General features: G+C 66.2%; 51 protein-coding genes and 2 tRNA genes (1 of these 53 only partly in view). 28 read left to right on the forward strand and 25 right to left on the reverse strand.

The genetic code is table 11. The annotated features are described in order from the left end of the window. The 10 genes from IB257_RS21360 to IB257_RS21405 all read left to right on the forward strand — a co-directional run. Window positions 1-571, forward strand: partial view of a GMC family oxidoreductase gene (locus tag IB257_RS21360; RefSeq protein WP_192492772.1) — the end only. 1061 nt of this gene lie to the left of the window's left edge; 571 of the gene's 1632 nt are visible here — the last part of the coding sequence; its start codon lies beyond the left edge, outside the window; its stop codon occupies window positions 569-571. Window positions 572-614: 43 nt separating this feature from the next. Beyond that, a complete protein-coding gene (locus IB257_RS21365; RefSeq protein ID WP_054457647.1) occupies window positions 615-1817 on the forward strand; it encodes an ABC transporter substrate-binding protein in 1203 nt (400 codons plus the stop codon). Between the two features lie 78 nt (window positions 1818-1895). After that, the gene (locus IB257_RS21370) at window positions 1896-2810 is read left to right on the forward strand and encodes a branched-chain amino acid ABC transporter permease (protein ID WP_082401234.1); all 915 of its coding nucleotides are present in this window, start codon (window positions 1896-1898) and stop codon (window positions 2808-2810) included. Continuing rightward, window positions 2807-4573, forward strand: a complete 1767-nt coding sequence (locus tag IB257_RS21375; RefSeq protein WP_175213076.1) for an ATP-binding cassette domain-containing protein — start codon at window positions 2807-2809, stop codon at window positions 4571-4573. Before IB257_RS21370 ends, IB257_RS21375 begins: the two co-directional genes overlap by 4 nt. Before the next feature lie 9 nt (window positions 4574-4582). Then, window positions 4583-5305: an ABC transporter ATP-binding protein gene (locus tag IB257_RS21380; RefSeq protein WP_054457644.1), complete on the forward strand. Its 723-nt coding sequence runs from the start codon at window positions 4583-4585 to the stop codon at window positions 5303-5305. 10 nt (window positions 5306-5315) lie between these two features. Then, window positions 5316-6506, forward strand: coding sequence for a CaiB/BaiF CoA-transferase family protein (locus IB257_RS21385; protein ID WP_054457643.1), 1191 nt, complete (start codon window positions 5316-5318; stop codon window positions 6504-6506). Between the two features lie 11 nt (window positions 6507-6517). Continuing rightward, complete coding sequence (locus IB257_RS21390; protein WP_054457642.1) at window positions 6518-7471, forward strand: hydroxymethylglutaryl-CoA lyase; 954 nt, start codon at window positions 6518-6520, stop codon at window positions 7469-7471. Window positions 7472-7541: 70 nt separating this feature from the next. Beyond that, complete coding sequence (otnI, locus tag IB257_RS21395) at window positions 7542-8327, forward strand: 2-oxo-tetronate isomerase (RefSeq protein ID WP_192492773.1); 786 nt, start codon at window positions 7542-7544, stop codon at window positions 8325-8327. A gap of 112 nt (window positions 8328-8439) precedes the next feature. Beyond that, window positions 8440-9420 carry a tripartite tricarboxylate transporter substrate binding protein gene (locus IB257_RS21400; RefSeq protein ID WP_192492774.1) on the forward strand — a complete coding sequence of 327 codons (981 nt, stop codon included), beginning with the start codon at window positions 8440-8442 and terminating at the stop codon, window positions 9418-9420. Window positions 9421-9532: 112 nt separating this feature from the next. After that, window positions 9533-10108: a hypothetical protein gene (locus tag IB257_RS21405; RefSeq protein ID WP_054457639.1), complete on the forward strand. Its 576-nt coding sequence runs from the start codon at window positions 9533-9535 to the stop codon at window positions 10106-10108. A 31-nt stretch (window positions 10109-10139) separates the two neighbouring features. On the opposite strand, the gene IB257_RS21410 is transcribed toward IB257_RS21405, so the two are convergent. Then, window positions 10140-11045: a DMT family transporter gene (locus tag IB257_RS21410; RefSeq protein WP_082401233.1), complete on the reverse strand. Its 906-nt coding sequence runs from the start codon at window positions 11043-11045 to the stop codon at window positions 10140-10142. A gap of 43 nt (window positions 11046-11088) precedes the next feature. Beyond that, complete coding sequence (locus tag IB257_RS21415; RefSeq protein ID WP_082401232.1) at window positions 11089-11733, reverse strand: LysE family translocator; 645 nt, start codon at window positions 11731-11733, stop codon at window positions 11089-11091. A gap of 192 nt (window positions 11734-11925) precedes the next feature. Between IB257_RS21415 and IB257_RS21420 the strand changes: the two genes are divergently transcribed. From IB257_RS21420 to IB257_RS21435, 4 genes are all read left to right on the forward strand, one after another. Further along, window positions 11926-12387 (forward strand): Lrp/AsnC family transcriptional regulator, encoded by a 462-nt coding sequence (locus IB257_RS21420; RefSeq protein WP_175160880.1) that lies wholly within the window; start codon window positions 11926-11928, stop codon window positions 12385-12387. Window positions 12388-12504: 117 nt separating this feature from the next. Continuing rightward, window positions 12505-13032, forward strand: coding sequence for a DUF4142 domain-containing protein (locus IB257_RS21425; RefSeq protein WP_192492775.1), 528 nt, complete (start codon window positions 12505-12507; stop codon window positions 13030-13032). Next, window positions 13025-13399 carry a cupredoxin family copper-binding protein gene (locus tag IB257_RS21430; RefSeq protein ID WP_370540116.1) on the forward strand — a complete coding sequence of 125 codons (375 nt, stop codon included), beginning with the start codon at window positions 13025-13027 and terminating at the stop codon, window positions 13397-13399. Before IB257_RS21425 ends, IB257_RS21430 begins: the two co-directional genes overlap by 8 nt. Before the next feature lie 21 nt (window positions 13400-13420). Continuing rightward, window positions 13421-14113 carry an RNA polymerase sigma factor gene (locus IB257_RS21435; protein ID WP_192492777.1) on the forward strand — a complete coding sequence of 231 codons (693 nt, stop codon included), beginning with the start codon at window positions 13421-13423 and terminating at the stop codon, window positions 14111-14113. A 91-nt stretch (window positions 14114-14204) separates the two neighbouring features. Here the strand turns inward: IB257_RS21435 and IB257_RS21440 are convergent, their stop codons facing one another. The 7 genes from IB257_RS21440 to IB257_RS21470 form a co-directional block, all read right to left on the reverse strand. Beyond that, window positions 14205-16571 carry a copper-translocating P-type ATPase gene (locus tag IB257_RS21440; RefSeq protein WP_370540117.1) on the reverse strand — a complete coding sequence of 789 codons (2367 nt, stop codon included), beginning with the start codon at window positions 16569-16571 and terminating at the stop codon, window positions 14205-14207. 128 nt (window positions 16572-16699) lie between these two features. Continuing rightward, entirely contained in the window at window positions 16700-17095 is a 396-nt protein-coding gene (locus IB257_RS21445) for a hypothetical protein (RefSeq protein WP_054457631.1), read from the reverse strand. Between the two features lie 135 nt (window positions 17096-17230). Next, window positions 17231-17998, reverse strand: a complete 768-nt coding sequence (locus tag IB257_RS21450; protein ID WP_156337434.1) for a hypothetical protein — start codon at window positions 17996-17998, stop codon at window positions 17231-17233. A 40-nt stretch (window positions 17999-18038) separates the two neighbouring features. Beyond that, complete coding sequence (locus IB257_RS21455; RefSeq protein WP_225589056.1) at window positions 18039-19778, reverse strand: ABC transporter ATP-binding protein; 1740 nt, start codon at window positions 19776-19778, stop codon at window positions 18039-18041. A 112-nt stretch (window positions 19779-19890) separates the two neighbouring features. Beyond that, a tRNA-Phe gene (locus tag IB257_RS21460) sits at window positions 19891-19966 on the reverse strand. A gap of 35 nt (window positions 19967-20001) precedes the next feature. After that, window positions 20002-22500, reverse strand: coding sequence for a mechanosensitive ion channel family protein (locus IB257_RS21465; RefSeq protein WP_192354739.1), 2499 nt, complete (start codon window positions 22498-22500; stop codon window positions 20002-20004). A gap of 30 nt (window positions 22501-22530) precedes the next feature. Further along, on the reverse strand, window positions 22531-23484 hold the full coding sequence (locus tag IB257_RS21470) for a LysR substrate-binding domain-containing protein (RefSeq protein WP_192492779.1): 954 nt from the start codon (window positions 23482-23484) through the stop codon (window positions 22531-22533). A gap of 154 nt (window positions 23485-23638) precedes the next feature. Here IB257_RS21470 and IB257_RS21475 point away from each other — a divergent pair, with 154 nt between their 5' ends. From IB257_RS21475 to IB257_RS21490, 4 genes are all read left to right on the forward strand, one after another. Further along, window positions 23639-24610, forward strand: coding sequence for a tripartite tricarboxylate transporter substrate binding protein (locus IB257_RS21475; protein WP_225589057.1), 972 nt, complete (start codon window positions 23639-23641; stop codon window positions 24608-24610). 33 nt (window positions 24611-24643) lie between these two features. Continuing rightward, on the forward strand, window positions 24644-25276 hold the full coding sequence (locus IB257_RS21480; RefSeq protein WP_175213079.1) for an isochorismatase family protein: 633 nt from the start codon (window positions 24644-24646) through the stop codon (window positions 25274-25276). Window positions 25277-25442: 166 nt separating this feature from the next. Continuing rightward, window positions 25443-25988 carry a MarR family transcriptional regulator gene (locus tag IB257_RS21485; RefSeq protein ID WP_192492780.1) on the forward strand — a complete coding sequence of 182 codons (546 nt, stop codon included), beginning with the start codon at window positions 25443-25445 and terminating at the stop codon, window positions 25986-25988. Further along, window positions 25978-26661 (forward strand): hypothetical protein, encoded by a 684-nt coding sequence (locus IB257_RS21490; protein ID WP_192492781.1) that lies wholly within the window; start codon window positions 25978-25980, stop codon window positions 26659-26661. Before IB257_RS21485 ends, IB257_RS21490 begins: the two co-directional genes overlap by 11 nt. 91 nt (window positions 26662-26752) lie before the next feature. Here the strand turns inward: IB257_RS21490 and IB257_RS21495 are convergent. Further along, window positions 26753-26828 (reverse strand) — tRNA-Phe (locus tag IB257_RS21495). Window positions 26829-27128: 300 nt separating this feature from the next. Here IB257_RS21495 and hemA point away from each other — a divergent pair. From hemA to IB257_RS21520, 5 genes are all read left to right on the forward strand, one after another. Next, window positions 27129-28403 (forward strand): glutamyl-tRNA reductase, encoded by a 1275-nt coding sequence (hemA, locus tag IB257_RS21500; RefSeq protein WP_042796220.1) that lies wholly within the window; start codon window positions 27129-27131, stop codon window positions 28401-28403. A gap of 90 nt (window positions 28404-28493) precedes the next feature. After that, window positions 28494-29576 (forward strand): peptide chain release factor 1, encoded by a 1083-nt coding sequence (gene prfA / locus IB257_RS21505; RefSeq protein WP_054457628.1) that lies wholly within the window; start codon window positions 28494-28496, stop codon window positions 29574-29576. 8 nt (window positions 29577-29584) lie between these two features. Beyond that, window positions 29585-30409, forward strand: coding sequence for a peptide chain release factor N(5)-glutamine methyltransferase (prmC, locus tag IB257_RS21510; protein ID WP_054457627.1), 825 nt, complete (start codon window positions 29585-29587; stop codon window positions 30407-30409). Between the two features lie 94 nt (window positions 30410-30503). Beyond that, window positions 30504-30830 (forward strand): Grx4 family monothiol glutaredoxin, encoded by a 327-nt coding sequence (grxD, locus tag IB257_RS21515; protein ID WP_042797530.1) that lies wholly within the window; start codon window positions 30504-30506, stop codon window positions 30828-30830. A gap of 7 nt (window positions 30831-30837) precedes the next feature. After that, window positions 30838-31401: a UbiX family flavin prenyltransferase gene (locus IB257_RS21520; protein WP_054457626.1), complete on the forward strand. Its 564-nt coding sequence runs from the start codon at window positions 30838-30840 to the stop codon at window positions 31399-31401. A 76-nt stretch (window positions 31402-31477) separates the two neighbouring features. Here IB257_RS21520 and IB257_RS21525 read toward each other — a convergent pair whose 3' ends face one another. From IB257_RS21525 to IB257_RS21550, 6 genes are read right to left on the reverse strand one after another with little or no spacing between them, the layout of a single operon-like run. After that, window positions 31478-32518, reverse strand: coding sequence for a cyclase family protein (locus tag IB257_RS21525; protein ID WP_088159054.1), 1041 nt, complete (start codon window positions 32516-32518; stop codon window positions 31478-31480). Between the two features lie 5 nt (window positions 32519-32523). Next, window positions 32524-33303, reverse strand: coding sequence for a 3-oxoadipate enol-lactonase (gene pcaD, locus IB257_RS21530; RefSeq protein ID WP_175160896.1), 780 nt, complete (start codon window positions 33301-33303; stop codon window positions 32524-32526). Window positions 33304-33322: 19 nt separating this feature from the next. Continuing rightward, a complete protein-coding gene (locus tag IB257_RS21535; protein ID WP_054459424.1) occupies window positions 33323-33619 on the reverse strand; it encodes a YciI family protein in 297 nt (98 codons plus the stop codon). Window positions 33620-33632: 13 nt separating this feature from the next. Further along, the gene (gene catC / locus IB257_RS21540) at window positions 33633-33908 is read right to left on the reverse strand and encodes a muconolactone Delta-isomerase (RefSeq protein ID WP_043546701.1); all 276 of its coding nucleotides are present in this window, start codon (window positions 33906-33908) and stop codon (window positions 33633-33635) included. Window positions 33909-33960: 52 nt separating this feature from the next. Beyond that, a complete protein-coding gene (locus IB257_RS21545; protein WP_013396545.1) occupies window positions 33961-34605 on the reverse strand; it encodes a 3-oxoacid CoA-transferase subunit B in 645 nt (214 codons plus the stop codon). Continuing rightward, window positions 34602-35291, reverse strand: a complete 690-nt coding sequence (locus tag IB257_RS21550; protein ID WP_013396544.1) for a 3-oxoacid CoA-transferase subunit A — start codon at window positions 35289-35291, stop codon at window positions 34602-34604. Before IB257_RS21550 ends, IB257_RS21545 begins: the two co-directional genes overlap by 4 nt. Before the next feature lie 145 nt (window positions 35292-35436). On the opposite strand from IB257_RS21550, the gene IB257_RS21555 reads away from it, so the two are divergent. Then, the gene (locus IB257_RS21555) at window positions 35437-36219 is read left to right on the forward strand and encodes an IclR family transcriptional regulator (protein ID WP_054459426.1); all 783 of its coding nucleotides are present in this window, start codon (window positions 35437-35439) and stop codon (window positions 36217-36219) included. Between the two features lie 47 nt (window positions 36220-36266). Here IB257_RS21555 and IB257_RS21560 read toward each other — a convergent pair whose 3' ends face one another. The 7 genes from IB257_RS21560 to ppc all read right to left on the reverse strand — a co-directional run bounded on the left by IB257_RS21560 (window position 36267) and on the right by ppc (window position 46818). Beyond that, the gene (locus IB257_RS21560) at window positions 36267-36995 is read right to left on the reverse strand and encodes an SDR family NAD(P)-dependent oxidoreductase (protein ID WP_054459427.1); all 729 of its coding nucleotides are present in this window, start codon (window positions 36993-36995) and stop codon (window positions 36267-36269) included. Between the two features lie 31 nt (window positions 36996-37026). Then, window positions 37027-38367 (reverse strand): short-chain fatty acid transporter, encoded by a 1341-nt coding sequence (locus IB257_RS21565; RefSeq protein ID WP_054459429.1) that lies wholly within the window; start codon window positions 38365-38367, stop codon window positions 37027-37029. A gap of 180 nt (window positions 38368-38547) precedes the next feature. Then, the gene (locus IB257_RS21570; protein ID WP_054459431.1) at window positions 38548-39483 is read right to left on the reverse strand and encodes a 3-hydroxyacyl-CoA dehydrogenase family protein; all 936 of its coding nucleotides are present in this window, start codon (window positions 39481-39483) and stop codon (window positions 38548-38550) included. Window positions 39484-39762: 279 nt separating this feature from the next. After that, a complete protein-coding gene (locus IB257_RS21575; RefSeq protein ID WP_175182016.1) occupies window positions 39763-42222 on the reverse strand; it encodes a TonB-dependent siderophore receptor in 2460 nt (819 codons plus the stop codon). 120 nt (window positions 42223-42342) lie between these two features. After that, window positions 42343-43344 carry a FecR domain-containing protein gene (locus IB257_RS21580; protein WP_175182015.1) on the reverse strand — a complete coding sequence of 334 codons (1002 nt, stop codon included), beginning with the start codon at window positions 43342-43344 and terminating at the stop codon, window positions 42343-42345. 6 nt (window positions 43345-43350) lie between these two features. Next, window positions 43351-43872, reverse strand: coding sequence for a sigma-70 family RNA polymerase sigma factor (locus IB257_RS21585; protein ID WP_054459437.1), 522 nt, complete (start codon window positions 43870-43872; stop codon window positions 43351-43353). A gap of 96 nt (window positions 43873-43968) precedes the next feature. Then, the gene (gene ppc / locus IB257_RS21590) at window positions 43969-46818 is read right to left on the reverse strand and encodes a phosphoenolpyruvate carboxylase (protein WP_054459439.1); all 2850 of its coding nucleotides are present in this window, start codon (window positions 46816-46818) and stop codon (window positions 43969-43971) included. A gap of 222 nt (window positions 46819-47040) precedes the next feature. On the opposite strand from ppc, the gene queC reads away from it, so the two are divergent. Then, window positions 47041-47760, forward strand: a complete 720-nt coding sequence (gene queC, locus IB257_RS21595) for a 7-cyano-7-deazaguanine synthase QueC (protein WP_054459441.1) — start codon at window positions 47041-47043, stop codon at window positions 47758-47760. Window positions 47761-47793: 33 nt separating this feature from the next. Here the strand turns inward: queC and IB257_RS21600 are convergent, their stop codons facing one another. Together IB257_RS21600 and IB257_RS21605 are read right to left on the reverse strand one after the other, a co-directional pair. Further along, window positions 47794-48984: an MFS transporter gene (locus IB257_RS21600; RefSeq protein WP_192492782.1), complete on the reverse strand. Its 1191-nt coding sequence runs from the start codon at window positions 48982-48984 to the stop codon at window positions 47794-47796. Further along, window positions 48981-49526, reverse strand: coding sequence for a GNAT family N-acetyltransferase (locus IB257_RS21605; protein ID WP_054459444.1), 546 nt, complete (start codon window positions 49524-49526; stop codon window positions 48981-48983). The genes IB257_RS21600 and IB257_RS21605 overlap by 4 nt, the downstream gene beginning before the upstream one ends. 113 nt (window positions 49527-49639) lie before the next feature. Between IB257_RS21605 and IB257_RS21610 the strand changes: the two genes are divergently transcribed. The 3 genes from IB257_RS21610 (at window position 49640) to ilvD (ending at window position 53386) form a co-directional block, all read left to right on the forward strand. Then, a complete protein-coding gene (locus IB257_RS21610; RefSeq protein WP_192492783.1) occupies window positions 49640-50530 on the forward strand; it encodes a LysR family transcriptional regulator in 891 nt (296 codons plus the stop codon). A gap of 64 nt (window positions 50531-50594) precedes the next feature. Next, window positions 50595-51410 carry a helix-turn-helix domain-containing protein gene (locus tag IB257_RS21615; protein WP_175160906.1) on the forward strand — a complete coding sequence of 272 codons (816 nt, stop codon included), beginning with the start codon at window positions 50595-50597 and terminating at the stop codon, window positions 51408-51410. Window positions 51411-51517: 107 nt separating this feature from the next. Beyond that, the gene (gene ilvD, locus IB257_RS21620) at window positions 51518-53386 is read left to right on the forward strand and encodes a dihydroxy-acid dehydratase (protein WP_192492784.1); all 1869 of its coding nucleotides are present in this window, start codon (window positions 51518-51520) and stop codon (window positions 53384-53386) included. The last annotated feature ends 284 nt before the right edge of the window (window positions 53387-53670 follow it).

Genomic DNA, 53670 nt, shown 5'->3' on the forward strand with positions numbered 1-53670 from the left:
CTGGAAGTCCACGCCTGACCTCGCCTTGCCTGACCTGCAGGGCGTGTTCACGCCCGCCAGCTACAAGGAAGGCTATGTGGGCATGCTGGATGACTTCCCCGGCATGACCGCGGGCGTCTGGCAGCACCGGCCCGAGAGCCGCGGCCAGGTGCGCATCCGTTCGGCGGACCCGCTGCAGGACCCCGTGATCCTGGCCAACTACCTCGAAAACGAGCGCGACCAGATGACGCTGGTACGCGGCATCCGATTGGCGCGTCAGCTGCTGCGTTCGCAGGCGCTTTCGCAGTATTTCGACAGCGAAGTGCTGCCCGGTCCGCTGTGCGAATCCGATTCCGAATTGCTGGACTTCGCGCGCCGCTATGGCGTGTCGTCGTATCACGTCAACGGCACTGCCCGCATGGGCCAGGCCGATGACAAGTACGCAGTGGTCGACCCGCAGTTGCGGGTGCACGGCGTGGGCAATCTGCGCGTCATCGATTCCTCGGTGATGCCGGCCATGCCGTCGGCCAACATCTGCGCGGCCACGATGATGATCGGCAACAAGGCCGCCGACCTCATCAAACAACCCTGAATTGCCAATCAGCGGTCACCAGAGTGATCCAGAAGGAGACAAGATGTACTTCAAGCATTTCCCCAAGACCATGAAGTCCCTGCTGCTGGCGGCGGCGCTGGCGGGCGCCAGCGGCGCCGCGCTGGCCGACGACATCAAGATCGGCTTCAACAGCGACATGTCGGCCACCGGCTCGGCGGACTTCGGCATTTCCGCGCTGGCCGGCGCGCGCCAGGCGGCCGATGAGCTGAACGCGGCTGGCGGCGTGCTGGGCAAGAAGGTCGTCATCGTCGAGCGCGATGATGTTGGCGCGCCGCCCAAGGCCATCCAGAACACCAACGAACTGGTCGACAACGTCAAGGTCAACGCCATGCTGGGCGGAGTCAACTCCGGCAACATGCTGGCCTGGCTGCATCTGGTGCAGCAGAAGAAGATTCCGACGATCTCGCCCGTGGCCACCGCCACCGACATCACCGGCCGCTACGCCAAGTCGCCCGCCAACTACGTGTTCCGCGTGTCCATGCGCGACCGCGACCAGATCGCGCTGCTGGCGGCCTACGCCGCCCGCGCCAGCAAGAACGGCAAGGTCGCCATCATCGCCGACACCACCGGCTACGGCCAGCAAGGCGCCAAGGATGCGGTCGAGATCCTGGCGCTGCACAAGATCACGCCCGTGGCCAACGAGAAGTTCGGTCCCAAGGACACGGACATGTCGTCGCAGCTGAACAAGATCAAGAGTTCGGGCGCCGACACGCTGATCGTCTACGCGCTGGCGGATTCCAACGCGCACGTCATGCGCAGCCTCGAGAAGATCAGCTACTTCCCGACCACGCTGGCTTCCTGGGCCAACCTGAGCTCGCCGTTCCTGCGCATCGCGGGTCCCGAGCTGGCCAGCAAGATGATCTTCACGGCTTCGATCACCGAAGACTCCTCGCCCGAGTCCAAGGCGCTGTATGACACGCTGATGAAGCGCGACGGCCGCGTGCCGACCTACGTCATGGCCGCGCAGGCCTATGACTCGGTCAAGCTCATTGCCGCCGCCATGGAGCAGGCCAAGTCGACCGAAGGCGAAGCCGTGCAAGCCGCGCTGCAGAACCTTGCGCAGGCCAAGGGCGTCATCAAGACCTACGAGAAGCCGTTCACAGCGGAAAGCCACGAAGCCCTGTCGGTGAAGGACTTCCGCCTGGTGCGCTGGATCGACGGCAAGGTGGTGTCGGTGGATGACGAATACACCCGCGCCATCAAGCCGGAAGACCTGAAGCTGTAAGAAGGCGCGGCAACGAGAAAGATCTCTCCCCGGTGCGCGGAGGCGCGCCGGGGAGTCGTCAATAGGGGGGCATCCAGCATGCAAATACTACAAGCCATCTTGAGCGGGCTGGCCATGGGCAGCGTCTATGCCCTGGTCGCGTTCGGGTTCAGCATCACGTACACCACGACCAAGACCTTCAACTTCGGACAGGGCGCATTCCTGGCGCTGGCCGGCCTGATCGGCATCAGCGCCATCCTGCTGGTCAGCCAGGGCAAGCTGATCGGTTTTCCGAATCCGGAGGACGTAACCTGGGGCACGTTCCTGTTCGCCCTGCTGGCCGCCATGCTGGTCCTGAGCCTGCTGGGCTACGTGCTCTACATCACCGCCATCCGCCACTTCGTGGGCGAGGCGGGGCTGTCCTGGGTGATGAGCACCATCGGCTTTGGCATCATCATCCAGAACCTGGCGCTGCTGGTCTGGGGCCCGGCGCCCATCGCGGTGGCGTCGCCGCTGGGCGAGGGCATCATCACGGTCCTGGGTACCGGCGTGCGGCCGCAGGAAATCCTGGTGTTCGGCACCACGCTGGCGCTGATGATCGTGTTCGACTGGGCCTTGCACAAGACCAAGATGGGCAAGGCGGTGCGCGCGGTGGCGTTCAGCAAGACCGCCGCCAGCCTGATGGGCATCAATGCCAACGCGGTTGCGATTGCCGTGTTCGCGATCAGTTCGGCGCTGGCCGCGATCGCCGGCGTCATGGTCGCGCCGATTGCCACCGCCTCGGTGTTCGTGGGCACGCTGCTGTCGCTCAAGGCCTTTTCGGCCGCAATCCTGGGCGGGCTGGAGAATCCGCGCGGCTGCATTTTTGGCGGCTTTCTGATCGGGCTGCTGGAATCGCTGATCGGCCTCTGGTATTCGAACCTGCGCGAGATCGCGGTGTTCGCGCTGATCATCGTGGTGCTGTATTTCCGCCCGGCCGGCATCCTCGGTCGCGTGCATGCGGAGAAAGTATGAAGCTCTCCAAAATCCTCATTCCGCTGGTCATCGCGGCGCTTGCCATCGGCTACGCCTATTCGGGCCTGAATGACTTCTATCTGCTGATCCTGTTCAACATCGGGGTCTATTACATCGCTGCCACCGGCTTCAACATCCTGGTCGGCCAGACCGGGCAGAAGTCGCTGGGCCATGCCGGCCTGTTCGGCGTCGGCGCCTACACGGTGGCTCTCCTGACCGTGAACTACCAGGTCGATCCCTGGCTGGCGCTGGGCTGCGCCGCGGTTGTTTCAGCGGTTTTCGGCGTGGTGATCGCCATTCCGGCGCTGAAGGTCAAGGGGCCGAGCCTGGCGATGGTGACCATCGCCTTTGGCCTTCTGATCGAAAAGATCGTGTCCGAATGGACCGACGTGTTCAAGGGCCAGGAAGGCTTCTACGGCATCACCGGCCTGACCTTCGGCGGCGCCACGCTGGACAGCCGCCAATGGGTGGTGGTGGTCGTGGTGCTGGGCCTGGCGCTGCACGCCATGACCTCGCTGCTGTTGAACGGCCGTTTCGGCCGCGGCTTCGCCGCGGTGCGCACGTCCGAGATTGCGGCGGAGAGCGTGGGCATCAGCGTTTACCGCTTCAAGATCCTGGCCTTCGCCATCAGCGCCATCACCTGCGGCATCGCGGGCGGCCTGGTGGCGCAGCAGAACCAGTACATCAATTCGGACTTCGTCAATTTCAACCTGTCGGTGTTCTTCCTGGTGCTGGTGCTGTTCGGCGGCCGCACGCCGGGGGGCTCTTTCCTGGGCGCGGTGGTGCTGACGGTGATCGACGCCATGCTGGCGCGCTGGCCGGAAGTGCAGCATTTCGCCTATGGTCTGATCCTGCTGTTCGCGCTGTACGCCATGCCGGAAGGCCTGGCGGGCCTGCTGGCCAAGGTGCTGCCCAAGCGCGGCCAGCGCGAGGCGCTGGCTGCCGAGGCGGGCGCCGCCGACTGGACGCCGGCGCCTCCTGCCGACCGCGGCGGCGCGGCGTCCGGCTTCCTGGAAGTGAAGGACCTGTACAAGGCCTTCGGCGGCGTGGTGCCTACCAACAAGGTGTCGTTCTCGCTGGAGCGCGGTTCCGTCGTGTCGCTGATCGGCCCCAATGGCGCCGGCAAGACCACCACCCTGAACCTGCTGTCGGGCCTGGTGGTGCCGGACGCCGGCAGCATCCGCTTCAAGAACCGCCAGATGGTCGGCTTGTCGCCCAATGAGATCGCTGCGTCCGGCATCGGCCGCACGTTCCAGAACCTGAAGCTGTTCGACGGGCTGAGCGCGCTGGAGAACGTGATGGTGGGCTTCTACCGGGTGCAGAAGTCCAGCTTCTTCTCCAACCTGCTGGGCTTGCCCGGCAGCCTGGCCGAAGAGCGGCGCATCCGCCGCCAGGCCTATGCCATTCTCCGGTTTTTCGAGCTGGATCGCTACGCGGACGATGCCGCCAACAGCCTGCCTTACGGCCTGCAGCGCCGCCTGGAAATCGCCCGCGCGGTGGCGGCCATGCCGGACCTGCTGTTGCTGGACGAGCCTGCCGCAGGCCTGAATCCTGCGGAAACCGACCAGCTTACGGACCTGATCGTGAAGCTCAAGAACATGGGCCTGACCATCCTGCTGATCGAGCACCACATGGATCTGGTCATGGCCATTTCCGACCATATCGTGGTGCTGGACTACGGCGTGAAGATCGCTTCGGGCCTGCCGAACCACATCCAGGAGAATCCGAAAGTCATCGAAGCCTACCTGGGCGCGCCGGCATAGGAGACCGCAATGAGCCGTTTACTGGACATCAAGAACCTGGCGGTCAGCTATGGCGCCGTCAATGCCCTGAAGCAGGTGTCGCTGCATGTGGACACGAACGAGATCGTGACCATCATCGGTGGCAACGGCGCGGGCAAGAGCACCATGATGCGCGCGCTGTCGGGCATCGAAAAATCCACTGGCGACATCGCGTTCGCCGGGCAGGATCTGGGCGGGATCAGCGCGCACAAGCGGGTGGGGCTGGGTATCGCCCACGTGCCGGAAGGGCGCCAGGTGTTCCCCGACCAGACCGTCTACGACAACCTGATGCTGGGCGCGTTCCTGCGCAAGGAATCGCCCGCTGAACTGGCTGCGGAGATCGAGCAGTGCTTTGCGATGTTCCCGCGCCTGAAGGAGCGCCGCGCGCAATACGCGGGCACGCTTTCTGGCGGCGAACAGCAGATGCTGGCCATCTGCCGCGCCTTGATGAGCAAGCCGCGCATCCTGATGCTGGACGAGCCCTCGCTCGGACTGGCGCCGCTGATCGTGGCCGAGATCTTCAAGATCATCAAGTCGCTGAAAGAGCGCGGCATGACGATCCTGCTGGTCGAACAGATGGCCAACCAGGCGTTGGCGATCTCCGACCGCGCATATGTCCTGGAAGTGGGCTCCATCGTGATGGAGGGCACGGGCCAGGAGTTGTTGGCCAGCGAGCGCGTGCGCGAGGCCTATCTGGGCAAACACAAGAGCTGACGAGGCAATCATGTCATCCAAACCATTGAGCGGGATCCGAGTGCTGGAGTTGGGCCAGCTGATCGCCGGACCGTTCGCCGCCAAGATGCTGGGCGAATTCGGCGCCGAGGTCATCAAGATCGAACCGCCCGGCAAGGGCGATCCGCTACGCAACTGGCGCCTGATCCACGACGGCACTTCCGTCTGGTGGCAAGTGCAGTCGCGCAACAAGAAGTCGGTCAGCCTGGACCTGCGCAAGCCCGAGGCGCAGGACCTGATCCGGTCCCTGGTCAAGGACATCGACGTGGTGGTCGAGAACTTCAAGCCCGGCACCATGGAAGGCTGGGGCCTGGGCTGGGAAGAACTGCGCGCCATCAACCCGCGGCTGGTGATGCTGCGCGTGTCCGGCTACGGCCAGACGGGTCCGTACCGCGATCTGCCCGGGTTCGGCGCCATCGGCGAGGCCATGGGCGGCCTGCGCCACCTCAGCGGCGAGCCTGACCGCACGCCGGTGCGCGTGGGCGTGTCCATCGGCGATTCGCTGTCGGCGTTGCACGGCGTCATCGGCATCCTGCTGGCGCTGCGCGCGCGCGACCAGAATGGCACGGGTCAGATGATCGATGTGGCGCTGTATGAATCCGTCTTCAACATGATGGAGAGCCTGCTGCCTGAGTATTCGGTGTTCGGCGAGATCCGCCAGCCGGCCGGCAGCAGCCTGCCGGGCATCGCGCCCAGCAACGCCTACCGCTGCCAGGACAACAAGTACGTGCTGATCGCCGGCAATGGCGACAGCATCTTCAAGCGCCTGATGGGCGTGATCGGCCGGCCCGATCTGGCCGATGCGCCGGAACTGGCGAACAACGCCGGGCGCGTGAAGCACGTGGTCATGCTTGACGACGCGATTTCGCAATGGACCGGCCAGCATCCGCTGGACCTGGTGCTGGAGCGCTTGAATGACGGCCAGATTCCCGCGGGCAAGATCTATGACGTGGCCGATATCGCGGCCGACCCGCACTACCAGGCGCGCGGCATGATCCTGGACGGCACGCTGCCTGACGGCACGCCCGTGCAGGTGCCGGGCATCGTGCCCAAGCTGTCGGAAACCCCGGGCGAAGTGCGCAGCCCGGCGCCCGCCCTGGGCCAGGACACCGACCAGGTGCTGGCCGGGCTGGGCATAGGCGAGGCGCAGCGCCAGGACTGGCGCGCGCGCGGCATCATCTGAGGAAGGCAGCCATGAATGTGACCAACCCCGGAACCACTGCCAGCCGCCCGCGGCTGTACATCCAGGAAGTCGCGCCGCGCGACGGCTTCCAGAACGAAAAGCAGTTCATCGAAACCCAGGACAAGATTGCCTTCATCAACCGGCTGTCCGCCAGCGGATTCGCCAAGATCGAGGCCACGTCCTTTACCTCGCCCAAGGCCATTCCCGCCTTGCGCGACGCCGAGATCGTGATGCACGAGATCGAGCGCAATCCGGACGTCGTCTACACCGTGCTGGTGCCCAATGTGCGCGGCGCGCAGCGGGCGCTGGAGTGCAAGGTGGACGAGGTCAACCTGGTGATGTCGGTCAGCGAGACCCATAACCGCGCCAACCTGCGCATGACGCGGGAGCAGTCGTTCGAGCAATTGAGCGATGTGGTCAATGCGGTGCGCGGCAGCCGCGTCGCCATCAACGTGTCGCTGTCCACCGTGTTCGGCTGCCCGATGGAAGGCGACATCAATGCTTTCGAGGTGTTCGAACTGGTGGGACGCTTCGCGGCGCTGGGGGTGGACGGGGTGACGCTATGCGACACCACCGGCATGGCCTATCCCACGCAGGTCGGCAAAATCGGGCGCGAGGTCCGCAAGCTGTTCCCGGGACTGACCACCACCATGCACTTCCACAATACGCGCGGCATGGCGCTGGCCAATACGCTGATGGCCATCGAGGCCGGCATCGACCGCTTCGACGCATCGCTGGGCGGATTGGGCGGCTGCCCGTACGCGCCGGGGGCCAGCGGCAACGTCTGCACCGAGGAACTGGTGCACATGCTGGAACTGATGGGCTACGACACCGGCGTGGACCTGGACGCCATACTTGGCGTATCGGCGACCTTGCCCGCGCTGGTGGGGCACGACATCCCCAGCCAGCTGCTCAAGGCGGGACCGCGGCTGACCCTGCACCCGGCACCCGACTTCGGCGCCTAGCGCTGCGGCGATGGCGGGGCGGGCGGTTGTGCTAATTTCCATGCATGCCGCCCGGTCCGGAGCCTCCGCCATGTTGAAGTTCGCCGCCAATCTTTCGATGATGTACACGGAACACGCGTTCCTGGACCGCTACGCGGCCGCTGCGGCGGACGGGTACGCCGGCGTGGAATGCATATTTCCCTACGAGGCTCCGGCCGCCTTCGTGCGCGAACGCATGGACGCAGCCGGCGTGACGCAGGTGCTCTTCAACGCGCCGCCCGGCGTGGCCGCCCGCGGCGATCGCGGACTGGCCGCGCAACCGGGACGGCAGGCGGAATTCCAGGCGGGCATCGAACAGGCGCTGTCCTACGCTACGGCGCTGGCCTGCCCGAATCTCCATGTGATGGCGGGCCTGGTCCAACCCGGCGCATCGCGCGAGGCCATGCTGGATTGCTATCGCGAGAACCTGGACTGGGCCGCGCGCCAGGCGCGTTCGGCGGGCGTCACCGTGTTGATCGAACCCATCAATTCCCGCGACATACCCGGCTATTTCCTGAACCGCCAGGACGAGGCGCATGCCGTGGTGCAGGCGGTCAATGCGTCCAACCTGAAAGTGCAGATGGATCTCTACCACTGCCAGATCGTCGAGGGCGACCTCACCATGAAGCTGCGCGAATACCTGCCCACGGGGCGGGTCGGCCATCTGCAGATCGCCGGCGTGCCGCTGCGCCAGGAGCCTGACCGTGGCGAACTGGACTATGGCTGGGTGTTCAATGTGCTGCGCGAACTGGAATACGGCGGCTGGATAGGCTGCGAGTACCGGCCGGCCGCCGGCACGTCGGCCGGCTTGCGCTGGCTTGCCGCCGCGCGCACCTGACGCCGGTCCTGATGCTTGGACTGCGGGTTTTTCCTGTGATGTGCGCCAGCGTCCTGCGTCCGATAATAAATCATTAATATGTTAAATAAATAGGCAGGCGAGGAGAGCGCACATGTTCAAAGGCATACTGCATCGCGCCTTGCTGGCGGCGGCGCTGGCAGGGGCTGCAATCGTCCCGAGCCAGGCTGCGGCGGCCGGGTTTCCCGATCATCCGATCCGCTGGCTGGTGCCGTTCAGCGCGGGCGGGGGTAGCGACATCGCCACCCGCATCGTCGCCAAGCACGTGGGCGACGCGCTGGGCCAGCCGGTGGTGGTGGAAAACCGTCCGGGCGCGGCCACCATCGTCGCCGCCCAGGAAACCGCCCGCGCCGCGCCTGACGGCTACACCCTGCTGACGGCGGGGATGAGCACCCTGGCGCTGAACCCCTGGCTGTATCAGAAGCTGCCCTACGATCCAGGGAAGGACCTGACCCCCGTTTCCACGCTCGTGTCGCTGCCCATCGTGCTGGTGGTGTCGCCCGATACCCAGATGCATACGCTGGCCGACGTGAAGGCATACCTCAAGCGCGACAAACCGGGCAGCTATGCGTCCCTGGGCGTGGGCAGCCCCCATCACCTGGCCATGGAGCTGTTCCTGGATACCGTCCAGGGCCGCGCCACGGCCATTCCCTACAAGGGCACGCCGCCCGCCCTGCAGGACGTGGCGTCCGGCGTGGTGCCGATGATGATGGCCGATCTGGCCGCCGCCCGCCCGCTGATCCAGGCGGGCAAGCTGCGCGCCATCGCGGTGCCGGCCGCGCAGCGCTCCGGGCAATTGCCCCAGGTGCCGACCTTCGCCGAGGCGGGTGGCCCGGCATTCGAGGCTGCTGCCTGGCAGGGCGTGGTGGCGCCCGCGGGCACGCCGGCGCCGGTGGTGGAGAAACTCAGCCGGGCCATCGAGCAGGCCTTGCGTTCGCCAGAGGTGGCCGAGCAATTGAAGCTGCAGGGCATGGAGCCCACGGGCAGCACGCCGCAGGCCTTCGCGGACTATGCGCGCAAGGAATACGAGCGTTGGGGCGCGGTGATCCGGAGCAAGAACATTTCCGCCAACTGACGGCGGACGGTAACAGCCGCCGCAAGGTGTAACCGGCGCGTTCGCGCCCGCGCCGCGGGCGTACGATAAAGACACGTATATCCTGCCCGGCAGCCCGGGCAAGGAGCACATCATGTCTCTGATCGTAGCAGCCCGGTTCGAGGGTTTCGAAGCGGCGAACGCCGCGGCCGAGCGCCTGTCCGCCAGCGGTTTTCCAGACTGGGACATCAATACCTTCTACGTCAATCCGGCCGGCGAGCACGGCCGCTACCCCTTGGGCGGCGACCGCCGTTCCGACCCGGACTCGGGACGCGCCGATATCGGCGCTTTTCTGGGGGCGGGCGGGGTGGGCGCAGGTTTCGCGGTGTTTGGCGGGTTCGTGATGTCCGAGATCAGCGATTCCACGCCACTGATCCTGGCCGCGGCCGGGGTCGGCGCCTATCTGGGATCGCTCTTCGGCGCGCTTTGGGTGACGGGCCACGGCAGCACCCAGCATGGCCACTTCAATCCTGATTCCCATGCCGAGATCCGGCAGGCCGGCGTGATGGTTGCCGTGCGCACGCGGCCGCAGCGCGAAATGCTGGCGTGCCGCATCCTGCGCGATGCCGGCGGCGCGGACGTGGAACACGCCAACGGCCGCTGGCGCAATAACCACTGGGAAGACTTCGATCCGCTGGCGCCGCCCCGCCGCGAGATCGGATTCGGCTGAAGCGGCCTCGGGCGGCGGCGCGCGTCCGCGCTCAGTCCGGCGCGGGCGTGGGGGCGGTGTTTTGCCGGCGGGCGGTCGCCGCGCAGCCCGCGGAAGCGACGATGATCCCGCAGATGGCCAGCCATTGCGTTTGCGACAGCTGCTCGTTCAGTACGATCACGCCGGCCAGCGCGCCCATGGCGGGCTCCATGCTGAGCAGCACGCCGAAGGTCTTTTGCGGCAGGCGCCGCAACGCCACCATTTCCAGCGAATAGGGCAAGGCGCTGGATAGCACGCCCACCGCGATGCCGGCCAGGATCAGGGTCGGATCCAGCAGGGCGGCGCCGGCATGCGCTGCACCTATGGGCAGCGCCACCAGCGTCGCCGCGGTCAGCCCAAGCGACGTGGCCTGTCCGCCATGCACGTTGCCGGCCATCTTGCCGAAGATGATGTAGAGCGCCCAGCACACCGCCGCACCCAGCGCAAAGGCGATGCCGACCGGATCCAGGTCATGCACCGATTGCCCCGTGGGAATCAGCAGCACCAGGCCGGCGATGGCGCAGCCGATCCAGACGAAGTCGATGGCGCGGCGCGACAGCGCCACCGCCAGGGTCAACGGGCCGATGAATTCGATGGCAATGGCCACGCCCAGAGGCAGCGTGCGCAAGGCCATGTAGAACAGCAGGTTCATGCAGGCCAGCGTCACGCCATACAGCGCGATCTTGGCTGCCGCCTGGCGCGTCAGCGGAAAGCGCCACGGGCGCCAGATCGCCACCAGGATCAGCGCGCCGATGGCGATGCGGTAGGCAGTCGTGCCCTGCGCGCCGACCATCGGGAAGAGGGACTTGGCGAACGAGGTGCCGACGCATAGCGAGGCCATCGCGCCGATCAACGACAGGATGGGGAGCAGGGTGGAGGACGACGCGTTGCGTCCGGTATTCAGGGTTGCGGCGGTCATGGCGATGGCGGAAAAGCGGAATGCGTAGGGAACGGCGGCAGGTTCAGGGCGTCAGGTGTGCGGCGGTGGAGTAAAGCACATACAGCGCCAGCCCAAGCATGACGGCGCCAAGCAGGCCTTGCTGCATGCGCAGGAACCAGGGATTGCGCCCCACCCAGCCGCGGATGCGCGAGGCGCCGTAGGCAAAGAAACTGCCGTAGGGCAGGCTCAACACTTTCATCGTCACGCCCAGCACCAGCATCTGCACCCAGACCGGCCCGTTGTCCGGCGTGGTGAACTGCGGCAGGAAGGCGATCATGAACAGCAACACCTTGGGGTTCAGCAGATTGGTCGTGAATCCTTGCCAGAAGGCGTCGCGCGCATCCCCGGGGCGTGCGGCCAGCGATACGTCGGCCGAGCGCGCGCAGCGGACGATGGCCTTGATGCCCAGGTAGCCCAGGTACAGGCCGCCAGCTGCCTTGATGCCCATGAACAGCGACGGAAACGCCTGCAGCACCGAGGCCAGGCCCAGCACCACCGCCGGCACCTGGATGAATCCGGCGGCGACGTTGCCCAGGACACTGTGGAAGGCGGGCCGGAAGCCCTGCGTCATGCCTCGGGACAGGGTCAGCGCCATGTCGGGGCCGGGCGTGAGCTTGAGCGCCGCGTCGGCGGCGAGGAACAGCAGGAAAAGCTGGAGTGACGGCATGATACGAGGGGCGGACGTACCCGCGGCGCGGGCAGAGGGCTCTCAGTGTAAGCAAGCCTGCTGAATAATTCCTGCATCGCGGGACGCGGAAATGAAGTTTCCCGTCAAAATGGGGCCGGATTCCGGCGCGACCGGGCTTAGAATCTGTTGGCGAGCCCTTTCCAGCCCGTTTCCAGCCGTTCCGAGACCCTTATGGAACTAGACGATTTCGACCTCCAGATCCTGCAAAGCCTGCAGGAAGACAACCAGCGCACCAGCCAGGAAGTCGCGCAGCGCGTGAACCTGTCGCCGGTTTCCTGCCTGCGCCGCATGAAGCGGCTGCGCGAATCCAAGGTGGTGCTGGGTGACGTTTCCGTGGTCGATCCCGCCGCCGTGGGCCGCGGCATCATGATGGTCGTGCTGGTGACGCTGGAGAGCGAACGCGCCGACAAGCTCGACCAGTTCAAGCGCGCCATGCAGTCCGCGCCGGAAATCATGCAGTGTCTGTCGGTGACGGGCGAGGTGGACTTCGTCCTGACCATCACCATGCGCGACATGGCCGAATACGAGGCCTTCGCCCAGCGCAATTTCTGGGGCAATCCCAACGTCAAGCGCTTTTCCACGCTGGTGGTGCTGAACCGCGCCAAGTACGGCTTGGCGGTGCCGGTGGGCTGATTTCCCCGTATGTTTTCTGCGCCGGAACGCGGCGCGTTTTCGCGACATCCAACCCCATAAGCAGGCAAGATTCCTGGCCATTCCGGCCGCGCCTGCATCCAGGGTTTGGGGGATGAGATGAAAGCGATTCAAGCAAGATGGTTCTATGCGCTGGCCCTGGTGAGCTGCGGGGTATTTGCCCATGGCAACGGGCCGACGGATCCGCAGATCGCGGCGATCGTGGTGGTGGCCAACCAGGTCGACATCGACGCCGGCAAGCTGGCGCAGGATAAAACCGGCAACAAGGATGTCCGCGAGTTCGCCACGCTGATGGTGACCGACCATGCCGCCGTCAACAAGTCGGCCGACGAACTGGTGCAGAAGCTGAAGGTCACCCCCGAACCGAACCCGACCAGCGACAGCCTGCAGCAGGGCGGCGACAAGAACCTTGCCGCGCTCAAGGGCAGGAACGGCGCCGCGTTCGACAAGGCTTATGTGGACCACGAAGTGGCCTATCACGAGGCGGTGATCCAGGCGCTGGACACGACCCTGATTCCGGGCGCCCACAACGCGGAGTTGAAGGCCTTGCTGGTCAAGGTGCGGCCCGCGTTCATCGCGCACCTGGAGCATGCCAAATCCCTGCAAAAGAGGCTCAACGGTGGCTGAAAGAACGACCCCCGGTGCGCGCGGGTCCGCACGCGCAAGCCTGGCCGCGCTGGCCGCGGCCGTGCTGCTGCTGGGCGGGTCGGCCGCCGCCCAGCAGAACCCGCCCGGCACCCAGCTGGCCGAACACGTGGTGACCATCGAAGGGATGCAGTTCACGCCCGCCGAGTTGACCGTCAAGCGGGGCGACAAGGTGACGTGGATCAACAAGGACCTGGTCCCGCATACCGCCACCGCCGTTTCCAAGGCGTTCGACTCAGGGCTTATCGCCGCCGGCGCCTCCTGGACCTACACTGCGCGTGAGGAGGGCAGCAGCGCCTATGTCTGCCTGTTCCATCCGACGATGCAGGGCACCTTGATTGCGCAATGACGCATGGCGGAGGTCACACTCATGACTGCACTTGCGGCGCTGGCGGCACCGCCTACCGAGGATGAAGACCTGGCGCTCGCGCATCGCATCGCGGCGGGCGAGCAGACCGCGTTCGAATTGATGATGCGGCGGCACAACCGGCGGCTCTACCGCCTGGCGCGCGCCACCCTGCGCAACGATGCCGACGCCGAAGATGCCTTGCAGGAAGCCTACCTGGCAGCCTATCGGAACATGGCCGCGTTCCGCGGCGAGTCGACGCTGTACACCTGGCTGACACGGCTCTTGCTCAACGAATGCTACGGCCGGCTGCGCAAGCACAGCCGCCGCGAGGCGCTGTTGCCCATCGCCGACGACATCGAGAAAGAGGTTGATGCGATGACCATCAACGACTTCAACCCGCCTTACCACGCCGCTGCCCGAGCCGAGCTCAGGGGCCTGCTCGAAGCGCGGCTGGACGCCTTGCCGGTCTCGTTCCGGACCGTGTTCGTGCTGCGCTCGGTCGAGGAACTGTCCGTCGAGGAAACGGCGCACTGCCTGGGCATTCCCGAGGCCACCGTCCGCAGCCGCCACTTTCGCGCCAACGCACTGCTGCGCGAAGCGCTGGTGCGGGATGTGGGGGTGATGGAGAAGAGTCTGTTTGAGTTCGATGGGGATGATTGCGACAGGGTGGTGGCGGGGACGCTGGCGCGGTTGGGTGAGTGTTCCAAAAGCTAGGTAAATTTTGATAAGTACCGACTTGTTGGAACAACTCGTAGGCGCGGACGAACGACGTCAAGTAAAGAGATTTCCCTGCAGTGTGGGGCGCTTATTTTTCGCCCCGCAACCTTAGCGCATTGAATATCACCGAGGCCGAACTCAGGCTCATCGCCAGCGCCGCGATCATCGGCGACAGCAGCCAACCCGTGAACGGATACAGGACGCCCGCCGCTATCGGCACGCCGATGCCGTTGTAGACAAAGGCGAACATCAGGTTCTGCCGCATGTTGCGCACGGTGTCGATCGAGATCTGGCGCGAGGCGGCGATCCCGCGCAGGTCGCCCTTGACCAGGGTCACCTGGCCGCTGTTCATGGCTACATCGGTGCCCGTGCCCATGGCCACGCCCACGTCGGCGCGCGCCAGCGCGGGGGCGTCGTTGATGCCGTCGCCCGCCATCGCCACCACGTGGCCGTCCTTCTGCAGTTTTTCCACCAGCGCCAGCTTGTCGGCCGGCTTGACCTCGCCGTGCACCTCGTCGATGCGCAGCGCGGCGCCGACGGCGCGGGCGGTGGTCAGGCCGTCGCCTGTCGCCATCACGATGCGCAGGCCGCTGTCGTGCAGGTTCTGGATGGCTTCATGCGTGCTGGGCTTGATCGGGTCGGTCACCGCCAGGATGCCGGCGAACTGGCCGTCCACGGCCAAATGCATGATGCTGGCGCCTTCGCCGCGCAGGCGCTCGCCGTCCGCGCGCAGCGCGTCCACCCGCACGCCTTCCTGGTCCATCAGGGCGGTGTTGCCCAGCGCCAGGCGCTTGCCTTCCACCGTGCCGCGCACGCCTATGCCGCTGCCGGAATCGAAGTCCTCGGCCTTGGCCAGCGCCAGGCCCTGGGCGCGCGCCGCGCTGACGATGGCGTCGGCCAGCGGGTGTTCGCTGCCCTGGTCCAGGCTGGCCGCCAGGCGCAGCACTTCGTCGGGCGTATATCCGGGGACGGCGATGGCGGTGTCGAAGGCTGGCTTGCCTTCGGTGAGCGTTCCGGTCTTGTCCACGATCAGCGTGTCCACCTCGCGCATTTTCTCGATCGCGCCAGCGTCGCGGAACAGCACGCCCTGCGCCGCGGCGCGGCCCGTGGCCACCATGACCGACATGGGCGTGGCCAGCCCCAGCGCGCAGGGGCAGGCGATGATCAGCACCGCGACCGCGTTGATCAGGCCGTACACCCAGCTAGGCTCCGGCCCGAAAAAGCCCCACACCAGCAGCGTGGAGATCGCCACCAGCACCACGGCAATGACGAACTTGCCCGCCACCACGTCCGCCATGCGCTGCATGGGCGCCTTGGAGCGCTGGGCGTTGGCGACCATCTGCACGATCTGCGCCAGCATGGTGGCCGCGCCGACCTTTTCCGATCGCATCACCAGGGTGCCGCTGGTGTTGAGGGTGGCGCCGATCAGCTTGTCGTTCTCGCGCTTGCTGACGGGCACGGGCTCGCCGGTAAGCATGGACTCGTCCACGGCGCTGCGGCCTTCGGTGACGACGCCGTCCACCGGGATCTTCTCGCCGGGCCGCACGCGCAGCAGGTCGCCCACATGCACATGGTTCAGCGGCACGTCTTCCTCGCTGCCGTCAGCGTTGATACGCCGCGCCGTCTTGGGCGCCAGGCCGAGCAAGGCCTTGATCGCGGCGGACGTCTGCGAACGCGCCTTCAGCTCCAGGATCTGTCCCAGCATGGTCAGCGAAATGATGACCACGGCGGCTTCGAAGTACACCGCCACGCGGCCCATCGATACAAAGGAATCCGGGAACACGCCCGGCGCCAGCGTGGCGACCACGCTGTAGATGAAAGCCGCCGCCGTGCCCAGGCTGATCAAGGTCCACATGTTCGGGCTGCGATGCACAAGGGATTGCCAGCCGCGCACGAAGAAGGGCCAACCCGTCCAGAACACCACCGGCAGGGATAGCGCCAGCTCCAGCCAGCTCTGGGTCGCCATGTCGAACCAGCCCAGACGATGGCCGAACATGGCCATCACGGCGACGATGAGGGGCAGGGGCAACGTCCACCAGAAGCGGCGCTGGAAGTCCTTGAGTTCGCTGTTGTCTTCCTCGTCCAGCGGGATGAGCGGTTCGAGCGTCATGCCGCATTTGGGGCAGTTCCCGGGGTGATCCTGGCGGATCTCCGGGTGCATGGGGCAGGTGTAGATCGTGCCCGCGGGGACATCGGTGGGGGCCTCGGCGGGCGCGGCTGGGAGCGCGGTGGCATCGTCGTGGCCCGCGTGGCGCTTGCCGTGATCATGATGCTGGTGCGCATCATGGCCGCCGTATGCATGCGCAGCCTGATCCTCTGGCTGTCCCTGCGGCACCAGATGCATCTGGCACTTCGGACAGCGTCCCGGATGGTCCTGGCGGATTTCCGGGTGCATGGGACACACGTAGAGCGTGCCGTCTTTCGATGCCGCGTCGCCGTGACGAGAGTGATTCATACCCATCCCTTTCGAGTACTGGTGTGATCCTTCGTGCGCCTATTATGCCCAGGCTGGGGTGTTTGCGGCGCAACCGCTGGCCGCAGTGGTATCGCCGCGGAGCCGGCCGCAGCGATGGCCCATGGCGATCAGCCCTTGGCCGCCGGGGAAGTCGCGGGTTCCGCCGCCGAGGGTGCATCACCCGCCGGGTTCATCATTGATCCCATCATCTGGCGGCAACCTTGCATGTCGGCGCCATTGGCGGGCATGGACTTCATGTGGGCGGCCATCAAGGCCTGGAGCTCTTCGGGCGTCTGGGCGGCGGCCATTTTCTGGTGCATGCCGTTCATGGCCTGCATGTGCGCCTCCATGTTCTTCATCATGCCGGCGTCCGGCGCCATTTGCGGCTTCGTGGCTGATTCGCCCGCCGCAGGCGACGCGGGATGATGCGTGGCATGGTCGCCGTTCCCCGCCTGCGCGTGGGCCGCGCCGAGCAATCCCAGGCTCAACGCGCACGCGCTGAACAAGGTGGTCAGGGTCTTCATGGTCAGCTCCTTTCTGTGGTCTGGAAGTGCATTAACTCCAGTTTGGAGTGCTGACCGGGGCGAGGAGGTTACGCGCGGATTACTTTTTTGTAATGTTGCGGGGCAGGCGGGCGTACATCCGACACGATGTGGCGGTCATTGGTTATCAGGCCATCGCGTAAAAATCGCATCCTGCTCCAGCGCGCGCTTGCGCCAAGCATTGAGCAGGTCGGCCAAAGCTTCGTGGGTCAGCCCGTAAGTTTCACCCAGGCTGGAATTGCGGCCGACGAAATGCTTGTTGAGCCCGGCAGTGCCGCTGCGTTCGACCGCAGCATCGTCGAAGACAATCAGCTTGGGCACCGCGCGGCTGGCTCTGATCACGTTGAACTCGCTGGTGTCTTGCCAGCGTATTGTCCTGCCGTTCCACACCTGTCGCGCTTGAAAGCCGTCGCGCCCCAGGCGCAGGCCGATGTCGTCCTTGGCGGCGCGCACCAGCAGCATGACCGCGCCGAGCAGAAAGAATGCGGCGCCCGGCCAGAGGATCAATTGCTTGAGAGGCGGCAGCGATTCCTGCAGCAGCATCCACAGGATCACGCCACCGAAGCCCGCGGACAGCAGCGAGAACGCCAGCAGCTTGCCTTTCGCGGCCTTGAGTTCCAGGGGGCCTGGGTACCGCGCCAGCAGTGTTGCGGCCGAGCGCGAGTCGCGCTGCAGCAGTTGCGGCCAGATCTGCAGGACGGCAGTCGCGGCGCAGACGCCGAAGAACAGCGTGACGGGAATGCCTGCATCGGCGCCGTCCCGGATCATTTGCGAGCCCAGGTAGACGAACGTCAGGCTGATCGCCAGGCAGACATAGAAGAGCAGATTCGCGAGCCGTCGACTGGGCTGGCGCTGTGCAGATGGGGTGGCGGGCGGCTGTGTCATGGAAGCTGAGTGTAGACGCCTGGTCGGCAGAGGGAGTTCATCAAGGCTGATGCCGGGCCAGCACTTCGTCGCGGGGTCCCGCATCCACCACGCGTCCGGCTTCCATCACCACGATGGTATCGAAACGGCTGAGCAGGCTGGGCCGGTGCACCGAGGCCACGATGCAAGCGGTCGGAAACGCGGCGTACATGCGGTCGAACACCCGGCCTTCGGCTTGCGGGTCGAGCGCGCTGGTGGGCTCGTCCAGCAGCAGCAAGGAGCTGCCCTGCGCAGCCAGCGCCCCGCGCGACAGGGCCAGGCGTTGGCGTTGCCCGCCGGACAGGTTGCTGCCCCGTTCATTCATCGGACTGGCGAGACCCTCGGGCATGCGTTGCAGCACTTCGTCGAACACGCCGGTATGCACGGCGGCTTGCAGCGCGGCCGCGTCGGCGGGTTCGCCGAAGGTGAGGTTTTCCTGCACGCTGGCTTCGAAGACTTCGGCTTCCTGCGGAATCAGCGTGGCCAGCGTGCGCAGTTCTGCCCAGTCCACCGGCTTGCCGTCGCGCAGCAGTTCGCCGTGTTGCGGCGGATAGAGTCCGGCAAGGGTGCGCAGCAGCGTGCTCTTGCCGCCGCCGCTGGCGCCGATCAGCGCGACGCGCGAGCCGCGCCGCAGCACCAGGTCGACGCCATGCAGGCCGCCGCGTCCTTCGTCCGAATAGCGCCAGGTGGCGCCGCGCAACTCCAGGGTCTGCCAAGGCGCGTCGGCTTGGACCGCGGGGACGGCGGCATTGGGGTTGCCCGGGGCCTGCCAGATGGGTTCGGCGCTGCTGTAGTCGGTGTGCATGCGCGCGAAGCTCTGGAAGTTGGAGGCGATGGCGCTGACCACGGACGCGGCCTGCTGGGCATATTGGTAGATCATGAAGATGGTGCCTAGCAATAGCGCCTGTCCGGGCTCGCGGTGCCGCAGCACGTACTCCACGACGAGGATCCAGGTGAGGCACATGCCCGCCAGGTCCACCACGCACCATTTCACTTCGTTGACCCACAGGGCGCGGCGCAGGGGCTTCATGACCGCCTGCAGGCGGCGGCCCAGGATCTTGCGCGAGGCGGCTTGCAGCCGCAGGCCGATCACGGTGCCGGCGTTGCTGACGAAATCGAGCAGCGCCGCGACGTAGCGGCGTTCCTGGTCGTTTTCGTCGCGGGCCAGCCGCATCAGCGCGAGGTCGAAGCGCAAGGTGACCAGGGCGATGATCAGGTAACCGCTTACGGCGATGATGCCGCTGACGTGGGACAGCAAGGTCAGCGCCACCAGCGGGCCGATGAAGTTCAAGGCGCTGTGCAGGTAGCCGTACATGCTGCGGGCAAAAGCGGCCAGTGCGCGGCTGGATTGCAATACGCGATGCTGCAGGTCGCCGGAATGCCTGCCGTCGCGCCAGGTCAACGGGGCGGCAGCGATGCGGGCATAAAGATCGTCGGCCTGCCGTTCGCGGACATGCACGCCCACATTGCCTTCGAGGACGCGTCCGGGGCCGTGGAATACCCAGGACATCATGTAGCTGCCAACCAGGAACAGGATCCACAAGCCGGCGGTGGGCATGTCGTTCTGCTGCAAGGCATTGATGGCGTGCGAGGCCAGCCAGGGCAGGGTCAGCTTGACCAGTTGCGCGCCCGACAGCAGCGCGATGGCGCCCATCAGCTGCCGCCGCGCGCCGTCGGCATAGTGCCAGAGCGCGCGACACAGCACGATCGCCGCGCGGCCCATGCCGACGGAGGAAGAGGGGGAAGAAGAATCAGGCTTCATCGCGCGGAGGGGAAGTCAGGGGGGGCACGGCATGATTATGCTATCCGACAGGCGCCACCGCGCTCCAAAGCAAAAAGCCCCGCCAAAGGCGGGGCCAAGTGCTTGAATTCATTGGTGGCCTGGGGCGGAATCGAACCACCGACACAAGGATTTTCAATCCTCTGCTCTACCGACTGAGCTACCAGGCCAACGCGAAAGTCCGCCACTATACACAATATCCGCGTCATGTGGGCGGCGGCCCGCCATCGGGCGCCGCGCGGCGGGCTTGCGCGAGGACGGCGCCGGCTTCCGGGGAAATGCTGCGCAGGTGCAGGTCGGTCTGCGGATAGGGGATCTCGATGCCGGCCTGCGTCAGCGCCTCGTACATCCGCGACAGCATGTCGCTGCGGATGGACATCCACTGATCGAAATCCGGCGTCCAGGCGCGGATGCTGAAATCCAGCGTGCTGGCGCCAAATCCCATGAAGAGCGCGATCGGAGCCGGCTGGGTAGAGACCCCCAGGGTGCCGCGCGCCACCGAGCCCAGCAGTTCGATGGCCTGCGCCGGGTCCGTGCCGTAGGCCAGGCCCAAGTTGATCTCGATGCGGCGGTTGCGGTCCAGCATGGTCCAGTTGGTCAGTTTTTCCGACAGCAGGGTGCCGTTGGGGACCACCACGTCGGCGCCTTCGAAAGTCCTGATGCGGGTCGCGCGCATCCCGATCTCGCGTACCTGACCGGAGGTTTCGCCGATTTCCACCACATCGCCGGGCTGGATGGGGCGCTCGAACATCAGGATCAGGCCCGACACGAAGTTGTTGACCACGTTCTGCAGGCCGAAGCCGATGCCCACGCCCAGGGCGCCCAGCACCAGGGCCAATTGGCTGGTCCTGACTCCGGCGGCCGACAGCGCCACTGCCAGTCCCAGCAGCAGCACCGAGTAGTAGGTCAGCGAGGCGATGCTGTTGCCCACGCCGCGCGGCAGCGGCATGCGCGCCAGCACTTCGTCGTGCAGCACCAGGCGGATCGCGCGCGCGGCCCAGAACGCGATCAGCACCGAGATCGCGAACACCAGGATGTTGCCCAGGCTGATGGTGATGTCGCCGAGCGCCAGCGTGTACGACAGCACCTTCGTGGTGAAGGCGTAGGTCGCGCGCAGGATGCGGAAACGGTCCATCGTGTAGATGGCCCAGCCCGCGACCGCGCTGGCCATCACCAGGCGGATCAACAATTGCACCAGCGGAGGAGCATGCTCGCGCGCGATGCGAAAGCGCGACACGCCGGGCCGCGCCAGCATCAGTTGCAGCAGGGTGACGATGATGGTGACCCCGGCGTAGAGCATCAGCCCGAAATAGCCGCTGCTGATGACGGCGCTGGTCAGCATCTCGGCCATCGACAGGTTGCCGATCAGGTTGGCGACGCCGGCAATGGCCAGCAGCGCCACCGCGGCCCAGGCGCCGATGCGCACGGCCCGGTGCAGCCGGCCGGGAGCCTGGGCAGCGCTGCCGCGGCGCTTGGCCCGGGCATGCAGCCACAGCGCCGTGGCCAGGGCCAGCAGGGTGATGACGAGGTTGTGCAGCCGGTACAGCGTTTCGCTGGCCAGGAAGAAAATGCCCAGCCGCTCGGCCAGATACAGGCCGGTGATGGCATAGGGCCACAGGTCCAACTGCTCGCGCGCGGTTGGCGGCAGCAGGCGCAGTACCGGGACGACCGCCAGCAGCAGGGCGATCTGCAGCACGATCAGCGGCGCGTCCGACTCCAGCAGCTGCACGCCCATCATGGCCAGCAGCAGCCAGGCTGACAGCGGGCGCCCAAGCACCCGCGCGGCCGTCTCGCTCATTTCGCCGGCCCGGATCGCGTGGCGGCTGTGCCAGGCCAGCCATAGCAACAGGGGTAGCAGCACCACTTGCAGCACGTGCAGGGCGAGCTGGTTGCCGGTATCGGCCGCCGCGTACTGGCGGGCGAAGCGCAATTCCATGTCCAGGCCGCTGCGCAGGTAGGCCTTTGCATCGCTGCGGGCGGTGGGCGTGAAGGTGGCGGCCCACAGCGGCGGTCCGTCAAGTTCGAGCAGGCGGGCATCGATGTAACGGATGGCGTCGGCCACCGAGCGCTGTCCGGCCTGGATGCGCTCTTCGACGGAGTTGGCGCGCTGGCCCAGCGCAATCTGGCGGCCCAGCGGCACCGACAAGGCCTGTTCGGCCCGGGTCAGTTGCGCGATGACCGAGTCCATCCGCGCGGTCAGGGCGGGCGGCAGATCGGCGGCGCCGGGGGCTCCCTTGAGCGCCTGCCAGGCTTCGCGGCGGCGCGCCAGCTCGGCGGCATCGCTGGCGTAGGCGGCGGTCGCCTGGCGCATGTCCTCCTGCCAGTCGGCGAAACGTCTCGCATCGAACATCCAGTGCCGCTCCAGGCTTTCCAGCCGCATGATCGGCAGGGTGCGCAATTGGGCCGGCAGGAATTGCTGGAGCTTTTCGTCCACGGACCGGGAAATCGATTCCAGGCGCGGCGCCAGCGAATCGGTGGGGTCGGCCCCCGTGATGCGCTCCATGACGCTTTCGGCATAGCGGTGGTCGGTGTCCGCGCGCAGCGGGATCTCTGCCACCAGGATCGCGTGGGCTTGCGTGGAAGCCGGGGCGGGGGAGGTCGGCGCCGGCGCGGCGCCCTGCGCGTAGGGGGAACCGAGCAGGCTGGCCAGCAGTGCAATCAGACCGAAAAGCGCTTTTGCTCTTGCTGTTGCTTGGGCGCGCATGTCGCGGCTCCGGTGGATGGATGCGGCGGGCTACGGAGAGGGCGTCTTACGATATCGCGGAAGGCGTGCCAGGGAAAGAGGCGCGGGCATGGAATGCCTGGCCCATAGGCTGAGCGCGGCGGCGAATCCCAGCACGACCTGGCGGTCCTCGTCGGACCGGCGCATCAGATAGACGCTGGATGAAATCTGCGGCATATCTTTTTCATGGCCTAGTTCGCAGATCGCAACGGCATCGGCTCGCAGGCGCGCAATCGATTCGGGAACGATGGAGACGCCAAGCCCTGCCGCCACCAGATTGACCACGGCGGGCACTTCCACCACCTGTTGGACGATCTTCGGCTCGAAGCGCGAAAACAGGCAGGCTTGGTACACCGAGTCGGCAAAGATGGACGATCCAAGGCGGAAGAAGACGAAATCCTCGTTCTTCAATTCGTGCAGGCGCAGCCGCTTGCGATGCGACAGCGGGTGGCCGGGGGGCAGCACCACGACCGACGAATCGTGCCACAGCAGCTCGGCGGAGAACGCTGGATCTGCAGGGATGCCGCGCGAGAGGCACAGGTCCAGGCGCCTGTCCTGCAGCCCTGTCAGCTGATCGGCCGGCGGCATTTCCTTTAAGGACACGTCCACCCGCGGCCGCTCCTGTCGGAACTCGCGTATGAACTGCGGCAACGTGCCCAGGAAGTGCGACCCGGTCAGGCCCAGCGTCACGCACCCTTCCAGGCCCTGCGCCACGCGTTGTACCTGAAGCCTGGCTTCGTCCAGGCGATCCAGCACGGCGTGGACATGGGGCAGCAGCACGCTGCCCGCTTCACTGAGCTGGACGCTTCTGCTGGTGCGTATGAAAAGACGCACGCCGAGGTCGTCTTCAAGGTTGCTGAGTTGCTGGCTGAGCGGCGGTTGCGAAATGTGTAGCTTCTGGGCCGCTTTCGTGAAGCTCTGTTCTTCTGCAATCGCCGCGAAGTACCGAAGCTGCCGCAAGTCCATGGCTGGGCGTTCCGTCCAATTTATTTGGAAACACTATAGATGATTCCTTAATTCGTATTGGACGATATTGATCCCGATGTCGAGAATTCCGATCAACCTCGTTGTTTCAGTCGCAGCATGGAAGTTCCACGTCAACTCGAACGAATGGGTCAAGATGAAAAAGACACTGAGTTTCTTTGCGCTGAGTTTTGCCCTGGCTATTACCCAGTCTGGCGCCGTCCATGCCCAGGGCTATCCGGCCAAGGCCGTTACGGTCATTGTTCCGCACGGACCGGGAGGGGCCAACGACGCGGTTGCCCGGCCCTTCGCCCAGAAAATCGGCGAGCGCCTGCATCAGGCCTTCGTGGTGGAGAACCGGGCGGGCGCCGGCGGCAATATCGGCATTGGCGTATCGGCGCGCGGCAGCCAGGACGGATACAACCTGCTGTTGACCGTGGGCAGCAGCTACACCATCAGCCCGTTCGTCTACAAGACCGTGCCGTTCGACCCCAAGAAGGACTTCGAGCCCATCGGCCTGGTGGCGACGGCTCCATATGTCTTGATCGTCAATCCGGAGTTGCCGGTAAAGACCGTGCAGGAGCTGATTGCATTGGCGAAAAGCAAGCCGGGCCAACTGCACATGGCATCCGCGGGCAACGGCACGCTCGATCATCTGCTCGGCGAAATGTTCAAGCGGGCGGCAGGCGTCGACATGCTGCACATCCCTTACAAGGGGGCCTCTGCCGCCAATACGGACATGGTGTCTGGCCGGGTGTCGGTGACTTTCACGAGCTGGCCCAGCGTCATGTCTTTCGTCCATGCCGGCAAGCTGCGCCTGATCGCGGTCGCGTCGTCCGAGCGTTCATCGTTGCTGCCGGACGTGCCGACCATTGCGGAGACCGTGCCCGGCGTTGCGGCCATGTCCTGGTATGGCCTGTTCGCCCCGGCCGGAACCCCGGCTGATGTCGTCGCAACGCTGCGCCGCGAGACTTCGGACGTACTTGCGGACAAGTCGTTTCAAGCCAGCTTGAAAGCCCAGGGCGCGGAAGCCGGGAAGGCAACTCCCGCTCAGTTCTCCGAACTGATCGACACGGACCTGAAGACGTGGTCCGAAATCATCGAGCAGACCGGCGCCCGCGTGGAATGACGGCGGCCAAATCCTTCTGTTTTGGAGTTTTGCATGAGCAGTGCAGCGGAAAACTACAAGGGCGTGTGGGGGCACCGAGTCGGCTTTGGCGACAAGGCGGCGCTACTGCTCGTCGACTTCGTGCAAGCCTACACGCGTGAAGAGTCGCCCATGTTTGGCGCGGGCGTCGTGGACGCCGTGGCGCATGGCGCGGAAATCCTGCGCGCGGCGCGCGATGCCGGCATGATGGTCATCCACACCACGATCACGCACCGGTCCGGCACGTTGGCCGACGCCGGCGCCTGGTATCGCAAGTCCCCCATTCTTGAACTGTTCCAGCACGCGCCCTACAACGAGTTCTGTGGCGGCGTGGAACCCTTGCCCGGCGAGATCGTCCTGCACAAGCAGTACGCCAGCAGTTTTTTCGGCACCAGCCTGGCCAGCACGCTGACGGCGGCCAGGGTCGACACCCTGATCGTGCTCGGCTGCTCCACAAGCGGCTGCGTGCGGGCGACGGCGGTGGATGGCGTGCAGTATGGCTTGAACGTGATCGTGGTGCGGGAGGGGGTCGGGGACCGCCATCCGGATCCGCATGAAGCCAATCTCTTCGATATCGACAGCAAGTACGGGGACGTAGTGGCCAAGCGGGACGCGCTCGAATTCATCCGCGCGCATCGGGCGGCGTAGCGGTTCGGACTGCCGTCGGAGGGCCTGGCGGCCCATCATTCTTCTCCGCAATGGCACCGTCGCTGAAAACAATCACAGTTTGGCGACGGATAGCGAGTAGGACGCTTGCAAAAAACCGTCTCGTCAGCGATATTCGTAATTCGCGAATAGCGAATATCATCCTGAGATGGAACTAAAACCCCAAGACCTGCTGGTATTGCTAAAGGTGGCCGCCCATCCGCCGCAGCGCTGGACTTATGCCGCGCTGGGCGCAGCGCTGTCCATGAGCGCTTCGGAAACCCATGCGAGCGTGAAGCGTTCCGTGGCTTCGGGCTTGGCGGTGGCGCCGGCACGCGGCCAATGGTCACCGGTACGTGCCAACCTTCTAGAGTTTGTCGTGTACGGCGTGCGCTACGTCTGGCCGGCCACACTGGGCCCGGTCAAGCGTGGCGTCCCGACAGCCTTCGGCAGCGACCCTCTGGCCAGCCAATTGACGGCAGCTCCAGGAGAGGCGCCCGTCTGGGCATACCCCACGGGCTCATCAAAAGGGCCCACGCTTTCGCCGCTCTACCGCACAGCACCGCAGGCTGCTCTATCGGACCCGGCGCTGCACCGCCTGCTCGCGTTGTTGGATGCCTTGCGCACCGGGCGCGCCCGCGAGCGTGCGCTTGCCGCCAAACTGATGGAGATTGAACTGATGCGCGTTGATCCGGGAGCCGCCGATGCGGGCTGACGACCCTAACCTGCCTTACTTGCGCAGCATCGCCGAAGCGCTGGGCGAACTGCGGGAGCAAGTCGTGTTTGTCGGGGGCGCTGTGGCAGGCTTGCTAATCACTGACCCATTGGCCGACCCCGTACGCGCTACGCGCGACGTGGATGCCGTGCTGGAGGGTAATCGAGCCATGTTCCATCGCTTCGAAGAAGCCGTGGCGGCGCGCGGATTTGCGCGCGATGTGAGCAGTGATGTCATTTGTCGGTGGGTACATAAGAAATCTGGCGTGATCTTTGACCTTATGCCGATTCAGCCGGAGGTCCTGGGCTTTTCCAATCGCTGGTATCCCTACGCAGTCGAGACTGCGGGCGCCATTGACCTGGGAGCTGGCGTCACTATTAAGCTAATGAGCGCCGTGGCCTTTGTCGCCACCAAACTTGAAGCTTTCGCTAGCCGAGGGGGCGGCGACTTCATGAACAGCCATGACCTGGAAGATGTGTTGAACATCATCGATGGGCGTGGGGAACTGGGCGCAGAACTGGCCGTCGCACCGGTCGAATTGCGCAAAGCCGTAGGTGATGCATTCGCCCTATTAGTCAAGAATCCCGACTTCGCGAATGTGCTGCCAGGTCTTCTTGCCGAGCCGGAGCGCGCCAGCCTCATCATGGAGCGCCTGAACAACCTCAGCCAATGAATGAGCCGGCATCAGGGGGGCAAAAAATGGCAGAAACCGACAGACCAAAGCAAAAAGCCCCGCTTTCGCGGGGCTAAGTGCTTGAATCTTTTGGTGGCCTGGGGCGGAATCGAACCACCGACACAAGGATTTTCAATCCTCTGCTCTACCGACTGAGCTACCAGGCCAACGAAGTCCGCAACTATACACAATTTTTGAGGCTTGCGCCAGTCGGAGGCGAAAATCCTGAGATATGTCGTTTCCCGGCCGGGCCGCCGCATGAATCATGGGCTGACTGTTGGTCAGACGGCACGAAAGGTGCGACCCAGGGTCGCGCCCCGGGGGTGAAATGGCCTGGGGATAACCCGCAGGGGTATAATGATTAGCGGTCTGACGCTGCATCCAGGTTTGAATATCCCGGTGCGGCGCCTCGTTCTTAGTGGCAGTACTTAACGCTTACGCGCGGATGGCCCGGCCATCCTTCCCACATGTCGGTAGCTGTCCTTGCCTTCGGTCTGAATCACACGTCCGCGCCGGTTTCGGTCCGCGAGCGTGTTTCCATGCCCGTTGATCTGGTGAAGCCCGCGCTGGAAGGCCTGCGCTCGGCATTCGGCGGCTCGGTCCGCGAAGCCGCCATCCTGTCCACCTGTAATCGCACCGAAATCTATTGCGCCGCCGACGGCCACGTGGCCGATCAACTGCCCGCCTGGCTGGCTGATTACAACCGCCTGGACGCCGGCACGCTGCGCCCGCATCTATACCGCCATCATCAGGACGACGCCGTGCGCCACGCTTTCCGCGTGGCCAGCGGCCTGGATTCCATGGTGCTGGGCGAAACCCAGATCGTGGGCCAGATGAAGGACGCCGTGCGCGCGGCCGGCGAAGCCGGCTCGCTGGGCACCTTGCTGCACCAGATGTTCCAGCGCACCTTCTCGGTGGCCAAGGAAGTCCGGTCGCAGACCGCCATCGGCGCGCAGTCGGTGTCCATGGCCGCCGCCGCGGTGCGCCTGGCCGAACGCGTGTTCGGCAATCTGGACCAGGCCCGCACGCTGTTCATCGGCGCGGGCGAAATGATCGAATTGTGCGCCACGCACTTCGCCGCGCAGCGTCCGCGCAGCATGGTGGTGGCCAACCGCACGGCCGAACGCGCCGAGGTCCTGGCCAACCGCTTTGCCGCCAGCACCATGAAGCTGTCGGACCTGACCGACCGTCTGTCCGAGTTCGACGTCATCGTTTCCTGTACGGCAAGCTCCCTGCCCATCCTCGGTTTGGGGATGGTGGAACGGGCCACGCGCCTGCGCCGCCACCGCCCCATGGTCATGATCGACCTGGCCGTGCCGCGCGACATCGAACCCGAGGTCGGCCGCCTGGACGACGTCTATCTGTATTCGGTGGACGACCTGGGCCGGCTGGTGCAGACCGGCACGGACGCGCGCCGCGCGGCCGTGGTGCAGGCCGAAGCCATCATCGAAACCCGCGTCCAGGGCTTCATGCACTGGATGCAGTCCCGCGAAGTGGTGCCCGTCATCCGCGACCTGCACCAGGCCGCCGAGGACGTGCGCAGCGCCGAGCTGGAACGGGCCCGCCGCCTGCTGGCGCGGGGCGAATCGCCGGAAGCCGTGCTGGAACAACTGGCCCACGGCCTGACTCAAAAGTACCTGCACGGCCCGCTGGCGGCCCTGAACCGCAGCGAAGGCGACGACCGCAAGCAACTGCTTGCCTGGATGCCGCGCCTGTTCCCCGGCCGCGACTCCCGCCGTTAGCGACTCTGCCCCACGTCCCGCCTCCTGGCGGGCGTTCGTCTTTTGGGCGCCCGCTATCCGCTTTCCCGCTTTTCTTTTTGGTCATTCCCCATGAAATCTTCCATGCGCAGCCGGCTGGAGCACCTGTGTCACCGCCTGATCGAGGTCGACGCGCTGCTCGCCGAACCGGAAACCGCGTCCGACATGGACCGTTTCCGCAAGCTCTCGCGTGAACGCGCTGAACTGGAACCCGTGGTCGAAGCTTTCACCGCCTTTGCCCGCACCGAGGATGATCTGGCCGCGGCGCAAGAAATGCTGTCCGACCCGGACCTGAAATCCATGGCCGAGGACGAGATCAAGTCCGGCCGCGTCAAGCTCGAGGAACTGGAAGGCGCATTGCAGTTGCTGCTGTTGCCGCGCGACCCCAACGACGGGCGCAGCGTGTTCCTGGAAATCCGCGCCGGCACGGGCGGCGATGAAAGCGCGCTGTTCTCGGGCGACCTGCTGCGCATGTACACGCGCTACGCGGAACAGCGCGGCTGGCGCGTGGAACTGATGTCCGAAAGCGCATCCGAGCTGGGCGGCTACAAGGAAGTGATCGCACGCATCGACGGCGATGGCGCCTATGGCCGCCTGAAATTCGAGTCCGGCGCGCACCGCGTGCAGCGCGTGCCTGCCACCGAGGCGCAGGGCCGCATCCACACCTCCGCCTGCACGGTGGCCATCATGGCTGAAGCGGACGAGATGTCGGAAATCGTCATAAACCCCAGCGACCTGCGCATCGACACCTTCCGCGCCAGCGGCGCGGGCGGCCAGCACATCAACAAGACCGATTCGGCGGTGCGCATTACCCACTTGCCGACGGGGCTGGTGGTGGAATGCCAGGATGACCGGTCCCAGCATCGCAACAAGGACAAGGCCATGCAGGTGTTGGCCGCGCGCCTGAAGGACAAGGAAACCCGCGAACGGCAGAGCAAGGAAGCCGCCGAGCGCAAGAGCCTGATCGGTTCGGGCGATCGCTCCGAGCGCATCCGCACCTACAACTTCCCGCAGGGCCGCGTGACCGACCACCGCATCAACCTGACGCTGTACAAGCTGCAGCAGATCATGGAAGGCGATCTGGAAGAGCTGACCGGCGCCTTGATCTCCGAACACCAGGCCGAGCAGCTGGCGGCCCTGGGCGACGACATCTGAGCCCGGCCATGACGCCGCCCCAGCTGAAAAGCCTGCTGCTCGACACGCGCCTGCCCCGCCTGGAGGTGCGCATGCTGCTGGAGCACGTGCTGGCCAAGCCGCGCGCCTGGCTGCTGGCGCACGATACCGACCCCTTGCTGCCTGAAACGGCCGCGGCCTACGAGGCCCTGGCCCAGCGGCGCCTGGCCGGGGAACCCATGGCCTATCTGCTGGGCCACCGCGAATTCATGGGTCACCGCTTCCGCGTGACCCCGGACGTGCTGATTCCGCGCCCGGACACCGAGGTGCTGGTGGAGACCGCGCTGGAATGCCTGGCCGGCCTGGCCGCGCCCGCGGTGCTGGACCTGGGCACAGGCAGCGGCGCGATCGCCATTTCGATTGCGCTGGCGCGCCGCGACGCCCGGGTGATGGCCTCCGACGTCAGCTCCGCAGCGCTGGCGGTCGCCGCCGGCAACGCCTGGGACCTGGCCGCATCCGTGCGCCTGGTCGAAGGCAGCTGGTACGAGGCCGTGCCAGCCGGCGAGGGCTTCGACCTGATCGTGTCCAATCCGCCCTATGTGGCCTGCGACGACCCGCACCTGGACCAGGGCGACGTGCGCTTCGAGCCGCGCGGGGCGCTGACCGACGGCGCTGGCGGTCTGGAAGACCTGGCCCGCATCGTCCAGGGCGCCGGCCGTCACCTGAAACGGGGGGGATCCCTGTGGATGGAGCATGGCTGGGACCAGGCACAAGCCGTGCGGGGCCTGCTGGCCGCGGCCGGATTCCAGGACGTGCACAGCCGCCAGGACCTGGCCGGCATCGAGCGTATTTCCGGCGGCCGGCTGCCCGCCTGACCGCATTCCCGGCGGGACGCCCGGGGTATCCGGGCGAATTTTCCCGCTGTACCTATAATTGGCGTATTCCGTTATGCCTGTCCAAGAGACCACCATGAGCGACGTTCAAGAATTCATCCGCGAAACCGTGACCCAGCACCCCGTCGTGCTGTTCATGAAGGGCACCGCCCAGTTCCCGCAATGCGGCTTTTCCGGCAAGGCCATCCAGATCCTGAAGGGCTGTGGCGTGAAGAAGCTGGTCACCGTCAATGTGCTGGAGGACGACGAAGTCCGCCAGGGCATCAAGGAATTCTCCAACTGGCCCACGATTCCGCAGCTGTACGTGGCCGGCGAGTTCATCGGCGGCTCGGACATCATGAACGAGATGAACGAATCCGGCGAACTGAAGACGCTGCTGGACCAGTCCGGCGCAACGGCCTGATCAGCCCATGCGGCGACTGGTCATCGGCATCACGGGCGCCACGGGCTCCCTGTACGCCGTGCGCATGCTGCAGGCATTGCGCGGCGTGGACGATGTCGAAACGCATCTGGTGGTGTCGGCCTCCGGCGTGCTGAACATCAAGCACGAGCTGGACGTCAGCCGCCATGATGTCTATGCCCTGGCCGACCACGTGCACAGCGTGCGCGACGTGGGCGCTACGCTAGCCAGCGGCGCGTTCCAGACGGCCGGCATGGTCATCGTGCCGTGCTCCATGCGCACGCTGGCGGCCGTGGCCCACGGCCTGTCGGATAACCTGATTACCCGCGCCGCCGACGTGACCCTCAAGGAGCGCCGGCGCCTGGTGATGATGGTGCGCGAGACGCCCTTCAACCTGGCGCACCTGCGCAACATGACTGCCGTCACCGAAATGGGCGGCATCGTGTTTCCGCCGCTGCCCGCGTTTTACCACCGGCCCGCCTCCATCGAAGAGATGGTGGACCATACCGTGGCGCGGGTGCTGGAGCTGTTCGACATCATCGTGCCCGGACCGCATTGGGAAGGCATGAAGTAGCGATCGCCGCATCAAAAAAAAGAGCTCCAGGTCTGGAGCTCTTTTCATTTGCGCGATGGCGCCGGGTTGCTGGCGATTACACCGTTGCGATCGGCGTGACCGGCGATCCGATTGCATGCGGCAGGCGCAGGGGCGGGGCGGTCAGCATGAAGTGGTGCCGGCCGTTGGCGTGCAGCCAGTCCGCCAGGTCCTTCAGGTACCAGAGTTCCGCCAGCGGCAGTCCCAGCTTGAACAGGCAATGGTGGTGCAGCGGCAGCATGGCGCGCGGGCCGGTCTTCTCGCGCGCGGGATAGGCTTCCACGGCGTAGTTGTCGGCGCAGATGGCGGCGATGCCGCTGTCCGTGATCCATTGCAGCAGCGCCTGGTCGGTGCCGTCCAGCGCGGCGCCGTAGGTGTGCAGCGTCTCGGCGTCGGGCGTGCCGTTCATGGCGACCACCGCTTCGGCGTAGCCGGTGCGCAGCACCAGCATGTCGCCGGTTTCGACGCTGATGCCGTCCGTCTTCAGTACATGCATCAGTTCCGCATGGCCGATCAGTGTGCGGCCGGGGCCGTAGTGGCGCAACAGGTCCACCAGCACGCCGCGGCCCTGCATGCCCTTCTGCGCCAGGTTTTCCACGCCCAGCTTCAGCGCCGCCGACGGGCCGCCGCTGTTGCAGCCGCAGCCGGTATGGTCGCCGTCGGCCGGGCCGACGACGTCCACGCCGGCCTGGTAGCCGTTGTAGTAGCGCAGTTCGGGCTTGCCGTCGCCGTCGGCGTCGAACAAGGCGCCCACGTGGGCCAGCGCGTCCCATTGCGTCGAATACTGCATCGACAGCAGCACCTGGTCATCGCTGAGCACGTCCACCGCGTCCGGGTTGACGTTGCGCAGCGGGAAGTTCAGGTAGGGCGTGTCCGCCAGGCGCGTGGGGCTCAGTTGCGGCGGATGACGGCGCGGGTTGAGCACGTTGCCGCCGGGCAGGTCCAGCGGCAGCGACAGGCAGAAGGTCTTGCCGGCGCGGATTTCACGCGCGCCTTTCAGGACTTGTTCTTCGGTAATGAGGTTCAGGCGGCCGAGTTGGTCGTCGTGCCCGAAGTCGCCCCAGTTGGAGCCTTCGGGCCGGTTTTTCCAGCGCTGCATGCCGCTTACCCCTTCAGGAAGTCGACGACCGTGCGGGTGAAGACTTCGGGTTGCTCCCAGTTCGAGATATGGGAGGTGTTCATTTCGAAGTAGCGCGCGCCGGGGATGGCCTCAGCCAGTTCACGGCCTTGGGCCGGGGTGGCGGCCAGGTCGTGCGTGCTGCTGATGACCAGCGTGGGCGCCTTGATCGAGGCCACTTGTTCGCGGAAGTCGGCGTCGCGCAGCGCGGCGCAGTTGCCCGAGTAGCCAGCGTCCGGCGTGCGTCGCAGCATGTCGATCAGCACCTGGGTCAGGCCAGGCTCGGCCGCGCGGTAGCTGTCGGTGAGCCAGCGTTCGACCAGCGTGGGCGCCATCTTTTCCAGGGTCTGTTCGGCGACCGCGGCGATGCGGGCGCTCCAGCCTTCGGCCGAGCCGATGCGCGCGGCGGTGTTGCAGAGGATCAGCTTGTCCAGCAGTTCGGGACGCGCCAGCGCCAGCCACAGGCCGGTGGGGCCGCCCATCGACAGGCCGCAGAAGTGCGCGCGCTTGATGTTCAGGTGCGCCAGCAGTTCGGCGACGTCGTTGCCCAGCTGCTCGAAGCTGTATTCGCCCTCGGGGATCGACGACTTGCCGTGGCCGCGGGTGTCGTAGCGCAGCACGCGGAAGTGCTTGCTCAGTTCGGGAATCTGGCGGGCCCACATGTCGGAGCAGGTGCCCAGCGAGTTGGAGAGCACGAGCACCGGCGCGTCGGCGGGGCCATCGATGACGTAGTACAGCCGTGCCTGGCTGAGATCGGCGTAAGACATGCGGGTTTATTCCTTGCGTTTACAGGTGGCAGACGCCGTCGACATAGGCCTTGCGCCAGCGCGTGATGGTCACGCGCTCGAACAGATTGGCCTGGGAGAACGGGTCGGCGTCGATGAACTGCTGCGCGGCTTCGCGCGTTTCCAGGGCCACGATGTAGAGGCCGCCGCCGGCGTCCTTGCCGTCGTCCTGCAGCTTGGCGCCGCAGGCCAGCAGCAGCTGCTTGTTCGCGTCCAGGTATTCCAGGTGCGCGGCGCGATGCTGCTGGCGCACTTCCTGGTGGCCGGGCTTGTCGAAGGTTTCGATGATGTAGGGCATCAGCCGCTCCTGGTCAGATTGCCGAGGGGTGGCGCGCCAGCGCCGTGACGTTGATGTCCATGTACGGGAACAGCGGCAGCGAGGACAGCAGCGTGTGCAGCTCGTCGTTGCTTTCGACGTCGAAGATGCTGACGTTGGCGTAGCGGCCGGCCACGCGCCACAGGTTCTTCCACTTGCCGTCGCGCTGCAGCTGCTGCGCCAGGGCCTTTTCGTCGGCCTTCAGCTTGTCGGCGCGGTCGGCGGGCATGTCGACGGGAAGATTGACTTGCATTTGAACCATGAACAACATGATGACTCTCTCCTGTAAAGCCGCTCCGGCGATGCCGGAGCGCGCACAAAATTCAGCGGGAAAACTTCAGCGGCAGGCCGGTAAGGCGCAGCAACTCGTCGGCGGTGGTGTCGCCGAACATGTCGATGACGGTCACGCCGTCGGCGCGGATGTCGAACACCGCCACGTCGGTGTACACGCGCGACACGCAGCGCACGCCGGTCAGCGGATAGGTGCAGGCCTCGACCAGCTTGCTCTGGCCTTCGCGGGTCTGCAGTTCCATCATCACGAACACGTCCTTGGCGCCGATCGCCAGGTCCATCGCGCCGCCCACGGCGGGAATTGCGTCGGGCGCGCCGGTATGCCAGTTGGCCAGGTCGCCGTGCTGCGAAACCTGGAAGGCGCCCAGCACGCAGATGTCCAGGTGGCCGCCGCGCATCATCGCGAACGAGTCGGCGTGATGGAAGAACGAGCAGCCGGGCAGTTCCGTCACGGGCTGTTTGCCGGCGTTGATCAGGTCGTAGTCTTCCTCGCCCTTGGCGGGGGCGGGGCCCATGCCGAGCATGCCGTTTTCGGTGTGCAGGATGACTTCGCGGTCCGCCGGCAGATGGTTGGCGACGAGCGTGGGCAGGCCGATGCCCAGGTTCACGTAGGCGCCTTCAGGAATGTCCTGCGCCACGCGGGCGGCGATCTGGTCGCGGGTCAGTTTGGTGCTCATTGCTGCTCCTTGGCGGCCGGGGTGGCTGCGATCTGCACGACGCGTTTCACGAAGATGCCGGGGGTGACGACGGTTTCCGGGTCCAGCTCGCCCAGTTCGACCACTTCACGCACCTGCGCCACCGCCACGCGCGCCGCGCTGGCCATGATGGGGCCGAAGTTGCGGGCGGTCTTGCGGTAGACCAGGTTGCCCCAGCGGTCGCCGCGTTCGGCTTTGATGAGCGCGTAGTCGGCGTGCAGCGGATACTCCAGCACGTACTGGCGGCCGTTGATCTCGCGGATTTCCTTGCCGTCGGCCAGCGGCGTGCCGTAGCCGGTGGGCGTGAAGAACGCGCCGATGCCGGCGCCGGCGGCGCGGATGCGCTCGGCCAGGTTGCCCTGCGGCACCAGTTCCAGCTCGATCTTGCCGCTGCGGTACAGGCCGTCGAAGATCTGCGAATCCACCTGGCGCGGGAACGAGCAGATGATCTTGCGCACGCGGTTGGCGCCGAGCAGGGCGGCCAGGCCGGTGGTGCCGTTGCCGGCGTTGTTGTTGATGATGACCAGGTCCTTCGCGCCCTGCTCCAGCAGGGCGTCGATCAGTTCCATGGGCTGGCCGGCGGTGCCGAAGCCGCCGATCATGACGGTGGCGCCGTCGGGTACGTCCGCCAGGGCGGCCGCCGCGCTTGCAACAAGCTTAGAAATCATGATGTTTGCTCATAGGTGGCGTGTCATAATTTGTTCTTAATTAGAACTTTCGTTCTTCTGAAGAACATCGTTTCATGGGGATGAGCCGGGCGTCAAGGCGAGCCGGCGCGGCGTCATCCCCATTTACTCTTTTTGCGGTAGACGGATGGCCGAGCAAGATACCCAGCAACCCAGCGACAGCTACGTGCAGTCCTTCGCGCGAGGCTTGTCCGTGATCCGGGCCTTCGGCCCCGACCGTTCCGAGATGACTTTGTCCGAGGTCGCGGCCGTGACCGGGCTGACTCGCGCCGGCGCGCGCCGCATCCTGCTGACGCTGGAGCACCTGGGCTACGTCACCGTCGACGACCGCAAGTTCTCGCTGACCCCGCGCATCCTGGAGCTGGGCTACGCCTACCTGTCCGGCACGCCGCTGTGGAACCTGGCGTTGCCGTACATGGAAGAAGTGGCCGAGCAGACGCGGGAGTCGTGTTCCGTTTCGGTGCTGGAAGGCGCGGACATCGTCTACATCCTGCGCCTGTCCACGCACAAGGTCATGACCATCAACCTGGCCGTGGGCAGCCGCCTGCCGGCCTGGGCGACCTCGATGGGCCGCGTGTTGCTGGCGGGGCTGACGGAGCCGGAGCTGGATCGGGTGCTGGCGCTGAGCCAGATCCAGTCCTACACCCCGCACACCGTCACGGACATCGCGGAGTTGAAGCGCGTGCTGGCCGGCGTGCGCGCCGACGGCTACGCCTGCGTCGCGCAGGAGCTGGAGCCGGGGCTGCAGTCGGTGGCCGTGCCCATCATGGACCGCAGCGGCCGCGTGATCGCCGCGATGAACGTCAGCGGCCATGCCAACCGCTTTACGCGCGAGGAAATGCTGGCGGCGTTTCTGCCGCCATTGCGCCGCGCGGCCGACCAGATCAACCACGCCCTGCTTCGCCGTTAGGCGGGGCAGGGGAGAGACGAGGGCGGCTGGCGTGCGCACGGCGGATCTCAGATGGGCGCGACGCCCAGCGTCGTGCCGCCGCAGACGTACAGCATCTGGCCGGTGACGAAGCCGTTGTCCGGCGACAGGAAGAACATCGCGGCGCGCGCCACGTCTTCGGGCGTGCCCAGGCGCTTGACCACGATGCTGTTGATGATGCGTTCGGTCTGCGGCGCGCCTGCCGGATTGCTCTTGGTGAACAGATCGGTGGCGATGGGGCCGGGACCGATGGCGTTGACGGTGATGCCGTCGCCGCCCAGTTCCATGGCCAGCGTGCGGGTCAGGCCCACCAGGCCGGCCTTGGTGGCCGAATAGACCACGCGGTCCGGCTTGCCCAGCGCGGCGCGCGACGACATGTTCACGATGCGGCCGAAGCCGGCTTCGCGCATGGCGGGCAGCGCGGCCTGCACCAGGATCAGCGCGGTGCGCAGGTGCAGGTTGACCACGTAGTCCAGGTCCGCGAGCGTGGCTGTGTCGGCCGTGCCCGGGCGGGTCGCGCCGGCGTTGTTGACCAGGCCCACGATGTTGTAGGCCGCGGTCACTTCGCGGGCCACTTCCTTGGTGCGCGCTTCGTCGGTCAGGTCGGCCTGATAAGACACCAGCCCCGCGGGCGGATTCTCGGGCAGCTTGTAGTCGATGTTGACGACCTTGTGTCCCGCATCCAGCAGCATGCGGATGATCGCAGCCCCGATCCCGGCGCTGCCGCCGGTCACGAGATACGCAGTAGGTTTGCTCATATCGGTTCCGTTCCTAGAGTAAGCGCGCCGGTCAGTGGGTCAGATAACCCCAAAGGAGGACGGCGGTGATGTGGATCACGCCGACCCACAGCATCATGATGACGGTATAGCCCATCACGTCGCGCAGCTTGAGCTTGGACAGCGCCAGCGCGGGCAGGATCCAGAAGGGCTGCACCAGGTCGTTCCAGGCGTTGCCCAGCATGACGGCCATGGTGGTCTGGTTCAGCGCGCTGCCGATTTCCTTGGCGGCGTCGATCATGAACGGACCCTGGATGACCCAGTGGCCGCCGGCCGAAGGCGCAAAGAAGTTGATGACGAACGAGCTGATCAGGCCCCAGAACGGCAGCGACTCGGGCGTGGCCACGTCGACGAACACTTGCGAGATCGTGGTGACCAGGCCGGAGGCGGCCATGATGGCCATGATGCCGGCGTAGAAGGGGTACTGCAGGATGATGCCGGAGATCGTCTTGATGCCTTCGGTCAGCTTGGCCACGTAGGCGGCCGGCGTGCCCAGCAGGATGATGCCCAGGAACAGGATGATGAAGTTGATCAGGTTCAGGTCCAGCGAACCGCCGTCCATGAAGTGGAAGGTCACGTAGGCGATGCCCAGCGCGCCGATCAGCAGGCTCAGGATGCGGCTGTTGTTCAGCTTGGAGGCGATGGTGCCTTTTTCCAGCATGTCTTCGGCGGCGCTGGACGTGTTGGCGTCGCGGTCGATGGCCGGGTCCACTTCAACGATCTTCTCGCCCTTCTTGGGGTGCAGCCAGGCGTTGAGCAGCGGCAGCGTCACGATGATCACCAGGCTGGTGATCAGCATTGGCACCGAGAAAATGGTTTCCGACAGCGGGATGGTGCCCATCTGCTTGGCGGTGGGGTGATTGGGGGTGGCGACCAGCACGGGGATGCTGGCCGACAGGCCCAGGCCGTACATGGTGAAGCCGCTGTAGGCCGCGGCGATGATCAGGGGGTAGTGCACGCCCTTGACCTTCAGCGCCAGCTTCTTGGCGACGATGCCGCCGATGACCAGGCCGAAGCCCCAGTTCAGGTAGCTGCCGATGCCGCCGACCAGCGTCGCCACGATGATGGCGGTGTGCGGCTTGTGCACGTGGCTGACGATGCGGTTGAGCATGCGGTCGGTGAGCGGCGCCGTGGCCAGCACGTAGCCCATCGCCAGGATCACGGCCATCTGGGTCGTGAAGGCCAGGAGGCTCCAGAAGCCGTTGCCCCAGGCGCGCGTGATGTCGCCGATGCCCTTGCCCTCGACGCCCATGGCCAGCAGCACGGTGAGCAGGGTCAGCGCGATCGCGAAGACGAAGGGGTCGGGCAGATACTTGCGCATCAGCTCCGTAAAGAATGAAGCCAGTTTATTCATGGTGCCTCCTACAAACTCCGGTAAGGCTAAGTTTTCTCGCGTCTTGCGCCGCCCGGCGCCGGGTGTCGGCGGGGGCGGGTGGGACGATTGCTTTCTTTGTGTGGTTGGGCTTGTGGCCCGCTGGCGCTGGTGGCGGGATGCCCCGCGCCTTATGGTGTGAATGCTTTGCTTGCGCGGCCGTCAGGAGCCGCTGGCCTTGCCGTTGAGCCAGTCAGCCAGTTCGCCTAGCGCGGCGCTTTTCTCGCGCAGCACGCGCTCGCGGCGTTCGGGGCTCCAGGTGTAGAAGCCCTGGCCGCTCTTGGCGCCGATCTGGCCGCTTTCGACCTTGCTCTTCAGGAGTTCGGAAGGTTCGGTGCGGTTTTCCAGGTCTTTGTAGAGATAGCTGGCGATCGCGTAGTGCACGTCGATGCCGTTCATGTCGCGCTGTTCCAGCGGTCCCGACAGGGCCAGGCGGATGCCCAGGCTCCACTTGACCACTTCGTCGATGTCCTCGGCGCTGGCCACGCCTTTCTCCAGCAGCGAGATGGCCTCGCGTGCCAGGGCGTGCTGGATGCGGTTGGCGATGAAGCCGGGGATGTCCTGGCGCACCAGCACCGGACGCTTGCCGGCGTAGCGCAGCGTGGCCATCACCCGGGCGACCGTGTCCTCGGAGGTGCCGTCGTTGCGCACCACTTCCACCAGCGGAATCACGTCGGCGGGCGTAAAGAAATGGGTGCCCACGAAACGGTCGCGCCGCACTACCGCGCTGGCGATGGCGTTGATGGACAGGCCGGAGGTGTTCGTGGCGAAGAGGGTGTGCGCGGGGCACAGGGAATCGAGCTTGGCGAAGATGCCGCGCTTGAGCTCCAGGTTCTCGGGCACGGCCTCGATCACCAGGTCGCTGTTGCAGGCCGCTTCCAGCCCCGGTGCGACTTGAATGCGCTGCATCGCTTCCTGGACGTTGCCCGGGGCATAGACATTCAACTGGCGGTCTATGGTCTGCAGCGCGCGGTCCAGCGCGCCTTCCATCGGGTCGATCAGGACGACGTTCAATCCCTTCGAGGCGAACAGCGCGGCGATGCCGCTGCCCATGGCGCCTGCGCCGACGATGGCGAGATTCTTGAGGGGAGTATCCATGATGGTTCGCTCGGTGCTGACACGCCGGGCTTGCGGGCGGGCACGTGCGGAACCAGGATGCTTTCTGTCTCTTCCGGGTGTGCCTTCCTGTGCGCCTGGCCAGAAAAATCTTTATGTTCTATATACGAACATTTGTGCGTATATAGAATTTCTGAAAGAGATAGTACTAAAAGTCGCGGGGGGCGGACAAATGGGGGATTTTGGGTGTCCGGCTGGTGGACGGTGCGCAGGCAGGGGACGCCGGCCCGCGCTCTGGCGCGAGCGCGGGCCGGCCTGACCTCACCAGCGGTAGGTGGCGGTGCCGATCACCCGGCGCGGTTCGCCGTAGAAGCAGCCGTAGGTGCAACTGCCGATATAGGTCTTGTCGGTCAGGTTGGACGCGTTCAGCGCGAACTTCCATGGCCCCGTCGCGTAGCTGATCATGGCGTCGAACAAGGTGAAGGATGGCACCTCCACCGGCATGCCGTGCGCCATGCCGCGGGTGCTGCCCACATAGCGCAGGCCAGCGCCGATTCTCAAGCCAGGCAGGCCGAAGTCGCCGAAACCATAGTCGCCCCATAGCGAGAACTGGTTGTAGGGGACCGAGCTCAGGCGCTTGCCTTCCTCGTCGGGTTGCAGGGGGCTGGCCTTGAGCGTGCGCGCGTCGGTGTAGGCGTAGGCGGCGATCAGGTTGGCATTGCGGCCGATGCGGGTGCGCGCCTCCAGTTCCAGGCCGCGGGTCCGCGCCTCGCCGGCCTGTATCTGATAGGACGTGTCCAAGGGGTCGGTCACGGTCATGTTCTTGCGGGTCAGTTGGTAGACCGCCGCCGACAGCATGGTGTCCGAGCCGGCGGGCTGGTAGCGCAGCCCGGCTTCGTACTGCTGGCCGGTGGTGGGCTGGAAGCGGCTGCCCTGGCGGTCCTGGCCGCTGGTAGGCTCGAATGACTCGCTATAGCTGAGGAACGGCGCCAGCCCGTTGTCGGCCAGGTAGACCAGGCCGGCGCGGCCGGTGAAGGCCTTGCTCTTTTCGCCGTCCGCATATTTTTCGTCGGTGAAGAAGTTGTGCTCGTCGACCGTGACCCAATCCTGTCGTCCGCCCAGCAGGACGACCCATTTGTCGGCGATCTTGATCTGGTCCTGAACGTAGATGCCCAGGCGCTTCATGTCGGTGACGGAGGAGGACCCGGGGAACGGCGCGACGGGGCCTAGCGGCATGCCATACACAGGATCGTAGAGGTCGATGTTGTTGTTGCTGCGGATATAGCGTTCGGTTTCGTGTTTGGGCAGCGAGTAATCGATACCCGCCAACAGCGTGTGGCGCACCATGCCGCTGCCCACCTCGTATTGCAAGGACGTATCGGAGATCAGGGCGGAGGAGCGATCCCAGCGTGGCATGGCGCCGCGATCGGCGGTCCAGCGCTGGTCGGGCGCGAGCTGCCAGATGTCGGTGGAGTGATAGGTGCTGTCCGCATGGAAATAGCGCGCACTGTTGCGCAGCTTAAGCTGGCTGTTGAAGGCGTGTTCGAACAGATAGCCGATCGAATAGCGTTCCATGTTGAACTTGTCGAAACCAGGCTCGCCGGTAAAACGATTGCGTGGGATCCGGCCGTTGACGTTGGGGAGCACCGTGCCTTGCGCCGGCAGGCCATAAACGTAGACGGTGTGGTCCTTCTGGTATTCCGCAAGCAGGGTCAGCGAGGTGGCGGCGCTTGGCTGCCACGTGATGGCAGGCGCGATGTAGGTCCGATCGTCAGGCACATGGTCGATGAACGTATCGCTCTCGCGCAGCAAGGCGGTCAATCGGTACGACCACTTGCCATCTTCATCGAGCGCGCCGCCGAAATCGCCGGAGATCTGCTTGCGGCTGTAGTTGCCCGCTTCAACGTTCAGTTCGCGCAGCGGCTCCACGGTGGGGCGTTTGCTGACCGTATTGATGATGCCGCCGGGCGACGCGGAGCCGTAGAGGACGGAGGATGCGCCCTTGAGGAACTCGATGCGCTCCAGCCCATACACCTCCTGCCGCCCGTTGTAGATGTTCACGGTGTACAGCATGCCGTCGCGGTAGTAGTTGCCCAGGTTGCTGCGGAAGCCCCGCAGGAACAGGCTGTCAGACGTGCGGTCCATGCCTTCAGCGCGGCTGACGCCCGCCACGTAGCCCAGCGCATCTTGAATGCTCTGCGATTTCAGGGTGTCGATTTCCTCCGCGCCCACGACCGAGATCGATTGCGGCGTTTCGATGATGGGCGTGTCGGTGCGGGTGCCGGTCGCGCTGAGCCGGGCCGCGTAGCCATGCAGGGGGCCGGTGGCGGTCTCCGCGGCCTGCGCGGTGACGGTCACGGCTTCGAGCGTGGTGGCGTCGTGGTGCGACGCCGGCGCGGGGCGCAGCGTGTAGCTGCCGTTGCTTTCCGGCAGGGCTTGCAGGCCTTGGCCGCGCAGCAATTCACCGAAGCCTTCGCGCACCGAATAGCTGCCTGACAGGCCGTTGCTGCGCTTTCCATGCAGCAGCGCGGCGTCCATGCTCAGTTCTACGCCGGCCGCGCTGGCGTAGGCATTGAGCACCTGGCTCAGCGGGCCGCCGGCGATGTCGTAGCTGCTCCTGGTCTCGACGCTCTGCGCCTGCGCGGTGGCGGTCGCGCCAGGGATGACGCAGAACGCCACGCTGAGAAACAGCGCCAGGCGCATCAGGCGGGGAATCGCGGGGCGGAGCGCTGGCGTGGCTGGCGCGTGGGAATGGGACCTGGGCTGCGGGTGACGGGACATTGGGTGATGCCTTGCGGTTCGTGCTGGAGATGAAAGGGGGTCACCCTATATCCCGAGCAAGAACGCCGAATCCGCAATTGCCGCCTCGAAAAGTTTGTAACGGCAACAGCCGATTGGCCGTCATTGCGCTGCCTGCACTGTCACCCAGTAGCGCGTCCGGTAGCTCACCGCCACCGGCAGAGCCCGCGTGAGGTTGTCCAGCGCCCGGTCCGTGTTGCGTACGGAAAAGACGCCGCTCACCAGCAGGCCCGCAACCTCGGGATCGCAGCGCAGCAGGCCTGGCCGGTAGCGGGCCAGTTCTGCCAGGAATTCGTCCAGGCGCATGGCATCGGCCACCAATACCCCGCGGCTCCAGGCCGCCGCGCTTTCCTGCGCAGGACTAGGTGCCGCGGCCCCGCCTGACGAAAAGCGCGAACCCTGGCCGGCTTGAAGCAGGACTGCCTGTTCCGGTGCGCCGAGGGGACGGATTTCCACGGCGCCTTCGAACACGGCCACGCGGGAGGTTTCGGTATCGTCCCTGACCGAGAATCGGGTGCCCAGGGCCTGGATGGAGCCGTGGCGGCTGCGCACCCGGAACGGCCGGGCCATGGCTGCGAGATCTGGCGCGGTTGCTACCAGGATTTCTCCGGCGTGCAGCACCACCACGCGTTCGTCCGCGGTGAACCTGAGGTCGATGGCGGTCGCGGTGGACAGCGTCACGCTGGACCCATCCGGCAGGGCGATGGTCCGGATTTCGCCAGTGCCGCTGCGGTAGTCGGCCGTTGCGGTTTGCCAGGAGTCGGTGCCGCGCAGGATGTAGCCCACGCCCACGATGGTTGCGCCCAGCCCCAGCAGGCTGATCGCGCGGCGCCGCGAGACGCCAGCCGGGCGTTTGCGCAGAGCGTGGCTGGCGGCCTGCGGCGATACGCTGCCGAGCTTGTCCTCGAATTCCAGCAGCCGTTGCCAGGCCAGTTCATGGTCGGCATGTTGCGCGCGCCAGCGGGCGCAGTCGGACTGGTCGGTGGGGTTGACGTCTTCCGACCACAAGCGCGCCATCCATTCGGCTGCCCGCTGCACGATGGCGGGGTCGATGGCCCGATTCAAGCCCTGGGGATTTGACGGAATGCCGGGCGTGGCGGACATGCCCGGTCAGCCGCCAGGGGGCGCGTGCAGGGCCTGGTAGCAGGCCAGCAGCGCGGAAGCCACGTATTTCTCCACCGACGACACCGACACGGCCAGCCGCGACGCGATGTCGCGGTAGCTCAAACCGTCCAGTTTGCGCAGCAGCAGCGCCTCGCGCGCCTTGGCTGGCAGGCTCTGCAGCACGGCGTCGATCTCGACCAGGGCTTGTACCGCCATGGCGCGGGCTTCTTCCGACGGCGCATGCGCCTGCGGCAGACCGGCGAGGGCTTCGAGATAGGCGGCCTCGATCTGGCGGCGGCGGTAGAGGTCGATCACCAGGCCGCGGGCGACCTGCGCCAGATGCTGGCGCGACTGGTGCGGTTCGGGCAGCCGGCCAGTGTGCAGGATGCGCAGATAGGTGTCGTGCGCCAGATCCGCCGCGTCGAACGCATTGCCCAGCCTTCGACGCAGCCAGCTTCTCAGCCAGCTGTGATGATCGGCATACAGGCCTTCGATGCCCTGCTGCGCTGCGGATTGGTTGGTCGACATGCGGGCCCCTGCAACGCGCGAAGGCGGCAAAAATGGCGCGGGTAAAGGATGAGAATCAGACTCATTCTATACCGCGCGCCATTTCACCAGCAATCGCTAGCCCGAGTTGCGCAGCCCCGCCGCAATCCCGTTGATCGTCAGGTGGATGGCGCGCTGCACGCGCTTGTCGACCTCGGCCTCGGGATGCTTCTGCGCCGCGCGGTGGCGGCGGATCAGGTCGATCTGCAGGTAGTTGAGCGGATCGATGTAGGCGAAGCGCTCGCGCAACGACGCCTGCAGCGTGGGGTTGTCGGCCAGCAGTTCGCGCTGGGTCAGCAGCTTGAGCATGGCCAGCGTGCGGCCGTGCTCGGCGCTGATGGCGCCGAAGATGCGTTCGCGCACGCCGCGCTGCGGCACCAGCTGCGCGTAGCGCGCGGCGATCGCCAGGTCGGACTTGGCCAGCACCATTTCCATGTTGGACAGTAGCGTGCGGAAGGCGGGCCAGTCGCGCGCCATTTCGCGCAGCTGGGCCAGGCGGCCGCGGCGCGAGCGGGGCGCGTCGGGGGCGCCGGTTTCCAGATAGGCCTCGATGGCCGACCCCATGCCGTACCAGCCGGTCAGCATCAGGCGGCATTGCGCCCAGGAAAAGCCCCAGGGGATGGCGCGCAGGTCTTCGATGCGCTGGCCTTTCTTGCGCGAGGCGGGACGCGAGCCGATGTTCAGGCCTGCGATTTCGCTGATGGGCGTGGCGGCGAAGAAGTAATCGGCAAAGCGCGGGGTGTCGTAGACCAGGCCGCGGTAGGTGCGCTGCGCGGTTTCGGACATGAAGGACATGGCCGGGCCGTGCTGGGCCATGTGCGCGTCTTCCGCGCTGGTGGCTTCGGCGCGCGGCGCCAGGCTGGATTCCAGCGTGGCCGCGACCAGCAGTTCCAGGTGCCAGCGGCCGACCTCGGCGTCCTTGTACTTGCTCTGGATGACTTCGCCCTGTTCGGTCAGGCGGATCTGGCCGGCCACGGTCCCCGGGGGCTGTGCCAGGATGGCGTCGAAGCTGGAGCCGCCGCCGCGGCCTACCGAACCGCCACGGCCATGGAACAGGCGCAGCCGCACGTTGCGGGCCGAGAACACGTCGACCAGCGCGCGCTCGGCCTGGTAGAGCGACCAGTTGGACGTGAGGAAGCCGCCGTCCTTGTTGCTGTCCGAATAGCCCAGCATGACTTCCTGCGCGCCGTTCTGCGCCAGCTTCACGCGCTGGCGGATTTCGGGCAGGTCCAGCCAGGCAGCCATGATCTCGGCGCCGCGCTGCAAGTCGGGAATGGTCTCGAACAGCGGCACGACCATCAGGCCGTCCTCGGGCTGGATCTCCTGGCCCGCCGGGGCGATGAGGCCGGCTTCCTTTTGCAGCACCATGACTTCCAGCAGGTCGCTCAGCGTTTCGGTGTGCGACACGATGGTCTGGCGCACGGCCTGCTTGCCGTAGCGCGCGCGGCCGGCGGCGGCGGCGCGCAGCACCGCCAGTTCGCGCGTGGTGTCTTCGCTATAGGCGATCCAGGGCGAGGCCAGCGGACGGGCCTGCGCCAGTTCGGCGCGCAGCAGTTCGACGCGTTGCTCTTCGGTGAGCGCCAGGTAGTCCAGCGGCTTGCCGTCGCGTTGCGTGCCGGCGAGGGTGAACAGCTCGGCCAGCGCGCGCTCATGCACGTCGGAACTCTGGCGCAGGTCCACCGTGGCCAGATGAAAGCCGAATACTTCCACGGCCTGCTGCAAGCCGGCCAGGCGCAGCTTGGCGATGGGCGAGCCATGGTGGGCGGCCAGCGACGCGGCGATCACGGCCAGATCGGCGGACAGCTCTTGCGGACCTTCGTAGGGGGCTGCCGCGACGGTGCTGCGCCGCGCCAGGTCCTGGCCCGTCAGGCGCTGCGCGGTGGCGGCCAGGCGGGCGTACACGCCGACCAGCGCGCGGCGATAGGGCTCATCGCGGCGGTGGGGCGAATCGTCGCCGCTGGCGTCGGCCAGGGCCAGCAGTTCGGCATCCACGCCAATCAGCAAGGTGGTGACGGACAGCTCCGCGCCCAGCGCATGGACCTCTTGCAGATAGTGTTCGAACAGCACGGTGGCCTGGCGCAGCAGCGCGCGTTCCAGGGTGCTGGCATCCACGTTGGGGTTGCCGTCGCGGTCGCCGCCGATCCAGCTGCCCATGCGCAGGAAGGGCTCCAGCGGCGCGGGCGGAGCGGCGAAGGGCTTGGCGGACTCGCGGCTCAGCAGCTTGGACAGGTCGCCGTACACGCGCGGAATGACTTGCAGGAAGGTGCTGCGGTAGTACGACAGCGCGTTCTCGATTTCGTCGGCCACCGTGAGGCGCGTGTAGCGCAGCATGCGGGTCTGCCACAGCGTGGCGACGCGGCCGAGGAGGGAGGCGTCCAGGTCGGCCAGCTCTTCCGGCGTGAGCGTGCCTTCGCGCTGCGTCAGCGCGCCGGCGATCTCGCGGTGCACGTCCAGCGTGCTCTTGCGCTGCACTTCGGTGGGGTGCGCGGTCAGCACCGGCATGACGCAGGCTTCGGCCAGCAGCCGGCGGATGCGGGCTACGCCCACGCCCTGGCGGCCCAGGGTCTGCACCGCGTCGCGCAGGCTGCCGCGCTCGGGCGCGCCGCTGGCGATGGCGCGGGCGCGCTGGCGGCGATTCTGGTCGCGGTCTTCGGCGATATTGGAAAGGTGCAGGAAGTAGCTGAAGGCGCGCGCCACGGAGTTGGGGTCGCTGCCTTGCAGGCGCTTGACGCGCTGCTCCAGCAATTTGCCGTCGGCGTCGTTGCCTTCGCGGCGGAACTTCACGGCCGTGCGGCGCAGGGTTTCGATGGTGTCGAAGACGCGTTTGCCCTCACATTCCTCGATGACGGTGCCCAGTAATCGGCCTAATAGCCGGATATCGTGACGCAAGGGTTCTGCTGAATCGGACTGCGGGCGCATGGCATTCATCTGGCGGGGATCCGTCGAGGCTGCTGAGAGAGGGGAAGGGGTAGGAAAGAAGAGGCGTTGCAGGTAAACCGGGAAAGAGAATCTGGAAGATTTTACGCAGACTTTTTACGCCGGCCGCCGGCATCGGTTTAAAGTCCGCCAGCAGCATGTTTACACTAAAGGCAGGCCGTCACCTGTGCGTACAAGCCTTCAGTCCCTTCGTCTTTCCAGAAGCCCCCATTTATGCAAAATCATCAACGTCGCGCGCTCGTGCTGTTTTCGGGCGGCCAGGATTCCACCACTTGCCTGGCCTGGGCGCTGGACCGCTACGCCCATGTGGAAACCGTGGCGTTCGACTACGGGCAGCGCCACCACATTGAACTGACTGCGCGGCTGAACGTGCTGCGCGAGATCCGCAGCAATTTCCCCGACTGGGCGCCGCGCCTGGGCGAGGATCATCTGCTGGACCTGAAGGTGCTGGGCCAGGTGGGCGATACCGCTATGACCAGCGACCGCGCCATCGAAATGCAGGCCAACGGCCTGCCCAACACTTTCGTGCCTGGGCGCAACCTGCTGTTCCTGACGCTGGCCGCCGCGCTGGGCTACCGCCGTCAGCTGGACGTGCTGGTGGGCGGCATGTGCGAAACCGATTTTTCCGGCTATCCGGATTGCCGCGACGACACCATCAAGGCGCAGCAGGTGGCGCTGGGCCTGGGCTTGGGCTCGCGGGTCACGATCGAGACGCCGCTGATGTGGATCGACAAGTCCGAGACCTGGGCGCTGGCGCATCGGCTGGGCGGCGACGCGCTGGTGGAAACCATCGTCGAGGAAAGCCACACCTGCTATCTGGGCGAGCGCGGCGCGCGCCACGACTGGGGCTACGGTTGCGGCGAGTGTCCCGCCTGCAAGCTGCGCAAGATCGGTTGGGAAAAATGGGTGGTGGCCTCCGCCGCCGAGGGTTGAGACGCCGGCCGCCGCCATCGCGCGGCGGGCGCTTCAGGCAAACGCCGCGCGCGTCCTGGCGATGAACTTCCACCGCAGCGCGAACGCTGCCGCACCGATAGCCGCGGCCAAGCCCACCGACAGCCCCATCGCGCCGCGTGCGCCGTAGCTGTCCACGATGTAGGCATAGGCGACCGGAGAGGCGGCGGTGACCAGGAAGCTGGGGATCAGCAATGAACCCACCAGCGTGCCATAGCTGCGGAAATCGAAGAGCGCCAGCGGCAGGGTGCCGCGAGTGATGGTCAAGAGGCCATTGCAGGCGCCATAAAGCAGCGCGTAGGCGGCGGTGGCATAGAGGTTGCCGCCGGACAGCAGCGCCAGCAGGAAGCACAGGGGCAGCAGCGCGCCGACCGCCAGCGTCAATGTCAGCGGATGCAGGCGCGAGCCCAACGCCACGTCGGCCAGACGGGCCGCGAACTGGCCGACGCCCCACAGGGCCGCGACGCTGACCGCGGCGGCCGCGGCCAAGCCCAGGCCCGACAGCAATGAAATCAGATGGGCCGCGTTGCCCGCCGCCAGAAAGTTGGTCAGCATGGCGACCAACGCGTACAGTCCGCCCGCCAGGCGGCGCTCGGCGGCGTTGCGGGTGAGGCCGGCGGGCGCCTTGTCCTTGCCGCCGGGGGCCGCTGCATAGCGTGCACGCGGCAGCGCCAGGTAAAGCGGCACCGTGGCCAGCGCCAAACCGGCATAGGCCAGCGCCGCGCCGCGCCAGCCCAGCCAGCCCGACAGCGCATGGCCTACCGGCCACATCACCGTGGACGCGAGTCCGCCGAACAACGTGATCTGCGACATGGGCCGGCGCGCCAAGGGGCCGGCCGCGCGCGCCAGCGAGGCGAAAGCCGCGTCGTACAGGCTCAGCCGCATGCCAACGCCCAGCACGGCCCAGGACAGGAAGTACCAAGGTATGGCGTGCGCGATCGACAGGCCCGCGCAGCCCAGCGCGCCCAGTAGCGCGCCCAGCGGCATGACGCGATGGCCGCCCCAGCGGTCCACGGCTATGCCGGCCAGCGGCGACACCAGGGCCATCACCACGATGGCCGCCGAAAAACCGCCGTAGACGGTGGCGGCGTTCCAGCCCAGGTCGGCGGCCATTGCGGGTCCCAGGGCGCCGATCAAGTAGTACGTCACGCCCCAGCCGACCAGTTGCGTCAGCCCCAGGCAGACGATGGCGCGCGGCGCAATCACGGCCGTTGCGGCGGCGTGGCGTCGCCTTCGCCCAGCGCGCGCTGCATCAGCACCGTGTCGCGCCATTCGCCATGCTTGTGCCCCACCGAACGCAGGGTGCCGGCGGGATGGAAGCCCTGGCTGGCGTGCAGCGCCAGCGATGCGGCGTTGCGGCTGTCGCCCACGACGGCCAGCATCTGGCGCCAGCCGGCGGCGGTGCAGCGCTCGATCAGCTCGGCCAGCAGCTTGCCGCCGATGCCCAGGCCGGAGCGGCCCGCCTTTACGTACACCGAATCTTCGACCGTGTGGCGGTAGGCCGGGCGCGGGCGGTAAGGCGTGACGTAGGCGTAGCCCACGACCTCACCGTTGATCTCGGCCACCAGATAGGGCATTTCCTTTTCCAGTACGGCGCCGCGGCGCTGGCGCATTTCCTGGATGGACGGCGGCTCCAGCTCGAACGAGGCGGTGCCGTGCTGTACATGGTGGGCGTAGATGGTCTTGATGGCGGGAAGATCGGCTTCCGCGCTGTCGCGGATGAGGACGGTGGGGCGGGGGGACGACATGGGCGGGCCGTGAGCAGGAAAGGAAAACAGAAGCCGCCAGTGTCGCGCAAGCTTATTTATTAATAAAGCTTTGGTCCATTATGATTTGTATAAGTAAAACTTTGGATTTAACGATGCGTGGCCTTAACCTGGATCACCTGCGCACCTTTGCGCAGGTGATCGAACTGGGCAGTTTTTCCGCCGCTGCGGAGCGGGGCGGCGTGACGCAGCCCGCCGTCAGCCTGCAGATCCGCCAGTTGGAGCGGCGCTTCGGCCTGAAGCTGGTGGAACGCATCGGCCGCCGCGCCGGCCCGACAGCGGCCGGGCTGGAGCTGCTGTCGCACGTGCGCGTCATCGACGCGGCGCTGGCGCAGGCCGAACTTGCCATGACCGCGCATGCGTCGCAGGTGTCCGGCCGTATCCGGCTGGGCACGGGCGCCACCGCCTGCACCTATCTGCTGCCGCCGATCCTGGCGGACCTGCGGCGGCGCTTTCCGGCATTGGATATCGTGGCCAGCACCGGCAATACGACGGACATGCTGCGCGGGCTGGAGAACAACACGCTCGATATCGGCCTGGTCACCTTGCCCGCGCCGGGACGCATGTTCCAGGTCACGCCGGTGCTGGATGACGAGTTCGTGGCGATCTTTCCCGCCCGCGATCCGGCCGCCATACCCGCGGCCGCCACGCCGCAGGCGCTGGCGCAGCTGCCGCTGGTGCTGTTCGAACCGGGCGCGCGCACCCGCCGCCTGGTGGACGACTGGTTCGAGGAAGCCGGGCTGGCCGCCAAGCCCGTGATGGAGCTGGGCAGCACCGAGGCCATGAAGGAGATCGTCGCCGCGGGCCTGGGTTGCGCGATCCTGCCCAGGCTGGCGGTGTCGGGCGCGGGCCAGCGCCAGGCGCTGGAGGTGCGCTCGCTGGCGCCGCGCCTGTCGCGCAGCCTGGCCATCGTGCTGCGAAGGGACAAGCCGCTCAGCCGGGGGTTGCGGCATCTGCAGGACTCGCTGCTGGCGTTGCGAGGGTGAACCCAAGGACGTGGGTACACTGGCGCAGACCATTCCACGCCACTTGAATCACAATCATCGCAAAATGGACAAGCCTGCTGCCCGCAAGCCCTATAAGCCCGCAGAGCTGGACCTGTTTCCTTATGAGTCCTCGCGGCGTCCGGTGGCCGGATTGGCGGTGGATTACGAAGACGGCCACCGCGTGCGCCGCCACCGGCACCGCCGCGCCCAGTTGCTGTACGCCATCTCCGGGGTCATGGTGGTGGATACCGACGCCGGGATCTGGGTGGTGCCGCCCACGCGCGGCGTCTGGGTGCCGGCCTGGGTGTCGCACGGCCTGCGCATGAGTGGCGAGCCGCGCATGCGCACCGTGTTTGTGGAGCCGGGCGCGGCCGCGCACTTGCCGTCCAGCTGCTGTGTGTTGTCGATTTCCCCTTTGTTGCGCGAGCTGATGGTCGCGGCGGCCGAGGTGCCGCTGGACTGGGCGCCCGACACGCGCGACGGCCGGCTGATGATGTTGCTGCTGGACGAATTGCGCCAGGAGCCGGTGCTGCCGCTGCACCTGCCGCAGCCTTCCGAACCCCGCCTGGCGCGCATTTGCCGCGCCATCGTGCGCCACCCGGAACGCCAGGACGGCGCGGCCGACTGGGGGCGCGCGCTGGGAGTGGACCCGAAGACGGTGCACCGGCTGTTCCTGCGGCACACCGGCATGACCTTTGGCCGGTGGCGCCAGCAGGCGCGGCTCCTGGCGGCAATGGAGCGGCTGGCGCGCGGCGAACGTGTGCTGGAGGTGGCGCTGGACCTGGGCTACGAAAGCCCCAGCGCTTTCGCGGCCATGTTCCGCAAGGCCGTGGGCGAGCCGCCCAGCGCCTTCGCGGCCCGCGGCATGGCGTCCGCCTGATGGCCGCGGCCGCGTCCCGGGGGCGGCCGACGGGCGAGGGCGGCCCGAACCAGCGTATTATTTAACGTTTTGCCGCCTACGCTAACAGCTACAGCCAGAGACAAACCATGCCGCACTACCGCTCCCGCACCTCGACCCACGGCCGCAACATGGCCGGCGCCCGCGCCCTGTGGCGCGCCACCGGCATGAAGGACGGCGACTTCGGCAAGCCGATCATCGCGGTAGTGAACTCGTTCACGCAGTTCGTGCCGGGCCACGTGCACCTGCGCGACCTGGGTGCGCTGGTCGCCAAGGAAATCGAGGCCGCAGGCGGCGTCGCCAAGGAATTCAACACCATTGCCGTGGACGACGGCATCGCCATGGGCCACGGCGGCATGCTGTATTCGCTGCCCTCGCGCGAACTGATCGCCGACTCGGTCGAATACATGGTCAACGCGCACTGCGCCGACGCCATGGTCTGCATCTCGAACTGCGACAAGATCACCCCGGGGATGCTGATGGCCGCTATGCGCCTGAACATCCCGGTCGTGTTCGTGTCGGGCGGTCCGATGGAAGCGGGCAAGGTCAAGTCGCCCACCGACGGCAAGGTCATCGCCAAGATCGACCTGATCGACGCCATGATCAAGGCCGCCGACCCCAAGGTGTCGGATGCGGAAGTGGCGGAAGTCGAACGCAGCGCCTGCCCGACCTGCGGCTCCTGTTCCGGCATGTTCACCGCCAACTCGATGAACTGTCTGACCGAAGCCATCGGCCTGGCGCTGCCGGGCAACGGCACCATCGTTGCCACGCACGCCTGGCGCAAGGGTCTGTTCGAACAGGCCGGCCGCCTGGTGGTGGACCTGTGCCGTCGTTACTACCAGGAAGAGGACGCGTCGGTCCTGCCGCGCAGCATCGCCACCAAGAGCGCGTTCCAGAACGCGATGGCGCTGGACGTGGCCATGGGCGGCTCGACCAACACCGTGTTGCACTTGCTGGCCGCGGCGCAGGAAGCTGGCGTGGACTTCACCATGGCCGACATCGACCGCATTTCGCGCAAGGTGCCGTGCCTGTGCAAGGCGGCGCCCGCCACCGACAAATACCACATCGAAGACGTGCACCGCGCTGGCGGCATCCTGGGCATCCTGGGTGAACTGGCGCGCGCGGACCTGCTCGATCTGTCCTGCGGCAACGTGCACAGCGGCACGCTGGGCAATGCGATCAAGCAATGGGACGTGGCCGGCGGCGCTGGCGAAGAGGCGCAGAAGTTCTACCGGGCGGCTCCGGGCGGCATTCCGACCACGGTGGCGTTCAGCCAGGACGCAACCTTCCTGACGCTGGATACCGACCGCAAGACGGGCTGCATCCGCAGCAAGGAAAGCGCCTATTCGAAGGACGGCGGCCTGGCCGTGCTTTACGGCAACCTGGCTGAAAAGGGCTGCATCGTGAAGACGGCGGGCGTGGACGAGTCGCAATGGGTCTTTACCGGCCGTGCGCGCGTTTTCGAAAGCCAGGACGATGCGGTGGAAGGCATTCTGGGCGACAACATCGTTCCGGGCGACGTGGTGGTGATCCGCTACGAAGGCCCGAAGGGCGGTCCGGGCATGCAGGAAATGCTGTACCCGACGTCGTACTTGAAGTCCAAGGGCCTGGGCAAGACTTGCGCGCTGTTTACCGATGGCCGTTTCTCTGGCGGTTCGTCGGGTCTGGTGATCGGCCATGCTTCGCCGGAAGCGGCGGAAGGCGGCACGATCGGCCTGGTGGAAGAGGGCGACGTGATCGAGATCGATATCCCGAACCGCAAGATGCATCTGGCGGTGTCCGACGAGGAACTGGCGCGCCGCCGGGCGGCGATGGATGCTCGTGCCGATGGCTGGGAGCCGGTCGGTCGCGAACGTGTCGTGTCGCAGGCGCTGCAAGCGTATGCGGCGTTGGCGACTTCGGCGGATCGCGGGGCTGTGCGGGATTTGTCGCAGCTGAAGCAGAAGGGCAAGCGTTGATTTTGCTTGCTGGCGGGTAAGAGGGCGGCGCTTTTTAGCGCCGCTTTTTTTTGGCGTCTGGTGAGCGCTGGTTGGTGTTGACGTCGTGCGTGCGTGCGTGCGGGTGCGGGTGCGGGTGCCGTAGTGCTTCGTAGGCCGCCCGTCGGCGCCGGCGCGTGGGAGGCGAGCGCCCACGATTGCGGTCCGGAGCCTTCGCTCCGGACTGCCCCTTCGTCATCTTCGTCCAGGCCTTCGGCCTTCCCTTCAGATTCCCTCGGGCGCATCGAGGTTGCTCGCCTCCCACG

This window comes from Achromobacter sp. ACM03, from assembly GCF_014851665.1.
Classification (GTDB): Bacteria; Pseudomonadota; Gammaproteobacteria; order Burkholderiales; family Burkholderiaceae_B; genus Achromobacter; species Achromobacter aegrifaciens.

Bases quoted from the DNA above. Each gene is read 5' to 3' on its own strand.
- IB257_RS21560 (WP_054459427.1), bottom strand. From the start codon at position 36,995: ATGAGCAAACCTACTGCGTATCTCGTGACCGGCGGCAGCGCCGGGATC.
- prmC (WP_054457627.1), top strand. From the start codon at position 29,585: ATGACGCCGCCCCAGCTGAAAAGCCTGCTGCTCGACACGCGCCTGCCC.
- IB257_RS21390 (WP_054457642.1), top strand. From the start codon at position 6,518: ATGAATGTGACCAACCCCGGAACCACTGCCAGCCGCCCGCGGCTGTAC.
- IB257_RS21585 (WP_054459437.1), bottom strand. From the start codon at position 43,872: ATGTCGACCAACCAATCCGCAGCGCAGCAGGGCATCGAAGGCCTGTAT.
- IB257_RS21545 (WP_013396545.1), bottom strand. From the start codon at position 34,605: ATGAGCACCAAACTGACCCGCGACCAGATCGCCGCCCGCGTGGCGCAG.
- IB257_RS21405 (WP_054457639.1), top strand. From the start codon at position 9,533: ATGTCTCTGATCGTAGCAGCCCGGTTCGAGGGTTTCGAAGCGGCGAAC.
- IB257_RS21410 (WP_082401233.1), bottom strand. From the start codon at position 11,045: ATGACCGCCGCAACCCTGAATACCGGACGCAACGCGTCGTCCTCCACC.
- IB257_RS21365 (WP_054457647.1), top strand. From the start codon at position 615: ATGTACTTCAAGCATTTCCCCAAGACCATGAAGTCCCTGCTGCTGGCG.
- IB257_RS21385 (WP_054457643.1), top strand. From the start codon at position 5,316: ATGTCATCCAAACCATTGAGCGGGATCCGAGTGCTGGAGTTGGGCCAG.
- ppc (WP_054459439.1), bottom strand. From the start codon at position 46,818: ATGAATGCCATGCGCCCGCAGTCCGATTCAGCAGAACCCTTGCGTCAC.
- IB257_RS21555 (WP_054459426.1), top strand. From the start codon at position 35,437: ATGGCCGAGCAAGATACCCAGCAACCCAGCGACAGCTACGTGCAGTCC.
- IB257_RS21415 (WP_082401232.1), bottom strand. From the start codon at position 11,733: ATGCCGTCACTCCAGCTTTTCCTGCTGTTCCTCGCCGCCGACGCGGCG.
- pcaD (WP_175160896.1), bottom strand. From the start codon at position 33,303: ATGTCTTACGCCGATCTCAGCCAGGCACGGCTGTACTACGTCATCGAT.
- IB257_RS21535 (WP_054459424.1), bottom strand. From the start codon at position 33,619: ATGCCCTACATCATCGAAACCTTCGACAAGCCCGGCCACCAGGAAGTG.
- IB257_RS21435 (WP_192492777.1), top strand. From the start codon at position 13,421: ATGACTGCACTTGCGGCGCTGGCGGCACCGCCTACCGAGGATGAAGAC.
- grxD (WP_042797530.1), top strand. From the start codon at position 30,504: ATGAGCGACGTTCAAGAATTCATCCGCGAAACCGTGACCCAGCACCCC.
- IB257_RS21450 (WP_156337434.1), bottom strand. From the start codon at position 17,998: ATGACACAGCCGCCCGCCACCCCATCTGCACAGCGCCAGCCCAGTCGA.
- IB257_RS21550 (WP_013396544.1), bottom strand. From the start codon at position 35,291: ATGATTTCTAAGCTTGTTGCAAGCGCGGCGGCCGCCCTGGCGGACGTA.
- IB257_RS21580 (WP_175182015.1), bottom strand. From the start codon at position 43,344: ATGTCCGCCACGCCCGGCATTCCGTCAAATCCCCAGGGCTTGAATCGG.
- IB257_RS21440 (WP_370540117.1), bottom strand. From the start codon at position 16,571: ATGAATCACTCTCGTCACGGCGACGCGGCATCGAAAGACGGCACGCTC.
- IB257_RS21375 (WP_175213076.1), top strand. From the start codon at position 2,807: ATGAAGCTCTCCAAAATCCTCATTCCGCTGGTCATCGCGGCGCTTGCC.
- IB257_RS21425 (WP_192492775.1), top strand. From the start codon at position 12,505: ATGAAAGCGATTCAAGCAAGATGGTTCTATGCGCTGGCCCTGGTGAGC.
- IB257_RS21570 (WP_054459431.1), bottom strand. From the start codon at position 39,483: ATGGATACTCCCCTCAAGAATCTCGCCATCGTCGGCGCAGGCGCCATG.
- IB257_RS21455 (WP_225589056.1), bottom strand. From the start codon at position 19,778: ATGAAGCCTGATTCTTCTTCCCCCTCTTCCTCCGTCGGCATGGGCCGC.
- IB257_RS21565 (WP_054459429.1), bottom strand. From the start codon at position 38,367: ATGAATAAACTGGCTTCATTCTTTACGGAGCTGATGCGCAAGTATCTG.
- IB257_RS21475 (WP_225589057.1), top strand. From the start codon at position 23,639: ATGAAAAAGACACTGAGTTTCTTTGCGCTGAGTTTTGCCCTGGCTATT.
- IB257_RS21615 (WP_175160906.1), top strand. From the start codon at position 50,595: ATGGACAAGCCTGCTGCCCGCAAGCCCTATAAGCCCGCAGAGCTGGAC.
- IB257_RS21380 (WP_054457644.1), top strand. From the start codon at position 4,583: ATGAGCCGTTTACTGGACATCAAGAACCTGGCGGTCAGCTATGGCGCC.
- ilvD (WP_192492784.1), top strand. From the start codon at position 51,518: ATGCCGCACTACCGCTCCCGCACCTCGACCCACGGCCGCAACATGGCC.
- IB257_RS21520 (WP_054457626.1), top strand. From the start codon at position 30,838: ATGCGGCGACTGGTCATCGGCATCACGGGCGCCACGGGCTCCCTGTAC.
- otnI (WP_192492773.1), top strand. From the start codon at position 7,542: ATGTTGAAGTTCGCCGCCAATCTTTCGATGATGTACACGGAACACGCG.
- IB257_RS21525 (WP_088159054.1), bottom strand. From the start codon at position 32,518: ATGCAGCGCTGGAAAAACCGGCCCGAAGGCTCCAACTGGGGCGACTTC.
- IB257_RS21610 (WP_192492783.1), top strand. From the start codon at position 49,640: ATGCGTGGCCTTAACCTGGATCACCTGCGCACCTTTGCGCAGGTGATC.
- IB257_RS21445 (WP_054457631.1), bottom strand. From the start codon at position 17,095: ATGAAGACCCTGACCACCTTGTTCAGCGCGTGCGCGTTGAGCCTGGGA.
- IB257_RS21470 (WP_192492779.1), bottom strand. From the start codon at position 23,484: ATGGACTTGCGGCAGCTTCGGTACTTCGCGGCGATTGCAGAAGAACAG.
- prfA (WP_054457628.1), top strand. From the start codon at position 28,494: ATGAAATCTTCCATGCGCAGCCGGCTGGAGCACCTGTGTCACCGCCTG.
- IB257_RS21465 (WP_192354739.1), bottom strand. From the start codon at position 22,500: ATGCGCGCCCAAGCAACAGCAAGAGCAAAAGCGCTTTTCGGTCTGATT.
- queC (WP_054459441.1), top strand. From the start codon at position 47,041: ATGCAAAATCATCAACGTCGCGCGCTCGTGCTGTTTTCGGGCGGCCAG.
- hemA (WP_042796220.1), top strand. From the start codon at position 27,129: ATGTCGGTAGCTGTCCTTGCCTTCGGTCTGAATCACACGTCCGCGCCG.
- catC (WP_043546701.1), bottom strand. From the start codon at position 33,908: ATGTTGTTCATGGTTCAAATGCAAGTCAATCTTCCCGTCGACATGCCC.
- IB257_RS21420 (WP_175160880.1), top strand. From the start codon at position 11,926: ATGGAACTAGACGATTTCGACCTCCAGATCCTGCAAAGCCTGCAGGAA.
- IB257_RS21575 (WP_175182016.1), bottom strand. From the start codon at position 42,222: ATGTCCCGTCACCCGCAGCCCAGGTCCCATTCCCACGCGCCAGCCACG.
- IB257_RS21480 (WP_175213079.1), top strand. From the start codon at position 24,644: ATGAGCAGTGCAGCGGAAAACTACAAGGGCGTGTGGGGGCACCGAGTC.
- IB257_RS21400 (WP_192492774.1), top strand. From the start codon at position 8,440: ATGTTCAAAGGCATACTGCATCGCGCCTTGCTGGCGGCGGCGCTGGCA.
- IB257_RS21490 (WP_192492781.1), top strand. From the start codon at position 25,978: ATGCGGGCTGACGACCCTAACCTGCCTTACTTGCGCAGCATCGCCGAA.
- IB257_RS21485 (WP_192492780.1), top strand. From the start codon at position 25,443: ATGGAACTAAAACCCCAAGACCTGCTGGTATTGCTAAAGGTGGCCGCC.
- IB257_RS21605 (WP_054459444.1), bottom strand. From the start codon at position 49,526: ATGTCGTCCCCCCGCCCCACCGTCCTCATCCGCGACAGCGCGGAAGCC.
- IB257_RS21370 (WP_082401234.1), top strand. From the start codon at position 1,896: ATGCAAATACTACAAGCCATCTTGAGCGGGCTGGCCATGGGCAGCGTC.